Origin of the sequence: Brevibacillus sp. DP1.3A (genome assembly GCF_013284245.2) — a bacterium.
Classification (GTDB): Bacteria; Bacillota; Bacilli; order Brevibacillales; family Brevibacillaceae; genus Brevibacillus.
The window spans coordinates 676,201-733,871 of the sequence record NZ_CP085876.1 but is presented as its reverse complement, the minus strand read 5'-3'; the positions used below and the strand labels follow the sequence as shown (position 1 = coordinate 733,871).

At 44.6% G+C, this 57,671-nt stretch carries 54 protein-coding genes, 1 pseudogene and 1 riboswitch (2 of these 56 only partly in view); of the genes and pseudogenes, 7 read left to right on the top strand and 48 right to left on the bottom strand.

The features are described from left to right. Window positions 1-688, bottom strand: partial view of an excinuclease ABC subunit UvrB gene (gene uvrB / locus HP399_RS03685; RefSeq protein ID WP_007718279.1) — the 5' portion only. The gene continues 1,289 nt to the left of window position 1, outside the view; only the first 688 of its 1,977 coding nucleotides appear in the window; the start codon lies at window positions 686-688; the stop codon falls past the left edge of the window. Between the two features lie 181 nt (window positions 689-869). Here uvrB and HP399_RS03680 point away from each other — a divergent pair, with 181 nt between their 5' ends. Next, a complete protein-coding gene (locus HP399_RS03680; RefSeq protein WP_173619618.1) occupies window positions 870-1,802 on the top strand; it encodes a flagellar hook assembly protein FlgD in 933 nt (310 codons plus the stop codon). Between the two features lie 64 nt (window positions 1,803-1,866). Here HP399_RS03680 and HP399_RS03675 read toward each other — a convergent pair whose 3' ends face one another. From HP399_RS03675 to ftsE, 6 genes are all read right to left on the bottom strand, one after another. Next, entirely contained in the window at window positions 1,867-3,576 is a 1,710-nt protein-coding gene (locus HP399_RS03675; RefSeq protein ID WP_173619619.1) for a hypothetical protein, read from the bottom strand. Window positions 3,577-3,697: 121 nt separating this feature from the next. Further along, window positions 3,698-5,059 carry a PDZ domain-containing protein gene (locus HP399_RS03670; RefSeq protein ID WP_173619620.1) on the bottom strand — a complete coding sequence of 454 codons (1,362 nt, stop codon included), beginning with the start codon at window positions 5,057-5,059 and terminating at the stop codon, window positions 3,698-3,700. Between the two features lie 15 nt (window positions 5,060-5,074). Continuing rightward, entirely contained in the window at window positions 5,075-6,544 is a 1,470-nt protein-coding gene (locus HP399_RS03665; RefSeq protein WP_173619621.1) for a S41 family peptidase, read from the bottom strand. A gap of 92 nt (window positions 6,545-6,636) precedes the next feature. Further along, window positions 6,637-7,839: a murein hydrolase activator EnvC family protein gene (locus tag HP399_RS03660; RefSeq protein WP_173619622.1), complete on the bottom strand. Its 1,203-nt coding sequence runs from the start codon at window positions 7,837-7,839 to the stop codon at window positions 6,637-6,639. 27 nt (window positions 7,840-7,866) lie between these two features. After that, window positions 7,867-8,763, bottom strand: a complete 897-nt coding sequence (gene ftsX, locus HP399_RS03655; protein ID WP_173619623.1) for a permease-like cell division protein FtsX — start codon at window positions 8,761-8,763, stop codon at window positions 7,867-7,869. Continuing rightward, window positions 8,753-9,439 (bottom strand): cell division ATP-binding protein FtsE, encoded by a 687-nt coding sequence (gene ftsE / locus HP399_RS03650; RefSeq protein ID WP_173612226.1) that lies wholly within the window; start codon window positions 9,437-9,439, stop codon window positions 8,753-8,755. Before ftsE ends, ftsX begins: the two co-directional genes overlap by 11 nt. A 336-nt stretch (window positions 9,440-9,775) precedes the next feature. On the opposite strand from ftsE, the gene HP399_RS03645 reads away from it, so the two are divergent. Beyond that, complete coding sequence (locus HP399_RS03645) at window positions 9,776-10,933, top strand: iron-containing alcohol dehydrogenase (RefSeq protein WP_173619624.1); 1,158 nt, start codon at window positions 9,776-9,778, stop codon at window positions 10,931-10,933. Between the two features lie 56 nt (window positions 10,934-10,989). Here the strand turns inward: HP399_RS03645 and HP399_RS03640 are convergent, their stop codons facing one another. Beyond that, window positions 10,990-12,090: a GerAB/ArcD/ProY family transporter gene (locus HP399_RS03640; RefSeq protein WP_173619625.1), complete on the bottom strand. Its 1,101-nt coding sequence runs from the start codon at window positions 12,088-12,090 to the stop codon at window positions 10,990-10,992. A 139-nt stretch (window positions 12,091-12,229) separates the two neighbouring features. Here HP399_RS03640 and HP399_RS03635 point away from each other — a divergent pair, with 139 nt between their 5' ends. Continuing rightward, window positions 12,230-13,141, top strand: a complete 912-nt coding sequence (locus HP399_RS03635; protein ID WP_173619626.1) for an acetamidase/formamidase family protein — start codon at window positions 12,230-12,232, stop codon at window positions 13,139-13,141. A gap of 60 nt (window positions 13,142-13,201) precedes the next feature. On the opposite strand, the gene argH is transcribed toward HP399_RS03635, so the two are convergent. Next, a complete protein-coding gene (gene argH, locus HP399_RS03630) occupies window positions 13,202-14,647 on the bottom strand; it encodes an argininosuccinate lyase (protein ID WP_007718258.1) in 1,446 nt (481 codons plus the stop codon). Then, on the bottom strand, window positions 14,644-15,903 hold the full coding sequence (locus tag HP399_RS03625; protein ID WP_173619919.1) for an argininosuccinate synthase: 1,260 nt from the start codon (window positions 15,901-15,903) through the stop codon (window positions 14,644-14,646). Before HP399_RS03625 ends, argH begins: the two co-directional genes overlap by 4 nt. A 276-nt stretch (window positions 15,904-16,179) precedes the next feature. On the opposite strand from HP399_RS03625, the gene HP399_RS03620 reads away from it, so the two are divergent. Further along, window positions 16,180-16,719, top strand: a complete 540-nt coding sequence (locus tag HP399_RS03620) for a histidine phosphatase family protein (RefSeq protein ID WP_173619627.1) — start codon at window positions 16,180-16,182, stop codon at window positions 16,717-16,719. 28 nt (window positions 16,720-16,747) lie between these two features. Here the strand turns inward: HP399_RS03620 and HP399_RS03615 are convergent, their stop codons facing one another. The 10 genes from HP399_RS03615 to HP399_RS03570 all read right to left on the bottom strand — a co-directional run bounded on the left by HP399_RS03615 (window position 16,748) and on the right by HP399_RS03570 (window position 28,370). Beyond that, the gene (locus HP399_RS03615; RefSeq protein ID WP_173619628.1) at window positions 16,748-18,085 is read right to left on the bottom strand and encodes an HD-GYP domain-containing protein; all 1,338 of its coding nucleotides are present in this window, start codon (window positions 18,083-18,085) and stop codon (window positions 16,748-16,750) included. Continuing rightward, window positions 18,069-18,620, bottom strand: a complete 552-nt coding sequence (locus HP399_RS03610) for a DUF5317 family protein (protein ID WP_173619629.1) — start codon at window positions 18,618-18,620, stop codon at window positions 18,069-18,071. The genes HP399_RS03615 and HP399_RS03610 overlap by 17 nt, the downstream gene beginning before the upstream one ends. A 256-nt stretch (window positions 18,621-18,876) precedes the next feature. Continuing rightward, window positions 18,877-18,958: riboswitch (cyclic di-GMP riboswitch) on the bottom strand. 92 nt (window positions 18,959-19,050) lie between these two features. Then, the gene (gene argF / locus HP399_RS03605; protein ID WP_007718246.1) at window positions 19,051-20,022 is read right to left on the bottom strand and encodes an ornithine carbamoyltransferase; all 972 of its coding nucleotides are present in this window, start codon (window positions 20,020-20,022) and stop codon (window positions 19,051-19,053) included. After that, on the bottom strand, window positions 19,967-23,209 hold the full coding sequence (carB, locus tag HP399_RS03600) for a carbamoyl-phosphate synthase (glutamine-hydrolyzing) large subunit (protein WP_173619630.1): 3,243 nt from the start codon (window positions 23,207-23,209) through the stop codon (window positions 19,967-19,969). The genes argF and carB overlap by 56 nt, the downstream gene beginning before the upstream one ends. Continuing rightward, complete coding sequence (locus HP399_RS03595) at window positions 23,202-24,308, bottom strand: carbamoyl phosphate synthase small subunit (protein ID WP_173619631.1); 1,107 nt, start codon at window positions 24,306-24,308, stop codon at window positions 23,202-23,204. Before HP399_RS03595 ends, carB begins: the two co-directional genes overlap by 8 nt. A 148-nt stretch (window positions 24,309-24,456) precedes the next feature. After that, window positions 24,457-25,638, bottom strand: a complete 1,182-nt coding sequence (locus HP399_RS03590; protein WP_173619632.1) for an aspartate aminotransferase family protein — start codon at window positions 25,636-25,638, stop codon at window positions 24,457-24,459. Between the two features lie 17 nt (window positions 25,639-25,655). After that, complete coding sequence (gene argB, locus HP399_RS03585) at window positions 25,656-26,453, bottom strand: acetylglutamate kinase (protein ID WP_173619633.1); 798 nt, start codon at window positions 26,451-26,453, stop codon at window positions 25,656-25,658. Window positions 26,454-26,466: 13 nt separating this feature from the next. Continuing rightward, window positions 26,467-27,507 carry an N-acetyl-gamma-glutamyl-phosphate reductase gene (gene argC / locus HP399_RS03580; RefSeq protein ID WP_173619634.1) on the bottom strand — a complete coding sequence of 347 codons (1,041 nt, stop codon included), beginning with the start codon at window positions 27,505-27,507 and terminating at the stop codon, window positions 26,467-26,469. Between the two features lie 136 nt (window positions 27,508-27,643). Then, window positions 27,644-28,024 carry a cytochrome c551 gene (gene cccB / locus HP399_RS03575; RefSeq protein WP_173619635.1) on the bottom strand — a complete coding sequence of 127 codons (381 nt, stop codon included), beginning with the start codon at window positions 28,022-28,024 and terminating at the stop codon, window positions 27,644-27,646. A 76-nt stretch (window positions 28,025-28,100) separates the two neighbouring features. After that, window positions 28,101-28,370 (bottom strand): YciI family protein, encoded by a 270-nt coding sequence (locus HP399_RS03570; RefSeq protein WP_173619636.1) that lies wholly within the window; start codon window positions 28,368-28,370, stop codon window positions 28,101-28,103. A gap of 143 nt (window positions 28,371-28,513) precedes the next feature. Here HP399_RS03570 and HP399_RS03565 point away from each other — a divergent pair, with 143 nt between their 5' ends. Continuing rightward, complete coding sequence (locus HP399_RS03565) at window positions 28,514-29,950, top strand: PAS domain-containing sensor histidine kinase (RefSeq protein WP_173619637.1); 1,437 nt, start codon at window positions 28,514-28,516, stop codon at window positions 29,948-29,950. On the opposite strand, the gene prfB is transcribed toward HP399_RS03565, so the two are convergent. From prfB to hpf, 4 genes are all read right to left on the bottom strand, one after another. Further along, window positions 29,940-31,053, bottom strand: a protein-coding gene (prfB, locus tag HP399_RS03560) for a peptide chain release factor 2 (protein ID WP_173619638.1) whose coding sequence is annotated in 2 segments (ribosomal slippage) — window positions 29,940-30,971 and window positions 30,973-31,053 — 1,113 coding nt in all. Because the reading frame shifts where the segments join, the coding sequence is not laid out codon by codon here. The genes HP399_RS03565 and prfB overlap by 11 nt on opposite strands. Before the next feature lie 114 nt (window positions 31,054-31,167). Further along, a complete protein-coding gene (locus HP399_RS03555; protein WP_173619639.1) occupies window positions 31,168-31,629 on the bottom strand; it encodes a hypothetical protein in 462 nt (153 codons plus the stop codon). Window positions 31,630-31,874: 245 nt separating this feature from the next. Then, complete coding sequence (gene secA, locus HP399_RS03550; protein ID WP_173619640.1) at window positions 31,875-34,394, bottom strand: preprotein translocase subunit SecA; 2,520 nt, start codon at window positions 34,392-34,394, stop codon at window positions 31,875-31,877. 200 nt (window positions 34,395-34,594) lie between these two features. Next, a complete protein-coding gene (gene hpf / locus HP399_RS03545; protein ID WP_017252261.1) occupies window positions 34,595-35,158 on the bottom strand; it encodes a ribosome hibernation-promoting factor, HPF/YfiA family in 564 nt (187 codons plus the stop codon). A 209-nt stretch (window positions 35,159-35,367) separates the two neighbouring features. Between hpf and HP399_RS03540 the strand changes: the two genes are divergently transcribed. Next, window positions 35,368-36,420 carry an HD-GYP domain-containing protein gene (locus tag HP399_RS03540; RefSeq protein ID WP_173619641.1) on the top strand — a complete coding sequence of 351 codons (1,053 nt, stop codon included), beginning with the start codon at window positions 35,368-35,370 and terminating at the stop codon, window positions 36,418-36,420. A 66-nt stretch (window positions 36,421-36,486) separates the two neighbouring features. Here the strand turns inward: HP399_RS03540 and HP399_RS03535 are convergent. The 5 genes and pseudogenes from HP399_RS03535 to HP399_RS03515 form a co-directional block, all read right to left on the bottom strand. Further along, window positions 36,487-36,561, bottom strand: a pseudogene (locus HP399_RS03535) (cold shock domain-containing protein); the annotation flags it as partial. Between the two features lie 18 nt (window positions 36,562-36,579). Further along, entirely contained in the window at window positions 36,580-37,254 is a 675-nt protein-coding gene (locus HP399_RS03530) for an amino acid ABC transporter permease (protein ID WP_007718198.1), read from the bottom strand. Window positions 37,255-37,341: 87 nt separating this feature from the next. Continuing rightward, complete coding sequence (locus tag HP399_RS03525; protein ID WP_048035008.1) at window positions 37,342-38,133, bottom strand: basic amino acid ABC transporter substrate-binding protein; 792 nt, start codon at window positions 38,131-38,133, stop codon at window positions 37,342-37,344. 289 nt (window positions 38,134-38,422) lie between these two features. After that, window positions 38,423-39,208 (bottom strand): OmpA/MotB family protein, encoded by a 786-nt coding sequence (locus HP399_RS03520; RefSeq protein ID WP_173619920.1) that lies wholly within the window; start codon window positions 39,206-39,208, stop codon window positions 38,423-38,425. Beyond that, a complete protein-coding gene (locus HP399_RS03515; RefSeq protein ID WP_173619642.1) occupies window positions 39,201-40,010 on the bottom strand; it encodes a motility protein A in 810 nt (269 codons plus the stop codon). The genes HP399_RS03520 and HP399_RS03515 overlap by 8 nt, the downstream gene beginning before the upstream one ends. Window positions 40,011-40,167: 157 nt before the next feature. Between HP399_RS03515 and HP399_RS03510 the strand changes: the two genes are divergently transcribed. Then, window positions 40,168-40,344: a putative motility protein gene (locus HP399_RS03510; RefSeq protein ID WP_173619643.1), complete on the top strand. Its 177-nt coding sequence runs from the start codon at window positions 40,168-40,170 to the stop codon at window positions 40,342-40,344. 36 nt (window positions 40,345-40,380) lie between these two features. Here HP399_RS03510 and HP399_RS03505 read toward each other — a convergent pair whose 3' ends face one another. The 19 genes from HP399_RS03505 to HP399_RS03415 form a co-directional block, all read right to left on the bottom strand. Then, window positions 40,381-40,740, bottom strand: a complete 360-nt coding sequence (locus tag HP399_RS03505) for a flagellar protein FliT (RefSeq protein ID WP_173619644.1) — start codon at window positions 40,738-40,740, stop codon at window positions 40,381-40,383. A 10-nt stretch (window positions 40,741-40,750) separates the two neighbouring features. Continuing rightward, on the bottom strand, window positions 40,751-41,128 hold the full coding sequence (fliS, locus tag HP399_RS03500) for a flagellar export chaperone FliS (protein WP_173619645.1): 378 nt from the start codon (window positions 41,126-41,128) through the stop codon (window positions 40,751-40,753). Window positions 41,129-41,143: 15 nt separating this feature from the next. Next, entirely contained in the window at window positions 41,144-42,655 is a 1,512-nt protein-coding gene (gene fliD, locus HP399_RS03495; protein ID WP_173619646.1) for a flagellar filament capping protein FliD, read from the bottom strand. Window positions 42,656-42,667: 12 nt separating this feature from the next. Further along, window positions 42,668-43,003: a flagellar protein FlaG gene (gene flaG / locus HP399_RS03490; protein ID WP_173619647.1), complete on the bottom strand. Its 336-nt coding sequence runs from the start codon at window positions 43,001-43,003 to the stop codon at window positions 42,668-42,670. A 100-nt stretch (window positions 43,004-43,103) separates the two neighbouring features. Beyond that, window positions 43,104-43,790 (bottom strand): class I SAM-dependent methyltransferase, encoded by a 687-nt coding sequence (locus HP399_RS03485; RefSeq protein ID WP_173619648.1) that lies wholly within the window; start codon window positions 43,788-43,790, stop codon window positions 43,104-43,106. A gap of 19 nt (window positions 43,791-43,809) precedes the next feature. Further along, a complete protein-coding gene (locus HP399_RS03480) occupies window positions 43,810-45,873 on the bottom strand; it encodes a sulfatase-like hydrolase/transferase (protein ID WP_173619649.1) in 2,064 nt (687 codons plus the stop codon). An 18-nt stretch (window positions 45,874-45,891) separates the two neighbouring features. Then, a complete protein-coding gene (locus HP399_RS03475; RefSeq protein WP_173619650.1) occupies window positions 45,892-46,596 on the bottom strand; it encodes an acylneuraminate cytidylyltransferase family protein in 705 nt (234 codons plus the stop codon). Then, window positions 46,593-47,642, bottom strand: a complete 1,050-nt coding sequence (locus HP399_RS03470; protein ID WP_173619651.1) for a nucleotidyltransferase family protein — start codon at window positions 47,640-47,642, stop codon at window positions 46,593-46,595. Before HP399_RS03470 ends, HP399_RS03475 begins: the two co-directional genes overlap by 4 nt. Before the next feature lie 2 nt (window positions 47,643-47,644). Beyond that, complete coding sequence (locus HP399_RS03465; protein WP_173619652.1) at window positions 47,645-48,277, bottom strand: acetyltransferase; 633 nt, start codon at window positions 48,275-48,277, stop codon at window positions 47,645-47,647. Next, window positions 48,274-49,347 (bottom strand): N-acetylneuraminate synthase, encoded by a 1,074-nt coding sequence (gene neuB, locus HP399_RS03460; protein ID WP_173619653.1) that lies wholly within the window; start codon window positions 49,345-49,347, stop codon window positions 48,274-48,276. Before neuB ends, HP399_RS03465 begins: the two co-directional genes overlap by 4 nt. Window positions 49,348-49,349: 2 nt before the next feature. Continuing rightward, window positions 49,350-50,018 (bottom strand): PIG-L deacetylase family protein, encoded by a 669-nt coding sequence (locus HP399_RS03455; protein WP_173619654.1) that lies wholly within the window; start codon window positions 50,016-50,018, stop codon window positions 49,350-49,352. Window positions 50,019-50,040: 22 nt separating this feature from the next. Next, window positions 50,041-51,213 (bottom strand): UDP-N-acetylglucosamine 2-epimerase, encoded by a 1,173-nt coding sequence (gene neuC, locus HP399_RS03450; protein WP_173619655.1) that lies wholly within the window; start codon window positions 51,211-51,213, stop codon window positions 50,041-50,043. After that, window positions 51,210-51,872 carry a class I SAM-dependent methyltransferase gene (locus HP399_RS03445; protein WP_173619656.1) on the bottom strand — a complete coding sequence of 221 codons (663 nt, stop codon included), beginning with the start codon at window positions 51,870-51,872 and terminating at the stop codon, window positions 51,210-51,212. Before HP399_RS03445 ends, neuC begins: the two co-directional genes overlap by 4 nt. 18 nt (window positions 51,873-51,890) lie before the next feature. Next, complete coding sequence (locus tag HP399_RS03440) at window positions 51,891-52,571, bottom strand: WbqC family protein (RefSeq protein ID WP_173619657.1); 681 nt, start codon at window positions 52,569-52,571, stop codon at window positions 51,891-51,893. A gap of 114 nt (window positions 52,572-52,685) precedes the next feature. Further along, window positions 52,686-53,858, bottom strand: a complete 1,173-nt coding sequence (locus HP399_RS03435; RefSeq protein WP_173619658.1) for a LegC family aminotransferase — start codon at window positions 53,856-53,858, stop codon at window positions 52,686-52,688. After that, window positions 53,855-54,865: an NAD-dependent 4,6-dehydratase LegB gene (locus HP399_RS03430; protein ID WP_173619659.1), complete on the bottom strand. Its 1,011-nt coding sequence runs from the start codon at window positions 54,863-54,865 to the stop codon at window positions 53,855-53,857. The genes HP399_RS03435 and HP399_RS03430 overlap by 4 nt, the downstream gene beginning before the upstream one ends. A gap of 1 nt (window position 54,866) precedes the next feature. Beyond that, on the bottom strand, window positions 54,867-56,747 hold the full coding sequence (locus HP399_RS03425) for a motility associated factor glycosyltransferase family protein (RefSeq protein WP_173619660.1): 1,881 nt from the start codon (window positions 56,745-56,747) through the stop codon (window positions 54,867-54,869). Continuing rightward, the gene (locus HP399_RS03420; protein ID WP_173619661.1) at window positions 56,744-57,307 is read right to left on the bottom strand and encodes a DUF8042 domain-containing protein; all 564 of its coding nucleotides are present in this window, start codon (window positions 57,305-57,307) and stop codon (window positions 56,744-56,746) included. Before HP399_RS03420 ends, HP399_RS03425 begins: the two co-directional genes overlap by 4 nt. Before the next feature lie 130 nt (window positions 57,308-57,437). Next, window positions 57,438-57,671, bottom strand: the final stretch of a protein-coding gene (locus HP399_RS03415) for a flagellin N-terminal helical domain-containing protein (protein WP_173619662.1). Its footprint extends 591 nt past the window's final position; only the last 234 of its 825 coding nucleotides appear in the window; the start codon falls outside the window, past its right edge; the stop codon is at window positions 57,438-57,440.

Sequence of the window (57,671 nt, the reverse complement as noted above, 5' to 3'; positions counted from 1 at the left end):
TCAGTACGTCAATCGAAGTAATCCGCTCTATTTCATCTCCAAAAAACTCAACGCGAATCGCCTGCTCACTCTCTGAAGCAGGGAAAATCTCCACGACGTCACCCCGCACACGGAACGTACCGCGCGTGAAGTTGATGTCGTTGCGTGTATACTGGATATCGACCAGACGATGCAAAATCTCGTCCCGTCCTGTTTCCATGCCAACACGTAAAGACAAGAGCAGCTCCCGATACTCCTCGGGAGAACCCAATCCGTAGATGCAGGAGACAGAGGCAACGATGATCACATCTCGGCGTTCAAACAACGCACTGGTAGCGGAGTGACGGAGCTTGTCGATCTCGTCATTAATGCTCGAGTCTTTTTCAATAAACGTATCCGATTGGGGAATGTACGCTTCGGGTTGATAGTAATCGTAGTAGCTGACGAAGTATTCCACCGCGTTGTTCGGGAAAAACTCCTTAAACTCTGCACAAAGCTGAGCGGCCAGAGTTTTGTTGTGTGCCATCACGAGTGTTGGTCTGTTCACCTGAGCAATTACCTGGGCAGCCGTATAAGTCTTTCCCGTTCCCGTCGCACCCAGCAATGTCTGGTGTCGCTTGCCAGCCTGTAACCCTGCCACCAGCTCGGCAATGGCGGTCGGCTGGTCACCGGACGGTTGAAACTCCGATACCAATTCAAAACGCTCCATTCCCTCGTTCATCTCCTCATAGCATGACTGTTTCTACTTTCCATTATAACACAATTCCGGCTAGTTTAAGCCCAAAATTCGAACAAACGTTTGTCTTCATCTTTCCACTGATTTTTCCGATATAAGATGAAGGAAGTGCAAACATGCGCAGATAGACTCGCCACCTTCAGGGAGGATTGACATGTCAGATACCGGAACAACCGTTAAAAATAACCCTTATATACAACCGCATTTGAGCTATAAAGGCAAAAAAGAATTCACCACCGAGCTCGACCAAAATGCCTTTATGAAGCTCATGCTCGAGCAGTTAAAGCATCAAGACCCTATGTCCCCAATGGACAACTCTCAATTCATCCAGCAAACAAGTATGCTGACCATGGTAGAAAAAATCACAAAAATGACCACGCTGATGGAGCAATCGAACAACAGCATGGTCACTTTAGAAAAGTATGAAAAGCTAGTAGGTCGTACAGCCTCGTATTCCCTTACTACAAAAGACGAGATGACGGGAGAAACTTCGACGCAGAAGAAAGAAGGCGTACTTGATGCCGTCTACATGGATCAAGGCAAAATCTACTTCCGCATCGCAGGCGAATCGACACCGATTCCTCTGGCAGACGTCTCCGGACTGGAATCGCAAGGTCTGGCTGGTAATACGCTCGATAACAGCGTGAAGTACATGGAAATGATCGGTCGAGAGATTTCCTATAAAGTTACCAAGGAAGTCGACCGGGATGGCAATCCAGATACCACACACGACGTTTCCAAGGTGGATGAAATCTTGAATGGCGTCATCACTGGCTTTACTACCAAAAATGGTACCGCACAATTCCAACTGGATAATGGATCAACCGTAAAAGCCGAAGAAATCGTAGGCATGACGGTGAAACCTGAAAACAGAACAATGGGCAACTCCCTTGCCTACGCGCAAATGATCGGCTACAACATCACGTACAACCAGTCTCAAACGAATCCGGACGGCACCACTACCAATACGCCTCTTACAGGCGTGGTCAAAGCTGTCAGCATGAAAAACGGAGTAGTCGAATTCGTCCTCCAGGATGATAAGAAAGTCGCTCTCAATCAAATCACAGGATTCGAAGCAACTGCCTAGAATCCCATACAAAAAGCCGCACATCTTCGCAATCGGAGAAGGCGGCTTTTTCTTTTGTAAGGTGCTATTCGTTTACGATCACTTTTCCGGTTATCGCATCCACATAAAACGTATCATCTACTTTAAATTCTCCCCCGCAGAAGCAATGCGAGCGAGCTTGGCGAAACGAAAGGTCATAGCCGAGCTTCCAGGTAATCGTGTCTTTCTCGTGATCTGGCTTGTGGATGTAGGTCAACTCAAGTGGATAGGTTTGGAGTAAACGGGTCATGGCCACTTGTTCTTTAAGCGCTTGGGAACGGGCCGGGTATTTGACACTTGCCGGTTTGTTTATGCTCACCTGCTCCCATTTACCCGTCCATGAATCGATTCGAATCGTATACATCCCCTGTTCCACACTCTGGTTGATCCCATAAACCGGAATGCCGTTCACAAGGGGATCAGCTACGATCGAAGTGTACCTTTCATCTCCATCCTCCTTTACTTGTATCTGATTGCTTCCAGACGGAGTCAGTCTTTTCAAAAGCTTTTCCGCTTCCATTCGATCCCGCTTCTTATCCGTTTTCACGTTAGACCCTTGCGGATTGTTCACCTTAGTAGAAAATTCAAGCAATTCACCAGTCTTTGAATCCGTCACGAGGAGATGATGCTGCTCGCCGTTACTGCTTCCCTCAGGAAAGGTCGCCATTCGAGATATCTTGTCGGCATCGGGAACCCCCTCGCCAAAGTTTCCCCATATGAAATAACGAAGGGCTGGACCATCATTGTAACTCGCCTCGTAGATGGATAGCGGCAGCTTTTCTGTTTCGATTCTAAACAGCATGCGTAACAAATCACGCGCTTGCGTCTCTGTTTGCGCTACCCACTTTTCACCTGTTCCAGTCACATTGATGGTCTGAGACGGGTTGGTTGTCGCTCGGGTATTCGTTGTTAATAATCGTTTACCACTAAAGGCATCCAATGCACTACCTGTATGTTGTTTCGTTATGATTCCATTTTTCAGGACATAAGCGAGTTTTGCTTCTACCTGATCGCTTTGATTATGAATGGGTAATAAATAAACAAGTTCTAATGGACGGCTTTCTTGCCACTTTCGTACTGCTTGTTCGGAGGAGATGACGCGCTGCGGAGATGGGAGTGAAGAGGGACTAACTTTTTCGTATAATCTGCCATCAAACGTAGAAAACCAAACGATTCTTCCCGATGCATCAAAACTGACTAGACAATCATAATCGTCATCGAGCACCACATTATTCAGGACTCGCACCAGTCGAACCGTCAATAAGTCCTTATTTTTATAAACCTCTCTCGCTTGATAAGTGTTACCTGTGCCTGTTCCCTGCAAACCAGCGACAAAAGCCAGCGCACGCGTTTTTGCCTGCTGCTCAGTCGGATAGGTAGGCTTTGTTGCTGCTTTCGAGGTAAGATTCAGTCTGAGCAACTCCCCTGTCTGTCCGTCAAAAATCGCATCATCCATAGACGATTCAGCCTCAGCAGCAGACTGTGCAAACGTGACCACCACCCCGCTAACACCGGGTCCATCCACTTCACCACCGTAAACGACATAGCGCGAAGACAGCTCCGGTAAAAGCTTGACTAGCTTTTGGACACCTTTCGTCACATGCATCGGCACAGCCACAACCGATTGAGCCTGCGCTACGGTCACAGGACTCGTTGCGCCTACTCCAGACAAGGGGGAGGCAAAAACTGTGGCGGCAGCTAAAGTACCTGACAAAAACCACGAGACCGTTCTTTTCACTTTGAACACCGAACCCACTCCCTCTTTTTTCCTCCTACATTGAGACGCAACAGCCACCCGTAAGTTTCCGAATGGACAAGCTATACTCGAAAAAAAGAAGGTATGCACGTTTGTCTGCATACCTTCTCCCCAACTATCCTTATGCTCCTACATTCAGCTTCTCCAGCTTTTGCTTGATCAGCTCGACTACACTGGCGCGTTTCAAATCAACAAATGCACGGGTATTTGCATCTGGAACCACAATGATCCCCAGTTGGTGATGATTGCCCGCATAGACCGCACACTGTACGAACTTCAGCTCGCCTTCACGCGTGAGTACTTCCATTTTGCAAAAGGCAGGATTGGCTTGTAACGCTGGATATAGATCTTCTTTTTCCCGCACCGAAATGCCATTTACTTTCACGATAATCTCACCGGGCGTGATGCCGATCTCCTCTGCTCTCGTACCCGGAATGACACCCATTACTTTTACACCACGCGAAGACTGGATGAAATAAGGCGAACGTTTTCTTTCTTGATACTGACTCCAGAAAAACAACGCCTCATGACCGAATAGTGCAAAGATCGCGGCCAGCAAGATCAACGGATAAAACCATACAGCCAGAGCACATAACCCCAACAAACCAATCGCATACAGAGTCAAATTTTTCGCAACCTGCGTTGCTTTTCTATAAGGTGTCATCGTTTGCGTCATATCGGAGAATCCGGTCACCGTCGGCAAAAGCATCAGTCCGAATGAAGCGGCTTCCGGCGAAAAGAACGGCCACCCCGGATACAACGCACCACTGATAGCACCTGGCTCCATCTGTACGAACAGCACGACTGGCGTCAGCCAAAAAGAATGAAGCAAATAGGCACCGACGATCCGACCACGCTGCCCTTCCACGAACAGCGGAGAAGCGTCCCGCCCGCCATTCCAACGTACAAGCAACGCTTCAATCAGATGCATGACCGCAACTAACGCAAGCAACGGCAAAGGTTTCGCCTGACGAATCATTTCCCAAACAAAGCTCAATCCAGGAACATCCGTAACCGGTGGAATGACCTGTGTGATCGCATGTAAAATCGCCAAAATCCCTGCAGCATATGCGAAACAGAGAAACCGTAAACGAATCAGCGCCAAGATGAGCGCCAATCCCCATAGTATCCACAAATCCTGTGCTTGCACGACCACGCCGAGTCCTGCGCTAAGAAGAGAAATAAGCAAGCCTCCCACCAAGCCCATCCCTACAGCCCGTATCGTCGAGAGCAAGGGGGACTGAATGCGCGCAGAAAAAAGCTGCCTTTCCAGGTTCATCTGTCTGCGATAATGCAAATAAATAAAAACCAGAAAGAGATAGAAAACAGGATTGATAAAAAATGCGGCAAAGCCATATGCAATGGTAAGCATATCTGCCTGTATCGCCAATTGCCTCACCTCAACTAAAAGAAAGAAAAACCACGGCATTTGATTTGCCGTGGTTATCATTTCTACGGATAGAAGGTAATTACCTGCTTCCATTTTCTTGATTATTCATTACTTGCCCGTGACTACTTCCAGAGCTTTTTGCAATTGCAGGTCATTTTCTGGCTTCGTCATCGTTTTACGGAGACTTTCTTCCAGCGAAGAGCGTGTCTTCGCGTCTACTTTGCCAGTTACCTCAAGCTTGTTGGAGGTTTGGAACTGCTTGATTACTTCCTCTGTCTTTTCATCAAAATAGCCATCTTCTCGTCCTGGGGACAGATTCAAGCCCTTCAGGATGAGCTGCAGGTTTTTCACGTCAGTACCGGCCATATCGCGCTGCAATACTTTATCTGCCGGCAACAGAGTTGCGTTGAAATAGTCTGGTTGCTTGACTGCAAAGTCTGGCGTAATGCCTTTTTTATGGACCCATTCACCTTTCGGTGTGAGCCACTTGGCAATCGTCAGCTTCAATTGGCTCTTGTCGTTCATTTCCATGGTACTCTGAACGGTTCCTTTACCAAATGTCTTCTCACCGACCAGCTTGTAGTTGCCGCTATCCCGCAGAGCACCTGCGAGAATCTCCGAGGCACTGGCGCTTCCGCCATTAATCAGTACCGAGATTGGGTAAGGCTTAGCAGCTACTGTAGTCGAGAAATACTCTTCCTTTTGCTGTCCGCCATTTCCATACTCGATTTGCACGATCTTACCTTTATTCGGTACGAGGATTTCTCCGATTTCTTTCACGGCTAACAAATACCCGCCCGGATTGCCTCGAACGTCAATTACCAACCCGCCAATCCCCTTCTGTTCGAGAGCAGCCAACTGATCTTTGAAGTGCTTAGCTGTTTCTGTAGAGAATTGGGTAAGGTTGATCACGCCTACTTTGACACCGTTCTTCTCGAGTATCTGACTGTTTACCGTCTCAATCGGAATATCGTCACGTACACACACGATGGTAAGGGGCTCCGGTACTCCGGCTCTCACAACTTTGAGAACCGCCTTTGTTCCTTTAGGCCCGCGAATCTTCGTCACTGCCTGATGCAGGTCCAATCCTTCAAGGGATTCATCATTTACGCTCAAAATTTGGTCGTTTGGCCGCAGCCCTGCACGCTCCGCTGGGGAGTTTTTGAATGGCGAAACAACCGTTACCCGACCATTTTGCATCGTAACTTCTGTCCCGATCCCTTGGAAAGTCGAGTGTAGGGTAGATGTGAACTCCTCAGCAGAACGAGGGTCCATGTAATCACTGTACGGATCTTCGAGCGACCCGACCATTCCGCCAATTGCACCTTCTACTAACTGCTCAGTGGTGACATTTTGGATGTAATCTTTCTTGATTGTTGAAAACGCCTCGTACAGCTTCTGGAACTCTTTCGGATAATCTCCGCTCCCAGAAAACAGCGCCATGCTGGATGCTGTTAAAGCCCCACCTTGACTCGAACTGGCGCTAGCCGATGTCTTCATGATCGCCATCGTAATAAAACTGCTGGCTACCATCGAGATGAGTACAAGCGCGATTACGGTACGTCCTTTCCATCTCACTGTTACGTCACCATCCTTTGTGCTACCGGAAAAAGATATGCTGCTAGTGTATGCATGTTCCGTTAACAATATTTGTCTGGTCGCACGAGGGTCTACTTCAAGTACGGCATTGGGTTAACTGCTACGTCATTTTTATAGACGGTAAAGTGTACGTGATTTCCGGTTGAGCGACCTGTTGATCCTACCTCTGCGATCTTTTGACCTCTCGATACGGCTTGCCCAACAGAAACCTTGATACCTCCCTCGCGAATATGACCGTACAGAGTGGTATATTCCGCGTTATGCTTGATCATTACTGTATTCCCGTAGCCGCCGTTATATCCTGCAAAGAGAACGATTCCGTCAGCCGCTGCCATAATAGATGTTCCTTTAGGTGCTGCCATATCTAAACCATTATGCCCAGCCGAGCGGCCTGTAAACGGGTCTGACCGCATTCCGAAGCCTGAAGTGAAGCGGAATTGTCCACTTGCGACTGGCAAGGCAAACTTTCCACCCTTGTAGCCTGTACTGGATGCGCTCATCGCACGTACTCGTTCCGCGTATTTGGCTGCTTCCAGTTTGGTGCTAGCCAAAAGCTCCTGTCCATACTGCTCCAAATCTACTTCCAGTGCAGATTCTTTCTTATCCAATTCAGCCTTGACCACTAGACTTTGCTTGTACTGCTTGTCCAATTCGACTTTGAGTTCCTCAGCCTCGTCGAACATCCCGGCGTACACAGTCAGCTGATGATCAATTTCTTTCTTTTTGGTCTCAATCGTTTCCTTATCGCGAATGTTATCCTCTAAAATACGCGTGTCCTGCTCCAAAATAAGCTGCAAGGCCTGCATGCGCGTCAAAAAGTCCCCAAAGTCAGAGGAACCGAGAAGTACATCCAAATAGGAGATCGTACCGCGTTCATACATGGAAGTCACACGCGTTCTGAGCAAGGCATCCCTTTTGGCTACGCGGTCTTTTGCTTCATCCAGCTGATCCTGAGCGTTTGCTGCTTTTTCCTTGGTATCATCCATTTGCTGCTCAAGCTTGTCCAGCTTTTTCTGTGTATCGTTGCGCCGCAAATCGATTTGCATCAATTGCGTTTCCAAGCCCTTTTTCTCTTTTTGCACGACATTGATCTGTTCTTCGGTCTTCTTCAATTGCTGCTGCTGGCTTTTCTTCTTCTTTTGGATGTCTTTTAGCTCTCGATTAATCTTGTCTAAAGAGGCCTTACTAGGCGCTGCCAAGCTCACATTTGTCGGGAGCACAGTACCGACCACAAGCCCAGTGATTACGAGTGCTAGCAGGATTCTCTTTCTCATGTTACTCCTCCCACGCTCTTCAAATTATTAAACTCGCAAGAAGCGACGTACAGACACCAAACTTCCCCAAATCCCGATGAATGCACCAATCGCAAGCAAAGCCAGCGCCACTTGATACACGAGCGGGAATAGCGGCAACAGTTTAAACAGTTGGGAAGCTTCAAAGCTGGAGTGAATGGCATCCAGGAGGTAGTAATACCCAACCGTTAACATAATGGTCGGAATCAATGCCCCTGCCACACCCATCAACAGCCCTTCCACAAAGAATGGCCAACGGATAAACCAGTTCGTGGCCCCAACCAGCTTCATGATTTCAATCTCTCTGCGGCGTGCCACAATCGTCAGCTTAATCGTGTTGGCAATCAAGAACATCGCTGTAAAGCCAAGTCCAATAATAAAGGCAATCCCAACATTACGAACTGCTCCTGTCAAGGAGAACAGCTTATCCACAGTGCCTTCCCCGTAGGTTAGGCTTTTGACATACTGGAGATTTTTAATTTGAGCGGCAACAGCAGCAGTGTCTTGCGGTTGCTTCGTTTTTACGGTAAACGCATCCGGCAGAGGATTGCTTTCCTCCAATCCTTCAAACAAGTACGCTTTTTCACCAAGGCTCTCTTTAAACTGCTTCAGCCCTTCGTCTTTCGGTATAAATGAAACAGACTCCACTTGCGGAAGTTTCTTGATGTTGGTCTCAACCTGCGTGATGTTTTCTTTTGTCGCAAGCAAGTCCATGAAAACGCGAATTTCCACTTGTTTTTCGACGGATTGCGCAAAGTAATTGACGTTCATCGCCAACACGAGAAAAACTCCCAAAATAAACAGGGTAATGGTCACGGCACTAATAGAAGCGAACGACATCCAGCCGTTCCGCCCGAGGTTTTTGACCCCTTCACGGACATGGCGCCCTAGCGTCCTAATCTTCATAACCGTATTCCCCTCTCTGCTCATCACGGGCAATTTGGCCTGCTTCGATTGCAACTACCCGTTTTCTCATGGTGTTTACAATTTCCCTGTTGTGGGTCGCCATGACGACCGTCGTTCCTCGCTGATTGATTTCTTCAAACAGCTTCATGATTTCCCAAGAGGTCTCTGGGTCCAAGTTTCCCGTCGGTTCATCCGCGATAATAATTCCCGGGCTATTCACCAGCGCTCTCGCCAAGGCAACACGTTGCTGCTCACCACCGGACAGCTCGTTTGGCAGCATTTTGGCTTTATGCTTGAGCTTTACGAGGCCCAGAACATCCATCACACGCGGCTTGATTTGTTTAGGATTACTCTCGATTACTTCCATCGCAAATGCGACGTTTTCGAAAACAGTCAATGTCGGCAGCAGTTTGAAGTCTTGGAACACAACACCGATACTGCGGCGGACTAATGGAATTTGACGTTCTTTGATTCTGCTGACATTGAAGCCACCCAAAAAGATTTGTCCTTTCGTCGGCTTCTCTTCACGGTACATCAATTTGATAAACGTAGATTTACCCGCTCCACTGGGGCCAACTACGTACACAAATTCACCCTTTTCGATTCGAATGTTGATACCTTTCAAAGCATTCGTACCATTCGGGTATGTTTTCCACACATCGAACATTTCGATCAAGCAAATCACATCCTACTTCGTCAGATCCTTCTTTATGTATCTTGATCCTGATTTTTTGTTAACGGTAAAATCGACAAAACCCCTCTACCCACTAGCAACCGCTGACATACCTTGTTGAAAAACAGCGGGATTTCCCATCTTATCCATTATACCACCACGATTCAAGGATGGTATCCACTAAATCTCTCATTTCTTGTCGAAACAGCTTCGATTGTTAACAACTGTCACGAATTAGGGAGAAAATATGATTGCACATTCCCGCCTAGCTTCATGGAAAACAGTTGGCTACAATGAGTGTGACAAGAAAGTCATCATGTAAAAGGAGCTGGTTATACCGTGGAAAATTTTGTTTACCATAACCCGACACAGCTGATTTTTGGACGGGGTCAATTGGCCCAGCTCGAGGAAAAAGCAAGACAGTTAGGTCCCACTGTTCTTTTGGTATATGGTGGTGGCAGTATAAAGCGAACTGGTCTCTACGACAAAGTGATTTCTCTCCTCCAGTCTGCGGGCTGCCGCGTGCATGAGTTGGCAGGAGTGGAGCCAAATCCACGTCTGAGTACCGTGAACAAAGGAATTGAGCTATGCCGCCAAGAAGGCGTTAATTGGATACTCGCTGTTGGTGGAGGCAGTGTAATCGACGCGGCCAAAGCAGTCGCGATTGGTGTGCCTTACGAGGGAGATGTATGGGATTTTTATAGGCGAAAAGCGGTCGCACAAGAGGCCCTACCCCTCGGTACCGTACTGACACTTGCTGCTACTGGTTCTGAAATGAACCGGGGAAGTGTCGTCACCAACTGGGAGACACAAGAAAAGCATGGAGCTGGCACGACGTTTCCGGCGTTTTCGATTCTGGACCCTGAGCATACGTTTAGCGTACCTCGCGACCAAACAATCTACGGAATCAGCGACATTTTGTCCCATGTATTCGAGCAGTATTTCACGCATACAACCGAAATTCCATTGCAAACACGTTTTGCTGAGTCGATCATGAAGACCGTCATCGAAAATGCAGAACGCGTCCTCACCAATCTGGAAGACTACGATGCCCGCGCCAACATCCTGTACTGCGGAACAATGGCATTGAACGGCACACTCCCGGTTGGCGTCACAACAGACTGGGCAACCCACTCTATTGAGCATGCTGTCAGTGCTGTTTACGACATCCCGCACGGTGGCGGTCTGGCGATCATCTTCCCGAAATGGATGCGCTATGTGTACCGTGAAAACGTCGCTCGCTTCGTGCGCTTCGCAACAGAGGTATGGAATATCGATCCTTCCGGCAAGACAGATGATGAGATCTCCTTGGAAGGGATTGCCGCTACAGAAGCTTTCTTTGCGCGTATCGGTGCCCCGACCCGATTGGCTGATTACGACATCACCGATGAGCACTTGCAACTCATGGCCGAAAAAGCTACTCCATTTGGGCCGATCGGTCAGTTTAAGACGTTGACGAGTGACGATGTGGCACAGATTCTTCGCATGTCTTTGTAAACACAAACAAACGCCGCCTTCCAGAAATGGGAGTACGGCGTTTGTTACTTTGATCGTCAGTTTTGATTCAGCCATTTTTTCCGAATTAGATTTCCGCATAACAGCACCAACGGTACACCGATGCTGTAGGTAAAATCATAGAATGGCCAGTACTTCGAAATGATGTCTCCAAAGACGACAATATTGGGCGAGAATATCGTGGACATCACCATGAGCAAAACGATGTACGGCAAGATCAAGACCTTGAAGTTGTCGATTCGAAAGACGTGACGGACCCCTAAATGAAAAAACAGGCAGTACAGCGTAATTTTGACGCTCACCGCGATAAACCAGATCACCGCAATAATCGCCTCTAGCCGCTGAATGAAATCCCCAAGCTTTAGCTGTTTGATGAGAACATAGGTCGGATAAAAATGCCGCGCAGTCTGATCTGCCCCCAAAACAAGAATACACATCAGCATGATGATGAACAGGACAATTCCCCCAAGCAATGTCCCCAAGAAAAACGATCTCATCCGTTTTTGGATGGGCGAGACAAACGGAAGAACCGCCATAAAAATGACCAACTCTGAATAAGGAAAGGCAATTGCCGCCGTAGATCCCTGCAAAATAGGCTTCCACCCGTTTTCAAATATAGGTTGAATTCTCGATATTTCTGCCTGTGGCAGTAGAGTAATCATGAGTAAACCAAAAAAGAAAAAGAACCAGACAAAATAGATTTCTGCCGATTCTGCGACTGTTTGCAGTCCCAAACTGACACCAAACATAATCACAATGACAAACAACAGCTGTATCGCGAATCTTGGAGTCGAGACTAATAGATGCGTGCCAACAAAGTCGCCAATTTCCATCACATGCGCCCCTGCTGAAAACAGCGTATAGCTAATAAACGAGAGTGTAATGATCGTTCCTAGTACTCTCCCAACCGTTTGATCAACGAAGGTGAAAAAGCTTTGATTCGGATAAAGCTTCCCCACAGCTATGAGTAAGACAATATTGAGCAGCCCCACCATAAGGCCGACCAGGACAGATATCCACGCATCCTGTTTAGCAAGTGCAGCCGTCATGCCAGGCAGGACGAGAACGGAGTCCCCAATGGTAACAAGGGTGACGAGCATCAATAGTTGACGGGGACTGATCTTGTTGGTCTCTTGCATGATTGCTCCCTGCTCTCTTTAGGCCTTCGATCCCTTTGTACAATTATTTCCTCCATGATTCGGCGCTAAACACATAAGCATTTCATGCTATGATAAAGAAATATATGTAAATTTCGAAATGGACTGGAGGACTGCAACTATGTACAGAGTAAAAAAGCAGGACGTGATTTATGCCATGTCTCCTGAGAATCAGCCGGTCTTGAAGGTAGAAGCAGGCAGTATCGTAACGTTTGAAACCTGCGATTGCTTCGAGGACCAAATCCAATCGGCTGACACCGTGTTTCAAGAGCTTGATTGGAATCGGATCAACCCTGCTTCCGGCCCTATTTATATAGAAGGAACAGAACCAGGCGATATTTTGGTTGTTCATATTCAGAAAATTGAGATTAAAAATCAAGGCGTAATGGTTACTGGACCAGAACTGGGTGTAATGGGATTCGCCCTGCAAGAAAATGTGATCAAAATGATTCCGATACAAGATGGACAAGCTGTCTTGTCAGACAAGCTTCAGGTTCCGGTCAATCCCATGATTGGCGTAATTGGAACAGCTCCTGCCAAAGAAGCCATTTCGTGCGGTACGCCAGGCGATCACGGCGGCAACATGGACTGTAAGCAAATACGTGAAGGTACTACATTGCTTTTACCCGTAAATGTTCCCGGCGCATTATTTGCCCTGGGTGACCTTCATGCTGCAATGGCTGACGGTGAAGTAGCTGTATGTGGTGTGGAAATTGCCGGGGAAGTAACCGTAAAGCTCGATGTGATAAAAGGAAAGCAGTGGCCGTTACCGATGGCAGTCAACCAAGAGCACCTGATCACGATTGCGTCAGAAAAAGAGCTGGACAAGGCTGCCGATCGAGCGGTAATCAACATGGTACAATTTCTACACGAAGAGCTGGGCGTAGAAAAGGCCGAAGCCTCCTTCCTGCTCTCCGCTGCGGGCGATTTGCGTATCTGTCAGGTCGTCGATCCTCTAAAGACAGCCCGCATGGAGTTGCCTCTAGCGTACGCAACCTCATTAGGCTTTGATTCAAAAATAATCGGTAGATAAGGATAGAACGCAAAAAAACCCCAAAGCTTTGGGGTTTTTGCTTTTCCTACATGTTCGTTTTTATGCAGGTGAACCGACATCGATCAGGGATTCAATCATGACCTTTTGACTGTTTTTGTCCACCCAAGCATGTGTTTCTACCAGTTGCTTGCGGTACCAATCAATTTGTACTTCTACCTGATTACGAGCAGTCCCACCCAACACGTTGCGTGCATTGACAACTGTCTCAACAGCTAGAGCGTCATACACATCTGCCCCAATATCCTCTGAGAAGCTCTGGAATTCTTCCAAGGTCAAATCGAGAAGATATTTTTGCTGCTCGATGCAGTACAAGACGGTTCTCCCTACGACTTCATGCGCCTGACGGAACGGCATGTCTTTGCGAACCAAGTAATCTGCCAAGTCTGTCGCATTGGAAAAATCGTTGGTAACTGCTTGACGCATGCGATCTGCTTTGACATGCATCGTCTTAATCATCGGCGTGAGCAACGCTAGTGCCCCATGAATGGTCGCTACCGTATCGAACATGCCTTCTTTATCTTCTTGCATGTCCTTGTTGTACGCCAGCGGCAAACCTTTCAATACGGTCAACAATCCAAACAGATTGCCGTAAACACGCCCTGTTTTTCCGCGAACTAGCTCTGCTACATCAGGATTTTTCTTTTGCGGCATGATACTGGACCCCGTGCAAAATGCATCGTCTAGCTCCACAAAGGAGAATTCCTGGCTGCTCCAGATGACGAGCTCTTCGCATAGACGGGAAAGATGGGTCATGACCAAAGAAGCGTCTGCCAAAAATTCGACGATGAAGTCACGGTCACTCACCGCATCCATGCTGTTTTGATAGATACCGTCAAATTGCAGCAATTCCGCTACAAACGTGCGGTCGATCGGGAATGTCGTACCTGCGAGTGCACCTGCTCCAAGCGGCAGCACATTCACACGCTTCCACGTCTCAGTCATCCGTTCGATATCGCGTTGCAGCATGGACACATACGCCATTAGGTGATAGCCGAACAATACCGGTTGCGCACGCTGCAAATGTGTATAGCCTGGCATGACGGTATCGAGATGCTGGCTCGCTTGCTCGAGCAATGCCTCTTGCAAATACATCGCCAATTGGATAATCTCCATCAGCTTTTCTCTGAGGTACAGGTGCATATCCAATGCAACCTGATCATTACGGCTGCGGCCAGTATGGAGTTTTCCCCCCACCGGACCGATCTCTTCAATCAGCATCTTTTCAATATTCATATGCACATCTTCATGCGCTACGAGAAACTCAGCTTGCCCGCGCTCAATTTTCTCTTTTACTTTTTTCAAGCCAGCGATGATCTGTCTTACTTCCTCCATCGGCAGGATGCCGCACTTGCCCAACATGGCAACATGTGCCAGGCTTCCGACGATGTCCTGTCGCCACATTTTCTGGTCGAAAGAAATAGAAGCGGTATACTCTTCTACGAGTTGATTCGTCGGCTTCGTGAAGCGTCCTCCCCAGAGTTTCATTGCTTGATCGCATCCTTTTCATCCAAAATCTTAATGGCAGTGTTTTTATTCTCGTTCAGTACACCCTCGTTTACCTGTGCGTATACCTTTGTAGGCAGACCCCACAGCTTGATAAAACCGAGTGCTGCTTTGTGGTCGAATTGGTCACCTGCATTGTAAGTCGCTAGCTCATGGCTGTAGAGTGACGATGCAGAGGTACGGCCTACAACAATCGCATGTCCTTTGTGCAGCTTCACGCGTACAACACCCGTTACGTGTTTTTGCGTTTCTTCAATGAATGCCTGGACAGCATTGCGAATTGGCGAATACCAGAGACCTTCGTAAATCACTTGCGCCAGTTTCTGTTCGACAATTGGTTTGAACTGAGCCACCTCACGAGGTTGCGTCAAGAATTCCAGCTCACGGTGAGCCAAAATCAAGGTAGTCGCAGCCGGTGTCTCGTAAACTTCGCGAGATTTGATGCCCACCAAACGGTTTTCCACGTGGTCGATACGGCCTACGCCATGGTTTCCAGCGATTTTGTTTAGCTTGAGGATCAGCTCAGCAAGTGGGAGCTCTTCGCCATTCAATGCAGTTGGCTTCCCTTGCACGAAAGTGATTTCGATTTCTTCTGCCTCTTCTGGTGCATCTGTGATCGACTTCGTCAGATCGTATGCACCTTCTGGAGGAGCTGCCCATGGATCTTCCAGAACACCGCACTCGCAGCTTCTGCCCCACAGGTTTTGGTCAATGCTGTATGGATTGTCCAGATCGATTGGGATCGGGATATTGTTCTTTTGCGCATATTCGATCTCTTCGTCACGCGTCCAGCCCCATTCACGAACCGGTGCCACGATTTTGATATCCGGGTTCAGCGCTGTAAAGGAAACATCGAAACGTACCTGGTCGTTTCCTTTTCCTGTGCAACCGTGTGCGACAGCTACCGCGCCTTCTTTTTCCGCGATTTCAACCAGCACGCGCGAAATCAGGTAACGCGACAGTGCAGACACTAGCGGATATTTCCCTTCGTACATCGCGTTTGCCTTCAGAGCTGGCAATACAAATTCCTCTGCGAATGCATCTTTTGCATCCACTACGATGGATTTCAATGCCCCAACCTGCAATGCTTTTTTCTGTACGAAATCGAGATCTTTCCCTTCCCCTACATCCAATGCAACTGCAATGACATCGTAGTTATACGTATCTTGCAACCATTTAATTGCTACCGATGTATCTAAACCGCCTGAATAGGCCAACACAATTTTATCTTTTGCCATCATTCTCTCTCCCCGTTTCGAAGTTTCTCTTATGCGAGTAATTATACAAACGAACTAATAAAAATACAACTATTTTTCTTGTATATTTCTTGTGAATTCACAGACAAAAACGGAGATGCAGAGGAATTATACATTTTTCGCATAAAGAGTATCTTGTTTTTATGCATACTCATCATCTGTTTATGCATAAACGTTGCGAGATTGAAAGGGAAACTTATCCAAGGTAGAGAATGAATGAAAGGAGGAATTCCATAGGAGATATCTGTTGGAGGGATTATGAAAACAATTTATTTGGTACGTCATTGTCAGGCTGCTGGCCAAGAACCCGAAGCACTGCTCACGGAAAAGGGAGAAGTACAAGCTCGGGAGCTTGCCACCTTCTTCGCAGGTTCCCCCATTGATCGAATCATTTCGAGTCCGTATCATCGGGCGATTGCTACCATCCAACCACTTGCACAGGAACTCGGAATCGTGGTTGAAGAAGACACGCGTTTGGTTGAGCGCGTCCTTAGCGGAGTACCACGTGAAGATTGGTTCGAACGACTGCGCGATACGTTCAATGACCTGTCGCTTGAATTCGAAGGGGGCGAATCCAGTCTTACTGCTATAAACCGGGTAAATTCATTGCTCACTGAGATTTTGGCAGATGCGCATAAAGAAATCGTGCTTATTAGCCACGGATGCCTGCTGGCCTTACTCATGAAATCAATTGATGACCGCTTTGGCTTTCACGATTGGGAGAAATTAAGCAATCCAGATGTATTCAAGCTTACCTGCCATTTAGAAACCAAAGAGCTCGTCCGCATATGGTCGTAAACGAATAAAAACAGTTACAAGGGGCAGCTTATCTGATTGCCTCCTGTAACTGTTTTTGTGGGATGGACTCCATTCCGATAATGCTCTGCAACTCTTCGTATGGCAGTCGCTGAACGATTCTGATAAAATGCTCCGCCAATATCGGATCAAATTGGGTACCGGAGCCCCGTCTGATTTCTTGAAGCGCTTCCTCCACAGGCAAGCCTTTTCGATATGGCCTGTCCGCGACCATCGCATCGAAAGCGTCTGAAATGGCTAAAATTCTCGCCATCAGCGGAATCTCATCCCCAGCTAAACCATCCGGGTATCCCCTTCCGTCTATTCGCTCATGATGGGAGCGGATCGCAGGAAGCAATTCATTGAACATCCCTGCTTGCAAAATAATTTCGTAGCCAATGACCGTGTGCTGCTTGATCTTGTCGTACTCTTCCGGGGTCAACTTTCCTTTTTTATTGAGAATTTCGTCTTCGATGCCGATTTTTCCAATGTCGTGCAGGATTCCCCCGATATAAACATCCTCCACTTTTCTTTCGGATAAACCAATATCTCTCGCAATTTCTCTTCCCCAGTAAGCTACACGCTGAGAATGTCCACTTGTGTATCGATCTCGTGCGTCAATGGAAGCAGCCATCGTCGTTAAGAAGTTGTGATTGAATGATTTGACCTCTTCTACTTTTTGCTGAAGCCTTTGAAGGTTGTCATAGTAATGATGAAATACGTAGCTGATCGTAATAAACGCAATCATCATAGGAATTAGTGTTAGCGGGCCATATGACTCTACTAACCGTGAACCTACTCCGGCTAGAATTAAAAGCAGCAAGTAAGTCGAGGTGAAGCCTTTTGCCATCATCTTTACGGTTCGCGCCCAAGTCATTTGATGAAAATAGGAAATACCCAATCCACATAAAATCAGGTTCACAAACCAATACACACCAGCCAAAAACAAATCGCTAATAATGGGAGAAATGGTTCCGAAGCCCTCGATCCAATCCTTCAAAAACGCTACTGTCCATATTGTCATTAACAATTGCCCAATATTAATGATAGCTTTTAGCGGATTAAACCTTACCAGGAAAGCAATGATTAAAGATTCAATAACAGCAGCCCATACTCCGACCCATACTCCGTACAACAAAATACCCGAAAAGATTACAGCATTGTTCACTGTTAAAATCGTATTCGATATACGCACGGGAGCAAAACAGGAGAAAATGGTCAAGAGGGTATAGGTAGATAATACCCCCCAATGCTCACGAGCAGTCCATTCAGATGAAGATGTGTAAAAAATATAGATTGCTGCAATGACAAATCCAACCTGTACAACAATCCCCTTTATCCAAACCGCGTAATTAGTTTTTTGTCGCATAACTTTTACCTTCGCGAAGTTGTAGTAATGAAATAGGTTTATTCATCAATCGCTGAACAAGTAAAAAGGCTCCTAACATAATAAAAATATCGCCGATGCTAATAATCCGAGGAATGATAGATGGCATGTAGATGACATCGGTCAAAAATGGAAAATTTGAACTTTCCGTCAATACACTATGCTTGAAATTCGTTCCATTTATAACTGGTTCTAAATCATAAGGAAGCTTTGCTGCTTGGACTAAATCGATTGGCATTTTTCCATTGTTAGACCAAATTGCAATCGCATTCAGAAACCAGCCGATTAAAAATATCCGCATATCTTCAAATTCTCGATTAAAAACGAGGAAAGCCAAAATAAACACATACGCGATCGATATGAAAAGGCCACCGATCGTAGGGAAGATGACTGCACAAGCCTGCAGCAATATGGTAACGATAAGAAGTTTTAGTTGATTGAATTTAGGAAATTCCTTGATTCTTCCCCCTCGCAGCAATGCTACGAGAAAAGATAGGGCAATTACATCCAATAGCATGTTGTTTCCTCCAAGCTTGAAGAAAAAACACCACTCAGCCAAGCGGTGTTTGTTTCTCCAATACGCTTATTATCCAATATGGAAGTTTGCAGAAGTAGCTGCTACGATTGCAACCACCATCATAATTGCCGCGAACCATTTTTTCATTTTCTTTTCCCCCCTTCAGGCATAGTGGAGAAAGCTGGCTTCGCTACTGTCCGTGATGCAGAGGCCAAGCGACCAAGTACAGCCCCTGCTCCTCTTTCCTTTTCCATTATGGAAAAGGTTGGATTCGCTACTGGCTCCATACGGACCAAGCGACCAGATACAGTCCGTACTTCTTCGCTTCTTTCCTACCTTTATTTTACACATAAGTGACAAAATTCGGCAATCATAGATTCATAGTCTATTCGATTTAATTACAGCTAGTTCTATTTAACTAGAACTATGTTCACACCAGCGCCGCCAATATCGCCTTTTGTGCGTGCAATCTATTTTCAGCCTGATCAAAAATGACAGAGCGCGATCCGTCGATGACCCCGGTTGTCACTTCTTCCCCACGATGTGCTGGCAAGCAGTGCAAGAAGAGATAATCACGATCTGCCGCTGCTACCAATTTTTCGTTCACTTGATAGTCGGCAAATGCTTTCAATCGCACCTCATTTTCTTCTTCAAAACCCATACTAGTCCAAACGTCCGTGTATACAGCATCTGCCCCCATGACAGCCTCTGTTGGATCGGTGGTCACCATCATGTTTCCACCACTTTGTTTCGCGTATTCTGTAGCCTTTGCGACAATTGCTGCATCCATTTCGTAGCCTGCCGGAGTCGCCACCCGCACATCCAGACCTAGCAGAGCTGCGCCCAGCACCAGTGAATTCGCCACGTTGTTACCGTCTCCTACATAGGCGAGCTTGACTCCTTTCAGCTTGCCTTTATGCTCCCAGATCGTAAGCAGATCAGCCAACGCCTGACACGGATGGTACAGATCGGTCAAGCCATTGATAATGGGGATCGACGCGTGCTCGGCAAGCTCTTCTACATAAGAGTGGGAAAAGGTGCGAATCATGATGGCATCCACGTACCGAGAGAGAACTTTCGCTGTGTCGCTGATCGGCTCCCCGCGTCCGAGCTGTAGCTCTTTTCCGCTCATGAACATCCCCAAGCCGCCCAACTGATGCATCCCTACTTCAAAGGAGACGCGCGTGCGGGTCGAAGCCTTGTCAAAGATCATCCCCAACGTCTTGCCTTGCAAAGGCTGGAATGGCTGTCCCAGCTTTTGCAATTGCTTGACGTGAGCAGACAGATGGAGCAGCTCCATCAATTCCTCTCCGTTGAATTCATCGACGCGTAAGAAATCTTTTCCTTTATGCTTTTGTAACGGCAAGTTTTGAAAGTGTTCCAATATCTTCACTGGCTGCATGCGAGCCACCTCTTTTCTTCATAATAGACTTCACGTATAACTCGAACGTATCGACAGCAGAGAACAATGGCACACCTTGTTGTACCATACGGCTTCGCAGAGCAAATCCTGTCCGGCCCTGACGATTGCCTTTCGTCGCAGTAACAAGAGCGAAGGCCGCTTCTTCCTTTTGCAACAGCTCGATCCACGCCTCTTCATCTGCCACGATATGCTTCACGACAATTCCTTCGGCTGTCAGCCACTCGGCTGTTCCCGGAGTTGCCGCCAGATTGGCACCGTCTTCTTGAATTTGTCCAATCGATTCTCTTACGCCGCCCTGCTTATCTCCATCTGCCAGAGAAATCATGACCACCTGACCTTTTTGCCAGTCGCCGTACAAATTGTCTTTGAAAGCAAAGGCTTTGCCTGCTGCCTCTTCGAAAGAACGCCCCAGGCCAAGAACTTCGCCCGTCGATTTCATCTCTGGGCCTAGTACCGGGTCTACGCCGTTCAGCTTGATCGTGGAGAAAACTGGCGCCTTGACGACTGCAAACGGAATCTCTGGCAAAAGCCCTGTACCATAGCCCATCTCCGACAGCTTTTCACCCAATTGTGCGCGAACCGCTAATTGAACCATCGGGATGCCCGTCACTTTGCTCGTAATCGGTACGGTCCGTGAAGCACGAGGATTTACCTCCAGTACATAAACCGTTTCGCCATCAATGACGAACTGGATATTGATTAACCCGACCGCTTCCATTTCCCTCGCGATTGCTTCTGTATAGCTCGCGATTTTGTGCTTGATGTCATCCGTCAGTTGAGGAGCGGGGAACAAGGCTACACTGTCGCCAGAGTGGATGCCCGCTCTCTCCACATGCTGGAAAATCCCTGGGATAATGACAGATTGTCCGTCGCATACCGCATCTACTTCTGCTTCCTTGCCTGGGACGTATTTATCCACGAGAAGTGGGAAAAACATGCTCATGTCCGGATGGTTCAGCCAGTCGTGAATGGTAGCTTGCAGTTCCTCGATATTGTGGACTACTACCATACCTTGCCCGCCGATGACGTACGAAGGTCGCATCAAAACAGGGAAGCCGATTTCATCCGCTATCGCGGTCGCATCCGCCAAAGACGATACTCCTTTACCGGGGATATGAGGAATGTCCAGCTTGCGCAGCATGGCGTAGAACAGCTCGCGATCCTCCGCACGTTCGATGGCTGTAAGCGACGTACCCATTACTTGCAGACCCGCATGCTCCAGCTTTGCTGCCAGATTGATTGCGGTTTGACCCCCAAACTGAACCATGACGCCCTCCACCTGTTCGCGTTCTGCGATATGCAGCACGTCTTCTACGTGAAGCGGTTCAAAATAAAGATGGTCGGCTGTTTCATAGTCAGTGCTGACCGTCTCTGGGTTGTTGTTCACAACCACAGCTGCAATACCGCTTGCCTGAAGTGCTTTGGCTGCATGTACGGAGCAATAGTCAAACTCGATACCCTGACCGATGCGAATGGGACCTGAGCCAAGTACCAGTACTTTGCGGCCAGACAGTGACTCGACCTCATCTATTCCTTGCCAATCCGAATAGTAGTAAGGGGTTTGGGCATCAAATTCTGCTGCACACGTGTCCACGATTTTATAAGTAGGCGTAATGCCCGATTCTTGACGAAGTGATTTGATTTCGGTAGGTGTAGCACCCACTAGTGAAGCGATGGTTTCATCGGCAAACCCGCGACGCTTTGCTTCCAACAACAGTTCTGGGGTCAGTGTTTTCCTATCGTGGCAAGACAGCTCTACTTCCAAGTCCACGATTTTACGCAAGCTCCGCAAGAAAAACGGATCGACACCAGTCAGACTGTGCAGCTCACTTTCTGTAAAGCCTTTGCGGATCGCCTCAGCAAAAACAAACAGTCTGATATCAGTCGCTTCCTGTAAGGAATGTGCAAGCTCCTCACGCGTCCAGGATGCCAGCTCTGGTCGAGTCAAATGTGTGCAGCCCTGTTCCAGAGAACGAACTGCCTTCAAAAGTCCTGCTTCCAGATTGCGGGCGATCGACATGACCTCGCCAGTCGCTTTCATTTGCGTCCCCAGCTTGCGGTCTGCCAGTGGGAATTTGTCAAACGGGAAGCGTGGTATTTTGACAACGATGTAGTCCAACGCTGGTTCAAAGCTAGCGTACGTATAGCCCGTGATTGGATTGAGTACCTCATCCAGTCCGTAGCCCAATGCGAGCTTGGCGGCGATCCGCGCGATTGGATAGCCTGTTGCTTTAGACGCCAACGCACTTGAACGACTGACACGAGGATTTACTTCGATCAGCACATACCGATCGGAATTCGGATCAAGCGCAAATTGAATATTGCAACCGCCTACTACCCCAAGCGAACGAATCACTTTCGTTGATACGCTGCGCAGCATTTGGTACTGGCGATCTGTCAGCGTCTGAGATGGCGCGACAACAATACTGTCTCCCGTATGAATACCTACTGGGTCCAAATTTTCCATATTGCACACGATTATGCAGGTATCATTTGCGTCCCGCATGACCTCGTATTCAATCTCTTTCCAGCCTTTTACACTGCGCTCAATCAATACCTGACCAATTGGGCTAGCCGCAATGCCACCGGCTGCAACCTTTCGCAAGGACGCTTCATCCCCTGCGATCCCGCCACCTGCTCCTCCGAGTGTATAAGCAGGACGGACAATCACTGGATACCCTATCGCGTTCGCAAACTCGATTGCTGCTTCTACAGATTCGACTGTATCGCTCTCTGGAACAGGCTCTCCGATTTGTTGCATCAATTGCTTGAACAGCTCACGGTCTTCCCCGTTTTGAATGGCAGCCAACGGCGTACCCAACAGCTGCACACTGTATTTTTCCAGCACGCCCGCTTCTGCCAGCGAAACAGCAAGATTAAGTCCCGTTTGGCCGCCTAACGTAGGCAAGAGGCCATCGGGACGCTCTTTTGCGATAATAGCTGTCACGGATTCCACCGTGAGCGGCTCCAGATATACTTTGTCCGCTACTTGTTCATCTGTCATGATCGTTGCCGGATTGTTGTTCACCAGCACGACCTGCACGCCAGCTTCTTTTAGGGAAAGGCAAGCCTGTGCACCTGCATAATCAAACTCCGCTGCCTGCCCGATGACGATCGGACCAGAACCGATGACCAATACTTTATGAATGTGTGGCAATTTAGGCATATCTCTTCGCTCCTACTACGCGCATCGACTGCAAGAATTGGTGGAAAATGTGGGACGTATCACTAGGGCCCGGATGTGCTTCCGGATGGAACTGCACACTGAAAACAGGCAGACTGACGTGTCGCAATCCTTCGACTGAACCGTCATTGACATTGCGATAGGAAACCGTTAACTGACGTTTATCCAGAGACTCTTCCTTGACCACGTACCCGTGATTTTGTGAACTCATATATACTTTGCCAGTCATCAGATCCTTGACCGGATGATTGCTGCCGCGGTGACCGTATGCGAGCTTTTCTGTCTTGCCGCCGTACATCAATGCCAATACTTGATGCCCCAAACAAATGCCCAATGTCGGGTACTGCTCCACGGCTTTGCGCCATTCGCTGCAATACGCAAGCAAGTGCTCCGGATCGCCAGGCCCATTGGAAAATAACAAGCCGTCTGGTGCGAGAGCATTGATTTGGGCAAAACTCGTATCAAAAGGAACGACCGTAACACGGCAGCCCTGCTGGAGAAGAGCATCCAAAATCGATTGCTTCATGCCGAGGTCAATCAAGACGACATGCTCCCCTATTCCTGGGTACCGCTCTACCTGTTGTCTGGATACGTTGGCAACTAATGATTTCTTAGCGTGCTTGTAGCGCAGGGACACAACTTCCTCCACCTGCATAGGCTGATCGGAAATGACACCGAATACAGTACCGTCTTGACGGACGCGCTTTGTAATCGTTCGCGTATCAATCCCTGCAAGGATCGGGAATCCAAATGCTTCTGCCGCTTGGGCCAAAGTCATGTTTGATTCGTAATGGCTTGGCTCCATGCATAGCTCGCTGACAATCATCCCTGTCAAAGCTGGCTTGGCTGCCTCATAATCCTTTTCGTTGATCCCGTAGTTTCCGATCAAGGGATACGTGAACGTAACGATTTGCCCTGCAAAAGAAGGGTCTGTCATCACCTCTTGATATCCCGTCATTCCTGTATGAAAAACCACTTCTCCGAATCCGTTAATTGGGGCGCCATACAGCTTCCCTGTAAAAACTTCGCCGTTCTCCAGCGTTAAATATCCTGTTCCTAACGATTGATTCTCTCTATCCATCTATAAAGCCACTCCTCTCCAATGGGCACCGGACTGATCGCTCTTATCGAAAATTTATGCAACCTTTTGTATTAATATACATTTGGGATTATAAAAATGCAACGAGTTTTTTGACCACTTTCACTCGTTGCATTCTTTGTTTTTTCACCTAAACCTGAGATAGCGCCTCGCTTAATACAGCAACGGCCTGCTTTACTTCATCATCGGTCGTTACAAACGAAGGCAAGAGTCTCACTACTTGTGGACCAGCCATCAGCAGAATGACTCCTTTTTCCCGTGCATACGCAACCAGCTCACCAGCGGGAATCGTTAGCTCCACACCGAGAAGCAATCCTTTTCCCCGAACCGTAACCACTTTGTCTGGATGCTCTGCCTTGAGCTTCTCCAGCTCTTTGATCAATACGTCATGGATATGGGCTACCCGCTCCAAAATCTGCTCCTCTTCCATCGTCGCAAGTGTCGCGATTCCAGCAGTTGCTGCCAATGGATTCCCGCCAAAAGTAGTACCATGCGTACCCGGAGCAAACGCTTCTGCTACTTCCTTAGTCGAGACAACCGCACCAATCGGGAACCCACTTCCCAAGCCTTTTGCCAATGAAATCGCATCTGGCTTCACGTCATACTGCTGGAAGGCAAACCATGTACCCGTGCGACCAACCCCAGTCTGTATCTCATCGATTAACAGGAGTAATCCGTGCGCATCGCACAATTCACGCAGCGCCTTCACCCACGCCTCTTCTGCCGGATGTACGCCGCCTTCACCCTGAACCAGCTCCAGCATGATCGCGCATGTCTTGTCTGTAATTGCTGACTTGACTGCATCAAGGTCGTTGTAAGGAACGGTGACAAATCCTTGCGGCAATGGTGCGAATCCGTCCTTCACCTTTTCCTGTCCAGTAGCCGTCAGGGTAGCCAATGTCCGTCCATGAAAAGACTGTTCAAAGCTGATGATTTCGTAACGGTCAGTCCCTTTTACTTTTTGTGCATAGCGGCGGGCGAGCTTGATCAACCCTTCATTCGCCTCCGCCCCACTGTTGCAGAAAAAAGCTTGATCCAGTCCAGACAGACGGCTCAGCTTTTCCGCCAAAATCTCTTGCTGAGGAACATGCACCAGATTCGAGCAATGCCACAACGTATCGAGCTGTTCGTGCAGCTTTGCCGTTACTTTTGGCGGGACATGCCCTAACGAGGTCACGGCAATTCCTGAGGTAAAATCGAGATATTGCTTGCCTTGATCATCCCACACCTGGTTTCCTTGTCCTTTTACCAAACTGATTGGCCATCTCGCATAGTTATTCATGAGATGCACAGGCGTTGTTGTTGTATGCATATTCATTTCCCTCCCACCTAAGCGTAATTAACATTCATACGAACGGTTGTCCCAACTGCCTGCCCCGCACAAACACCGAGCAGATCTTCAGCGGTTCCCCGGCAGATGACAACCTGCTCCACACCCTGTCCGAGAGCGTCGAGAGCTGCCTGAACCTTCGGAATCATTCCACCAGTAATAATCTCTGCCCGAATCATTCTCTGAATCTCTTCTGCACTTGTGGCTGGCACTACTACCTTGGTTCCGTCTGGCTGAGGTTGCATGATGCCCGGAACGTCAGTCACCATGATCAGTTTTTCGGCGCTAAGTGCTGCTGCAATCGCTCCTGCGGCTACATCAGCATTGACATTAAATGTCTCTGTGCCATCTTTACTAACGGAAAGGGGAGCAATCACCGGGACATAGCCCTGCCCAAGAATCGCTTTCGGAATGGTCGTATCAGCCTTCTTGATTTCCCCTACCCATCCGAGTGGCTTTGAAGTTTTTGTTGCCAAAAGAGTCTGACCATCGATGCCACTAACTCCCCATGCCTTGGCTCCTGCCTGCGTCAGCCTTTTTACCAGTGTCTTATTGATACTACCGCACAAGACCATCTCTACAACACGCAGCGTGTCCTCGCAGGTAACACGAAGCCCATCGACAAATTGCGGAGTGATCTGAACTCGATCGAGCAGACTGTTAATGGCTGGTCCGCCCCCATGGACGATGACGATCTCTTGTCCTTGCGCCTGCAGTCCGGCAATCGCCTGAAAGAAGGAGTCAGGTAGCTGATCCATGGTGCTACCGCCACATTTGATCACGACAATTCCTTGCATCTGCTCTCCTCCTCTACGGGTACACGGGTACAAGCGGCAAGCCCGTTTTCTCAGGCAAATCAAACATGGCATTCATGTTTTGCACAGCTTGACCAGCTGCGCCCTTCATCATGTTATCGATTACTGACAGCAAAATAACACGCTTCGTGCGCTGATCAACATGAATAGCGATATCGCAGTAATTGGAACCATAAACTTCTTTCGTATGTGGATGACTGCCTGCAGGACGTACACGCACAAAAGGCTTATCCGCATAAGTAGCTTCGTATAGCTCCTGGATTTGTGCTTGTGTGACATCAGTGGTTAGTTGTCCGTAAGCCGTGACTAAAATCCCTCGGGTCATCGGTACCAGATGTGGCGTAAATTGAACAAGCGTCTCTTCCCCGCTTTGTTTTTGCAGCTCCTGTTCAATCTCTGGTGTATGCTGATGATTCGCAACTTTATATGCATGAATGCTCTCATTAATCTCGCTGTAATGAACACCGAGCGATACTCCACGTCCAGCACCGGACACACCTGATTTGGCATCGACGATCCAGCTGTTAGGCTGCACCCAGCCTGTCTTCACCAGCGGAAGCAGGGCAAGGAGCGTAGCAGTTGGATAGCAGCCTGGATTTGCTATGAGACTGGCACCTGCCACTTGCTCTTGATTCCACTCGCTTAAACCATAAACCGCTGTTTCTACCCATTGGGAAGGGGCCGGCTCATGTTTGTACCACGTTTGGTAGACCGCACCGTTTTCTAGACGAAAATCCCCAGATAAATCAATGACCTTTACGCCTTTTTCGACCAGCTTTGGAGACAGCCCGCTACTTACTCCCGCAGGCGTAGCGAGGAAGATCAAATCGTTCACACCGCTCATGCTGTCTGCATCAATCGGTGACAATGTGGGCAATCCGAGCCCAGCTGCATGTGGAAACGATTTTTCTAAGCTTTCTCCTTCTGATGAACTTGAATATAAATTGGCAATCTCAACATGCGGATGCCCAGCCAAAAGACGGATCAACTCCGCGCCACCATACCCCGTTGCTCCAACAATCCCGACCCGAACCATACTCTCTCCCCTTTATTCAGTCCTGTATTTTTATACATGAATAATAATAAAAATCCATATAGAATACAACAGAAAAACTTTTTTAGGTCCAAAGAAAAAAGCGCCCGAATGCTCGAGCGCTGGTTTGTTGCCCTGTTTACTTTTTGTCCGCTAACCATGCAGCGATGTTTTCTGCATCTTTTCCTTTGACGAGACCCGGAGGCATTGATCCTTTTCCTTTTTCCAAAATGCCCATGATCTCGTCCTTGTTCAACTGACCGCCGATCTTTTGCAAGTTCGGTCCAACTGCCCCTTCCAACGTCTGGCCGTGGCAGCCTGAACAGGTATTTTTGTACATGGTTTCTGCAGTTGCTGCATCATAGCTGCCAGATGGTGTCGTGGCTGGCGGAGTTTCTGTAGCCGGAGCCTCTGTTGCCGGTTGATTGGCTGGCGGCTGTGTTTGCTGATTTCCGCCACCACAGGCACTTAGCGAGAATGCGAGTACAGCCGCTGTCAAAACGAGTGGAATACGTTTCAAGGCTGTTCCCTCCTTTTTTCGGATTTCTTCGCTAAGTATGCCTCCGACTACCACTTCTCATTCTTGCTACAGCCATTTAGGACAAAGGAAACTCTAACGGGCTCCATTCACGCAACTCCAACGTCCGTGCGCCTTCCACGACAACTGGATCAGCCTCAGCCAATTTGCGAGCTTCTTCTAGAGAATCCGCTTTGTAAATAACCAATCCGCCAAGCTTATCTGTGAAGGGTCCTGCCATGAACACTTTCCCCTGCTTGTACAATTCATTGATATACGTTAGATGCGCAGGTCTTACTTGAGCATTCAACTCTTGATTCACGATTGGCAAAAATGCAGCATACAACATGGACGGTTCCTCTCCTTTTTCATGACCTTGTTCTTTCATGAAGTATAACATAATTAAGAATACGGACTTTTGTCCGGTAGGATTTTTCCTTTCTACAGCGAACGATTCAAAGGTAGCAAGTAGCAACAGAGAGGCGGATAGGTATGGGCACGCAGATACAGTTATATACATCTCTCTTCCACAACAATCCTGACGCTGTTTTCATGTTCGACATGCAGGGCAGATTCACAGGAGTAAACGCTGCTGGTGAAGCATTGGTAGGATACACCTCTCAAGAATTGCTGCACATGCAAATTTGGGAAATTCTCGCTTCTACAGAAGGTCTCGACAGTAAGGAACAACAACAAATCCTCTCTGCAAGAATCCGAAAAAATAAGCATTATCAGTTGCGCCATAAAAACGGGCAGGTTGTAGATATTATCGCTTCCAGCTTTCCCATTTTTCAAAACGGCGAAATTATTAGTCGCTATTCCATTGCGAAAAACATCACGCAGCAAAAGAAAGTGGAAGAGGCTCTTCACCAGATGCAAGAGAACTTTCGGTTAATATCTGAAAACATTATGGATTTGATTTTTATTGTAAATGTGGATGGAATTATTACCTACGCTTCCCCTTCTGTTCAGGCGGTTACTGGTCTCACGATTGATCAAGTGATCAATCAGCATTTTTCGATCTTAATTCATCCTGACCAAGTAACCAACGCAAAGAGCGATTTTGCTCAAATGATGAAGCAGAAGATCACACTCGACGCCGAGTACCATTATCTGCACCCAGACGGAAGAATGTTGCTATTCGATGTGAAAGGAACACCTGACATTTGTTCGTACGGTCATATTCTCAGCACGGTTTTTGTGGCACGTGATATTACAGAACGTCGGCAATCAGAGGATTTGCTTCGTTACTCTGACAAGCTGTCGGTTCTAGGAGAGCTTGCCGCGGGAATCGCCCATGAAATTCGCAATCCACTTACGGCCTTGAAAGGGTTTATTCAACTCATGGAAGGCGACGAGTTCGCCAATCAGCAATACTTGCAAATTATGCGATCCGAAATCGACCGGATCACTTCGATTACCAGTGAGCTCTTGATAATGGCGAAGCCGCAAGCGTTGCGATTTGCTCCCAATGGCCTTTTGCCATTGCTTTTGTCTGTCATTAAGCTTTTGGAACCACAAGCACTTCTTAAAAATGTATCCATTCTTACTGATTTTCCGCAAGTCACGTCCCTCATCTTGTGTGAGGAATATCAAATCAAGCAAGTCTTCATAAACATCATAAAAAACGGCATGGAAGCCATGCCGTTAGGTGGAAATCTCACAATCAAGGTTGTAGAGCGCTCTTCCGATGTTATCATCCGAATCAGCGATCAAGGACAAGGCATCCCTGCTGAGCTACTTCCCCGATTAGGAGAGCTTTTTTATAGTACAAAAGAAACAGGAACTGGCTTGGGGTTAATGGTAAGCACAAAAATTATTCGCGATCACGGCGGTACAATCAACATCGCCAGCGATGTCGGCAAAGGAACCACCGTATCGATTTCCATACCAAAAGCCTTGAAGCCTTCTGTTTCGTTTAACGATTAATCTGCGCGCGCAGATAGGCATCGATAAACGAATCAATATCACCATCCATGACTGCTTGAACGTTTCCTACCTCCATATTCGTCCGGTGGTCTTTTACCAGACTGTATGGGTGGAAGACATAGGAACGAATTTGGCTGCCCCATGCAATATCTTTTTGTTCACCTTGAATCGCGGCCAACGTTTTCTCTTGTTCTTCCCGTTTTTTCTCAAACAGTCGTGCCGTCAGCATCTTCATCGCACGCTCCCGGTTTTTAATCTGGGAGCGTTCTGTTTGACACGTCACCACAATTCCAGAAGGCAAGTGAGTAATCCGTACAGCGGAGTCAGTCGTGTTGATATGCTGACCACCCGCACCACTGGAACGATACGTATCGACTTTCAGGTCTTCTGTACGTATGTCTACCGCATTATCGTCTTCGATCTCCGGCAGGACGTTGCAAGACACAAACGATGTGTGACGACGTCCAGAGGCATCAAACGGAGATATCCGCACAAGACGATGAACCCCTTTTTCTGATTTGAGGTAGCCATACGCATTGTAGCCCTTAATGAGGAGAGTGACACTTTTTACACCGGCTTCATCGCCAGGCAAATAGTCCAATGTTTCAACCTTGAAGCCCTTGGCATCCCCCCAACGTGTATACATACGTAGAAGCATGGACGCCCAATCCTGGGACTCTGTACCACCCGCTCCCGGATGTAGCTCCAGAATGGCGTTGTTTTTGTCGTATTCATCACTCAAAAGCAATTCCAGCTCAAAGCTCTCAAATGACTTCCGCAGCTCCTGCGTACTGTCATACAGATCTTGAATGAGGGATGAATCCCCTTCTTCGATGACGAGCTCCAGCATTACCTGGAGATCCTCATACTGAGAATCCAGCTTGGTCATCGTCTCTACGAGGCTTTTGATTGCATTCAGTTCACTGATTGTCTTCTGCGCTGCATCATTGTCATCCCAAAAATCGGGTGCCAACATGCGCTCTTCCAGTTCACCAATTCGTTCCTGCTTTACTGGGAGGTCAAAGAGACCCCCTAATATCCGCTAAACGCTTAGCCATGCTAGACATCTCTTGTTTGATGTCCGCAATATCGATTAATGCCATGTTGCGAATCACCTTCTCTTTACGTAAGCTATGTTTTATTGTAACGTAATTTGCCAGATGCGCAAATACGGCAGCTTGTCACGTTTAGAAAAGGGACTTCGCCGCTACACTTTGTCACGTTGCCACCGGTGGTGATGGCGAGGATCTCAGGTCTCGGATTTCATGTGGTTGTTTATTATCCGCCTGTGGTGCGGTAACCAGATAGAGATGGGTACGCCGAGCTTCGCTTGCTTTCAGCTGGTAAGCTTGCTTGATGAAGGCTTGTCGCTTCCAGTTGTGTGTTTTTCGATATTTTTTGGCTAGCGGACTTTCACGTGTTCGATCCACCATTCCATTCGGCGGTGCAATCAAGGCCTCATTCCAATTTGGCTCCGGAATTTCCTCTATCAGTCGCTTGTCCTCAAAGACCGGGTCTTGCGCTGAGATGACTCTCGGTAATTCGATTCCCTCCTCCTTTTCAATCAGCTGTATTTTTTTATTTTCTTTTCCTGTCTTTAACACTGCTTTTAAAGTAACGGAAATGCGCTCCATTATATTCTTCGTTTGTATCCCCATCACGTTCACTGACGTTCTCATTTGTTCATTCCCCCGTCTTCGTGAATTTTTGGTAAAAGTGTTGTACTTACGATTCTATTTATTTTTCAGATAATTACCACTTGAATCGTTCGATCACATTTACCAGTGTTAGACAAATTGATCGTTAATATCAGACGAGGAAGAATAGATGAGGACGAATACTGTCAAGGCATTAGGAATGGGCAAGAAAAAAACATCCCCCTCGTACCGAATTTGCCGATACGAGAAGAATGTTCTGTCCTTGCTTAGTGTTTCTTATTTTGACGTTTGCGTCCCTGCTCCTGAGCGCGACGCTGTGCACGGTTTTTCGGATCAGCATCACCGGAGGTCTCCGGATCTGGACGATCAGATGGTCCGGAAGTTTGCAAGTTGTCCGGGTCGATTCCTTGACCGCGAATAACATCCTGACGTTCCAGGTTTTGGCTGACTTCTGCCTTCATGATATACATAGCAACTTCTTCCTGAACTGCAGCCAGCATACCTTGATACATTTCGTATCCTTCGAACTGGTACTCACGAAGCGGGTCGTTTTGTGCGTAGGCGCGCAGGTGAATCCCTTGACGCAATTGATCCATTGCATCGATGTGATCCATCCACTTGCTGTCGACAGCACGCAGAATGACGACTTTTTCAAACTCGCGAATCGATTCGCCGATTTCTTCTTCACGCTGTTTGTACTGCTTATCGACTTCTGCTTTCAACAGCTCGAGAATTTCTTCTGCTTCCATGCCTTTCAGCATTTTAGCCGTAATCGTTTCTTCATGGAGGAACCCATTATTGGCAGCATCGGCCATTGCTTGTAGATCCCAATCCTCTGGTACCTCTTCTTTTGGACAATGCAGAGACACTGCACGCTCCATCACTGCGTAGATCATATTTAAAGCAACATCGCTGAGATTTTCCTGTTCCAGGATGTCTTTACGCTGTTTGTAAACAACCAGACGCTGCTGATTCATCACGTCGTCGTACTGGAGAACGCCTTTACGTGCATCGAAGTTGGATCCCTCTACACGCTTCTGCGCGGATTCTACCGCACGAGTAACCAAGCGGCTCTCGATCGGCATATCCTCTTCCATACCCAGGCGATCCATCATATTCATGATATTGTCCGCACCGAAACGACGCATCAGCTCATCTTGCATCGAGAGGAAGAACTGGGATGAACCCGGGTCCCCCTGACGACCGGCACGACCGCGCAGCTGATTGTCAATCCGACGGCTCTCGTGGCGTTCTGTACCGATAATATGAAGACCGCCTACATCCGCAACACCTTCGCCAAGCTGAATGTCCGTACCACGACCCGCCATGTTTGTCGCAATAGTAACCGCTCCGTACACACCTGCACGTGCAACGATTTCCGCCTCGCGCTCATGTTGCTTCGCGTTTAATACGTTATGCGGTACGCCTTTTTGCTTCAGCATTTGGGACAAGCGCTCCGAGTTTTCGATGGAGATGGTACCTACCAAGATCGGTTGGCCCTTTTTGTGACGCTCGACAATGTCGTTTACAACCGCACGATATTTGGCTGCCTCTGTTTTGAAAACAAGGTCAGGTGAATCGACACGCTGTACTGGCTTATTCGTTGGAATAACCACAACGTCGAGACCGTAAATCTTTTTGAATTCTTCTTCTTCCGTCTTCGCTGTACCTGTCATACCCGCCAGCTTCTCGTACATACGGAAGTAGTTTTGCAAGGTAATGGTCGCCAGTGTCATGCTCTCGCTTTGGACACGCAGACCTTCTTTGGCTTCAATCGCTTGATGCAAGCCATCGCTGTAACGACGTCCAACCATCAGACGGCCGGTGAACTCGTCAACGATCACAACTTCGCCTTCCTGCACCACATAATCGACATCGCGCTTGAATAGCACTTGTGCTTTCAACGCCGCCGTAATGTGGTGGTTCAACGTGATATGTGCCGTATCGTACAGGTTGTCGATGTTGAATGCCTGTTCGACTTTGGTTACACCTTCATCTGAGAGGTTGACGATTTTCAGCTTCTCATCGATTGTAAAATCTTTTTCTTCTTCCAGGCGTTTCACAAAATGCGAGCAGATGTAGTACAGCTCTGTCGATTTGTTAGCAGAACCGGAGATGATCAACGGCGTACGTGCTTCGTCAATCAAAATGCTGTCCACCTCGTCGATGATAGCGAAGAAGAGCGGACGTTGCACCATTTGTTCCTTGTACAGAACCATATTGTCACGCAGATAATCGAAACCAAATTCGTTGTTCGTACCATACGTAATGTCACACGCGTATGCTTCGCGTTTTTCTTCAGGGCTCAGTCCATTCTTGTTCAAACCGACTGTCAGTCCGAGGAAGTTATACAGCCTACCCATGATGGTCGAGTCACGCTCAGCCAAGTATTCGTTCACGGTAACGACGTGGACGCCTTTGCCCATCAAAGCATTCAGGTATGTCGCCAGCGTCGCAACCAGCGTTTTACCTTCACCCGTCTTCATCTCGGAGATACGGCCTTCCTGAAGCACCATACCACCAATCATCTGGACGTCAAAGTGACGCATGCCCAGTACACGGATCGATGCTTCACGTACAACCGCAAACGCTTCATTCAAAATTTTGTCCAGTTCTTCTCCATTTGCCAAGCGAGCCTTAAACTCAGCTGTCTTCTCCTGTAATTGGTCATCCGAGAGTGCCTTAATCGTTGGTTCCAGCGCGTTGATACTTTCTACACGCTTAAACATTTTCTTTACTTCACGTTCATTGCTATCGCCGAATATCTTTTTAACGAGTCCTAACATGAGGACACCCCTTCCATATGCTGCCAAACAAAAATGCACAAGCCAGCATGAGTCCAGATAATAAAATAAGGATACCGATTCTACGAAAATAATACTTTCTAAAAAGATATTTTATCAAATAGAGCATCCTCTACACAAGTAAAGGGAGTTGCCAATAGCAACTCCCTAGTCTTATACGAATGAGAATGTGTAAAGTTTCGTTATTTTGGTTCAATCAATCCGTAACGCCCATCATTGCGGCGATACACCACACTGACGTCATTGGTGTCACTGTTTTGGAAAACGAAGAAGCTGTGTCCCAGCATATCCATTTGCATGACCGCTTCCTGTGCATCCATCGGCTTCAGATCGAAGCGTTTGGTTCGAACGATATCGATGTCTATGTCCATATCATCCTCATCCACATCCGGGATCATGACTGCTACTGGCTGACTCTCACGCTGTGCGATTCTTCCTGTCGAATCAACCCGAAGCTTCCGCATCAGCTTCGTTTTGTGTTTGCGAATCTGACGTTCCAGCTTTTCTACTACCAGATCGATAGCAGCATACATATCTTCGTGCGTTTCCTCCGCTCGGATAATGACCCCACTCAGTGGGATAGTTACCTCGATCGTGCCCTCTCCGCGATGTACATGCATGGTGACTTGTACTTCTGTAGGCTGTGGAGTTTCAAAATATTTTTCCAGACGGCCGACTTTCTTTTCGACATATTCTCTAAGCGCAGCGGTGACTTGAATGTTTTCTCCACGAATGTTAAATTTCATGGTTCCAACCTCCTTCCGTCTATACATACGTATTCGCCACTTCTGTAAATAATCCTTCCACTCAGATTAAAAAAATCTTTGCAAATCTTTTACAAACCATCAATATCCGACATTATTTTACCAATACTTACTAGATTCCCTATGCTATAATAGGACAGGTAGTCATCCAATCCTATATCGCGGTCGTACATCGCACTGGAGGAATCCTCATGGCCGAGGTAAAACCTTCCCATTCACTTATCGGAACAACACTCGCTCAAGACGTCTACAATGAGTACGGTCTGCTTTTACTACCCGCTGGTGCAATCCTTCATCTAAGTGATATACGACTGCTAGAGGCTCACCAGGTGGAAGCCGTACACGTTACTACTGACTCGGAAGCACCCGAAATGCCTTTTCCTCTCCTTCATTGGAGTGAGGCAGAGGCTGCAAAGGCCTATATGGTGGCCGTACAAAAAACCGAGTATTTATTTAACCAGCTCGCAAATGGGGATACCCCCCAACTGCAACAATTTAGCGACGCTGTTCATCCTATGCTCGATCAAGTTCTTCATCACATGAGATTTCTGCGCTTCATTTATTTGAATGAAGGAACAGAAAGTTATACGTATCGCCACTCCCTGCATGTAGGTATCGTGGCAGCTTTAATCGGAAAAATCATTGGACTGCCTCAACGTGATGTTCATTTTTTAGGCCTTGCAGGTCTTCTCCATGACATCGGCAAGATGAAAATTCCCGATGAGCTGCTGTCCAAGCCAGAGCGTTTGACAGACGAAGAGTATACGATTATGAAAAAGCATACCGTATACGGCTACGAGCTCTTGCGCACCATGGACGATGCCGACAACTTGCTAGCACAATGCGCTCTAATGCACCACGAACGTTGGGATGGAAGTGGATATCCCCTCGGACGAAAAAAAGATGGCATCCCTTTTGAATGCCAAATCATCAGTGTCGCAGACGTATTTGATGCGATATGCACAGATCGCGTGTATCGGAAGGGAACCTCTCCCTTTGAAGCAGCGAATGTGCTGTGGGAGTTAGCTTGTTCAGGCCAATTAAATCCGATGATTGTATCTCGTTTTATCCATTACATTATCTTACTTTACATCGGTTCCCATGCGCTTTTGAGCAATGGCGACCAAGTCGAAATCATTATGATTCATACTGATGAGCCAATGCGCCCTCTCGTTCGTAGAGGTAATGATTTTATAGACCTGAGACTGCAGCGTTCCCTACGCATTCAAAGAATGATCAGTTAAACACGTTGAAAGAACGAATCCCCCTGTCCGATCAAGGAACCAGGGGGATTTTGCTATTTGTTTCGATTATAACTTCACGACGTTCGCCGCTTGTGGACCGCGGTCCCACTCCACAACGTCGAATTCTACAGCCTGCCCCTCATTCTACACGCTCGCTCATTACCGTGTGGAATATTTTTTCTCAAGTCCTCTCACGACTACACGGGACAAGAACAACGTAAGTACCAAGTAAACCGCCGCTTCTGTTAAATACGGGGGATAGCGCTCAAATGTACTTTTCGCCACGTTCATGGCTGCGTAGTTTAATTCCGGTGTCGCGATTACTGCTAGAAGGGACGAATCTTTTAAGAGAGCAATAAACTCATTTCCGATCGCAGGCAGCATACGTGTAAACGCTTGCGGAAGTATAATTTGACGCATAGCAAGGCCCTTGTTCATGCCAAGTGATCGTGCCGCTTCCATTTGTCCCGGATCAATGGATTGGATGCCAGCCCGAAAGATTTCCGCCATATAGGCAGCCGCATTGAGCGAAAGCGCGACAAAACCTGAATAAATCGCTTCCGGGCTGCTCGCTCCCGGATACAGAATCCCCCAAATCGACGGAATCACCGCGAAATGAATCAGCAAAATTTGGACCAACATCGGGGTTCCCCGAAACAGCTCTACATAAATCGAACAGGTCCACCGCACGATTCGTTTGGAGGACATTTTGCCCAAGCTGATGAACAACCCCAAAAATGTTCCGCAAACCGTAGCCACTGCCGTTAGTAAAATCGTATTAATAATGCCTCGGATAAACAGTTCTCGGTAGTCGTAGATGACACTCCAGTCCAATGGCTAATCCTCCCTTCTCATGTCAGCAAGCCAAGTTGCGAACAAACGCCGGCTACGTCATAGGGACGCACCCGGCCATTTTGCTGCCTACTTATTGCCAAAGTACTGGGTGTAAATTTCCTGCAGCTTTCCATTTTCTTTTATCTTTTTCAATCCGTCGTTGATTTTGTTCATCGCATCGGCATTGCCCTTTTTCACAATAATTCCGTAAAATTCCTTTTCAAAGGAATCATCTTTAATCAGCTTAAACTTCTTATCTTTTACTTTATTCACGTAGTATGACAAAACACCATTGTCGCCAATCACTGCATCGACGCGACCATTAAAGAAGTCATCGACGGAGGATGGCATATCATCATAGCCTTTCAAGCCTTCGTACGTATCTCCAAACGCTTTTTTGACCACTTCTTCACCCGTGGTCGCAGCTTGAACCCCGATCTTCTTGCCTTTCAAATCTGCCAGCTTCGTCACTGGAGAATCTTCCGCTACCAGAATGAGTTGGTTCGCTTCAAAGTATGAGTCCGAAAAATCGTATTTCTCCTTGCGCTTCTCCGTGATCGTGATGGACGAGATCCCAATATCAACCGTCCCTTTGTCCAGTCCATCAAAAAGTGGGTCCCACCCGGTGTTTTTCCACTCGATCTTGAATCCGCCAGCTTCCGCGATCGCGTTCATCACATCGATGTCATGCCCACTAATCTTGTCAGCCTCAAGCATTTGGAACGGTGGATATGCCGCATCTGTACCGACTACGTACACCTTGTCACCCGAACCGCCACTGCCAGACGTTTGCTGACCACCCGATCCACAGCCTGCGAGGAGTACCCCCACACCGACGACCAACGCAAGCGATTTGAACCAATTTGTCCCGATACGCATTTCGAAATCCCCCTTGTGTCTCTCTATCTGTCCATTTTGTCCCCAGCAATGTCCACATGGAAATTACGGATTTTTTGCGTTCTCCACAGAGTTATCCACATTATCCACATACCATTGTGCACAAGCTGGGTATAACCTTTTTCCTGTATATTCTGCCACTTTAGTACGAAAGTAAGGGGAACGAAATGGGAGTATAAGTGGATCTAGCAACAAAAAAACAGGATTCATATATACGGGATATAGTTCTATCCTGCATATAAAAATCCTGCTTTTATCTGAAAATAATGAATTATTCTTTTTCCCCCAAAATCACGATCTCTACCCGACGATTCTTCGCACGGTTCTCCGCGTTGGAATTGTCCACAAGCGGTTTGTATTCCCCCAAGCCTGCCACTGTAAAGCGAGACGCTGGTAAAGAGTGGGCATCCACCATTTCACGCATGACAGAGATCGCGCGCGCCGAGGATAGCTCCCAGTTGGATTGGTAGGAACTGCGCGATATCGGCACATCATCTGTATAGCCCTCGATTCGCACCTTGTGCTCAAATCGCTTCAATACCCCCGCTACGGTACCGACGACTTGCTTCCCTTGGGCCTGTAGGTCTGCCGAACCACTCGTAAACAAGATCGTTTCCGGCAAACGGATACGCAAGCCTTCTTCGGTCTCCTCGTAGTCGAGATTCAGCTCAGCCAAAGCGGAGGATAGCTGGTTGCGCACCGTCTCCATATCGCGCTCACTCGAGTCAGATATGCCCATTGGCGGCTTCGGCACGTTTACGGTGTCTTCGGAGCCTTCTTCTTCTTTTTCGCCTTTGAGCTCCTTCTGGCGAGCCTCCAATTGGTAGACCTCTCGCTGCAGCTCCAGCTTTTGCAGGTTGAGCAGGTCGAGACTCTCATGCACCTGCTCCAAGCTCGCTTTTTCCTTTTGGACCTCTTCCTTTTGTGACTGAATGCTCTTCGTCTGCGTCGCCGCGATAATAATCACGATCACGAACAACAGCGTAATCAGGTCACTGTAACTCAGCAGCCAGCTTTTTTCTAGCTCTTTTTCGTCGTATAACCGTTCGTCATGCATAGCGGTCATGCCTTTCAATCGTGCCCTTCATGCTGCCTGCTTCTTTAATCAGCACCAGCTTCTGGTCACCTGGCAAGAATGAGTTCAGCTTTTCAAACAACAAACGTGGCGTCTCCATGCGCTGCAAGCCAACGCAACCTTCGACGAAGAGACGCTTTTCAAACATTTCCCGGTCGTACAGATCCATCAGACGGTAGTAGCATGGCAGCGCGAACAGGTTCGCCAAGAGCGCGCCATACAGCGTCGCTACGACCGCTGCGCTCAGACTGTGTCCGGTCAAGGCCATGTCGGAGAGCGACTTCAGTACACCCGTCATCCCTAAAAGCGTACCAACCAGCCCCATCCCCGGCGCCAACAAGCTAATAAGGCGAAAGAACCCTGCCGACTGTTGGTAGCGATACTGCTCGCCCTTGAGCTCGTTCTCCAGGATCAGGCGCAGTTCTTCTTCGGGAACACCCTCGATCGCCAGTAAGCTGCCGCGTTGGACAAACGAATCGGGTTCTTGTTGCAGCTCCTTTTCGAGCGCGATGTAGCCCTGTTCCTTCAGAACGAGCGCGTAATAGTAGAAGCGCTTGATCGTTTCTTCGACGTTGCTTTGCCGGCCGTGGATGAGCAGGCGCCAGATTTTTTTCAGGTCGAGATGCTTGCGTTTGACTGCATAGGACATGACTACGGAGAGCGCGACTAGCTCGATAGCGGTTACGTTGAGGAGGTCCGATAGAGTTCCGTTTAGGTAGACCGCGTGTATGAAGATGAGGAGTACGGCTCCGATTAAGACGAGTGAGCGGCGTTTTGTGGACAAAAGTGATTCACCTTCCTAGTTTTTCAACAAGATGTTCTTAAAGTATAGCAGATGGTGGAAAAAAGATGAGAGAATAGAGTCATAGTTATAGTGAAGCTTGGTATAGAAAATGTCGATAATGATAAAGAAAGTAATTCTAACAAAGAGGTGATCATCAGTGAATGCCGTACAATTAAAGCAAGCTGTTACTATTAGTTTGACGAAGCAAGTGCAGGAGACTGCGCAAGCCCAAGCTTCCATCATGTTGGAGGGTTTTGCTAAGACTCAGCAAAATATTCAAACGGCTCAAGCAAGTCATCCATCTCTTGGAAAAGCGATCGATATTCGTGCATAAGTTGTGAAAAGAAAACGGCCGGTTCCCCGGCCGTTTTTACTTTTTGCGGTCGAAAAAGGCACCATAGCCGTTTGGACCTGCTTCGTTGTACGTATTCATTGCGAGCTTGCTGCGTTGGAGGTTGTTTAGTTGTTGCTGGACGCCTTGCATTCTTCCATCGATCAGGGGAATGAGGCGTTGGTTAATCACGTAAATTTGCTCCATCTGTTGCTTTTGCAAGGCAGATAGCGATTCATTGTCTAAACCCTGATGCTGAATTTGAGAAATCAATTCTTCTCTTTCGTCCAATACAGCCATCCATTCATCCGGTTCAGAATCCTTTACACTTACTACTTTCTCTAAGCGTAATGTTGTTTCAAGCAGACTATTTAGAAGAACATCGACTGTCATTTCCATATTGTATACCTTACCCTTGTTTCTTCGCCAAAAGCATGGCTTCTTTCCAAGTATCTCGAAATTGAATGAACAGGTCTTCTACTTCTAATAGAATGTTAAGGTCTTTGTGCATGTTCGCCTCAATCGTACGTTGAAGCATATATTCGTAGAGTTTGGCGAATTCCTTGGAGATCTCATAGTCGCTTTTTAAAGTGGATATGAGCTCATAAAGGATATTCTGAACTTTCAATGAGGCCTCGTGAGATTTTATTACGTCCTTTTCCTCTAAAGCTACTTTTGCCTGTTTAATGAACTTAAGTGCTCCATTGTACAGCATTAGTGTCAAATCAGCAGGAGTAGCGGTTGTTACCTGATTGGACTGGTATGTTTGTGCAGCATTTTGTAACATCTGCATCACTCCCTGTTATTTCTGCCCTAACATTTGTGCAAACCATGAACCCTGGGATTGGGCTTTGGACATTGCTGTTTCCATAGCAGCGAATTGTTTATAATAGCGATTCTCAATTATTTTCAAACGATCTTCCCAAGAATTGATGTCATCTGCGAATTGACCGATTTTTTTGCTGAGATAACTGTCGTCATTTACAACAGTTCCGCTTCCTGCTTGCTTAGTAATATCTGACATAGCTTTGCTCAAGTTACTATAAAGTCTCTCTGCAATCCCGCTTTCGTTGTACTTTGTACCAGTATCTGTACTAGAACTGAAACTGGTGAAAAGTTTTACAACATCTGCGCCATTACTGTTAATCGCATTCCGTAACTTTTCTTCATTTAGATATAGCTTTCCATTTTCTTGATAAGCTGCCTTACCTGTTGGAGGACCTCCGATACCTATTTCAGAAAGCGTATCAAATGCAGAATTTACTCCTGTACCTGTTAGAGGAGCGCTAACCGAGCGACGCATTTCATTCAGAGCGTTAGTTAAATACGAATCGCGAATCAAAATTCCGCTCTTCGCCATTTTATCCATTTTCTCTGCTGTTTTATCGCCGAGAGCTTCTTTCTCTTCATCCAGTAAAGGCTGATATCCTTTGTACTTTGGCTCAGCTATTTTCTTATTAATTGTCTCAATGACATTATTGTACTTTTCTACAAACCCTTTAATAGAATTAAAAACAGCCTCTTCATCAGTTTTTGAGTTGATTGTTAGTGGATTACCCGTATTGATAGTCTTAACAGTAAACTCCACTCCATCATACTTAAATACGTTGGATTTAGATGTCTGCTTTACACCGTTAATTACGACAACTGCATCTTCACCTGCTACTCGAGTAGAGGATGGATTAGAAGTTGCCGCTGCCGTCATACCTAAAACGCTACCATCTCCGCCACCTTGAACTTTAATATCGAATTGGTTATCTCCACCGAGATTATTACCATTGATAGATTTAATGACAAGTTTGTTGTCTATATGAAATGCTTCCACGCCCTTACCAGAGCCATTGATTTTGGCAATAACACTATCGATCGTGTCCGTTGCTTCAACTTTGATCGTGTTGGCTGTGTCACCATCAATTGCAAATTCAAAGGAAGCACCTAACTGTTGTTTTGAACTAGTAATAGATGCTGCAATATCAAACTGCATCGAAGCAGGCATTTCTGACTTTGCTAACTTTTGTACTTCAATAGAATATGATGACAATTTTGGCGTGCCCGTTACTTTTGCAGAAGCAATCGCATCATTTTCTGAAGAGGCAACCTTTTTATTAAAATTAGCCGAATAACGTATGTCATTGACTGTCTTTTGAAGATCAGCCAAAAGCGTATTCATCTCACGATACGCGTCTCTTTTCCACTCGGTTGAAATCTTACTTTTTTCCAGCCGATTTACTGGTTGTCGTTGTGCTTTCATCAAATCTTTAATCATTTTCTCAGTGTCCATCCCTGAAGCCATACCTGTTAAGCGGATTCCCATACATCATGCCCCCTATCTTTTTTCGTCCACCAGCAGACCGATCATTTCATGCATTTTCGCTACCATATCCATTACTTTCTTAGAAGGAATTTCACGTATGACTTCATTTGTCTGATCATTTATTACTTGTACATAGTACTCGTTAAGATCTTCATGAAGAGTAAACTTAACATGAGAACTTGTTGACTGCAGCCACTTATTAATACCTGCAATCTCCTTCTCAAAATCATGTTTATTATTCCGTTGTTCCTGTATGGATACTAGCGTCTCTTGAGGTTGACTATTCGTTTGAGTAAACTCATTATACGGTTTTGGTTTCATAAATCCTTGAACTGAATTCAGATCCATGATCCTTCCTCCTTAGGAGATATTTTCCTAAGATAGTTATCGGTTTTTTCGTATCAACCCTTTACCACTCGCAGTTTTCTTCACTTATGTTTCTTTATGATCACTTACTTTTTTTCATAAGAATTCTCGCAAGATATGGGTCTTCATTTTTATAAACTGACAATCCGGTTCCTTTAATGAAATCAATTTTAGAAAAATTATACTTACTTTCTAAATTACTAACGAGATCCTCAGCATCAATAAATCTTCGATAGTGGTCATCATATACTTTGTCCCGACCATAATCTTCTATCGTTCTAAATTCTGCAGCAAAATAACAACCTTTCGGTACATGTTTCGATATAGTTCTTAGTAGTATTTCCTCTGTTGTTTCATTTATCGAATGTAATAGGAATCTAAGATATACAACGAGATTTTTATCTTCCGAGATAGCTTTACGGCTTATCGATTCTATTATGTCATTTAATGTTCTCTCATCACTGAGATCAACTACATGAAAATCCAGTTTCGAAGTGGAGAACTTTTCTTCTTTTGTATTTCTATTAATTTTAATTACCTCTTTAGACCTATCAATCCCAACAGCTTCATAGCCATCTTTAGCAAAAGAAAATGTATCTCTTCCAGAACCACAGCCAATGTCCAATACGATTGCATTTTTGTCTATTTGTTTTTTTACATATTTACAAAAAGTTGACTCTTCTTGCATCGCTGCCTTCTTATAATATTCATCCCAATATTCCAAATTTGCCTCTTCGTTGAGCAAATCTACCTTTTTTGTGTTCGGCATATGCTTTCCCCGTCTCCTACTAATTAGCTTCTTTATCCCATCTGATAAAATCTTTTATTAGTTCAAATACGACTTGCTCATATTGATTTACTTTTTCTGCGTATAATATTGTATCGTCATTTTGGGTCTCTTTATTAATGAGAACCACTGTGAAATTCTCAACATTAATGGACAAGTCGTCCCCTACGTTATCTTTTGTTTCGAAATAAAATAAATGTAAATCGTCGGAAATAGCTGCCTTGTAGGACTGATTTGGATGGAGCACTTGGGTAATAGCAAACTGTCTTTTGGATTCCCCTCCAAAAGACGTCGGTAACTTGCCGTCTATATGCTTGGGAATTTCAATTCCACATAGCTCCAGAATGATCGGTAAAATATCTACTGCCTCCATAATTTCATCCGACATCAAATTGGGAACATGGTTTCCTTTTATCATCAATGGTATTTTCCGGCGACTGTCATGTAAGATGTTACTCTCTTGCTCTTTCTCATTCTCTAAAAATGTTTGTCCGTGATCCGAGTGCAATACCACTAAAATTTCATCATTTGTATATTTATTACTAATATAATCAAATAGCGTACCAAGAAACACATCGACTCTTTTGATTTCTTGATAGTATTTAATAATTTTATTTTCATCGTATTTTGTTAAGACAGATGTTTCTCCTTTATTCTTGGTATCTATACGATACCTAAGATCTGTATTCGTTTGACCATATAACGTATCTTCAATTTCATCAGGTACATTATGCAGATCCATAAGTGAAATGGACACGTAGTTATTATGCTTCTCAAAAGCCGCCAAATGCTCTATCGCTTCCGCTATGACTTCTCCACAATCCATGCCCCCACAAAAGTTTTGATACACGATTCGGTCAAAACCCTTATAGTATCCAAATGAAGGGGTAGTTCTCCAGTTCGTACATATTTTAGTTGTAAAATAGCCCGCTTTCTTTAAATAACCTGGTAACAGCTCATTGAATTTTTCGAAAGCAAAATTGTATGTTGGATGCAGTAGCTTATGATTAGTCGCATATTTGCCTGTATTGATACTAGCCTTACTTGGTAAAGTCCACTCGCTAGTCGCATAGCAATTTGTAGATATAAATCCATCCCTGAAGAATTTATTTGTGTTCGGCATGAGATGATCCATGCCTTTTTGTTCTAAAAACTTGAATGCTAATCCATCAATGAATATCTTTAGTACTAATTTTGGATGTTTAGGTTGCTCCGCAACTTCAATGGGATTCCCCACAAAGATATTTTTATTTGTTTTAATCTTCACGTTCCCTTCGTCCAATTTAAGATAGTGGTATCTGTTGTATACAAAGTGTTCCTCTTCAAATTGGAATTTTTCATTGTTGACGGTTACATCGACTTTTGTAAATGGTTCAATCAAGGAAATCGGAACTATAGCAGGATTCTTTAGATTAAAATCTATCTCCCCTTGATTATTCTTTCCTTTGAACAATTCTGTCTTGAAATACATCGCAGTGCTATTATCAACATCCGTTACTTTAAAAGATTTGTACATATTAACCAATAACTCTTCATCAGTGCCTGCATGCAAAATGCTTCTTATTAAACTTTTGCCATTTTGATCAAGTGGGAACGCCCTCCCATCCTTCTCGTTTAAAATATCTCGGCAACGCTTAATCTCACTATGTATCTGTTCGTTATTAGTTTTAGAATTTGTTAAGAGCATCCCTGAGACTCTTTGAATATTATCTAGTGCTTTGTCTTTCTCTTCTTGTCCCCTAGCATATTTACAAGCATACGTATAATACTTCAGGCTTTTTATCGCTTCTTTAGTCTCATAAATAATTCCAAGGTTATAATTCATTTCATAATGAAATGGATGCTTTCCAATACCTTCTATTAATATTTGGAGTGCATCGTTAAATTCACCTATTTGCAATTTATATGACGCTAAAAAAGAATAATAATCAGCATCTCTTAGGTATTTAGCATATTCATCTATCATTTCTTTGGCTTCTTCCAAGCGACTACGGTGTAATAATTCTTCGATTTTACGATTTAGTGTTTTTAGGTATCCGATTAAGCTTTTAATCTCTTGCTTCATGTTGATGACACCTCTCCGTTAGCTATTTTGAATTTGCATGTCGTTTTTCAATATTGTTTCAATAATCAAAAAGTCTAAAGGAGTGTCCAAATCGTATGAGCGCTCTTTAGGCATTACAAAACCAATTGTTTCACTTTGCAAGAAAGATCGGGTTCCGTATAACCAATTGGCCGATGCGACATATACTGCTCCGTTTAATACATATACATCTGGAGCATCCTGTCTCCTCAAAACTGGCTGTTTCGAGTCAATTACTGGTTCTAACATAGCCTCTTCTGATAGTTGATACATCCAGAATGGCGATTTGTCAGTCACTGTAACGGATACACACGCATTTGCCTTCTCATTTATACACTTCTCTAAACAGCTATCGATATCATCTGTATTCCTTAACGGCGACGTAGGTTGAAGCAATACAATATAATCAAAGCCGGGCAACAACTCCATTGCGTGGAGGATAGGGTCAATACCTGGTGTATCATCTTGAGCAAGTGCAGATGGACGAATAAAGGGAACTTCACATCCCCACTTCCTTGCTACTTCTGCTATTTCCTCATCATCTGTCGAAACAACTAAGCGATCTATATGCTTAGACTTCTTCGCAGCTTCAATAGTCCAAGCAATTAGAGGCTTTCCAGCCAATTCACGAATGTTCTTCCGCGGAACTCCTTTCGATCCACCGCGCGCAGGAATAATCGCCAGCACAGTTTTATTGTCTATCATCCAAATACCTCCGCAAATTCCATATTGGCTCGTTCAAAGTCAGATAATCGGCCAATGTCCAGCCAATATTCTCGTATTGGAAAAGCAGTTGTATATAATTTTTGTTTAATTAAGCAATCAAATAACGTAGGCATATCATAGAATTCATTATTTGGAATATAGTTTAAAGTGGTAGGATCTAATAGATAAATTCCCGCGTTAACAAAGTACTTCTGAATTGGTTTTTCCTCAATACCTATAAGCTTTTGCCGATCCAATAGAGCAACACCATATGGAACTTGCTGGCTAAATTCCCGGACACACATGGTTCCTATCGATTGATAAGAATTATGAAAATCTAATAGTTGTTCAAAATTAATTTTCGTTAAGAGGTCACCGTTAATGACAAAAAAAGGTTTAGTTGGGCGAAGAGGAAGTAAACTTAGCGCCCCTGCTGTACCTAATCTCTTATTTTCTTCGATGTATGAAATTTGAACCCCCCAGCGAGAGCCATCCCCAAAATAATCTCGAATCATCTCCGCCTTATAATTTACAGAAATATAAAAGTGATAGAATCCATATTCAATAAAATTCATGAGGATCGTTTCTAAAACTGGCCGTTCTCCCACTTTTAACAATGGCTTTGGACAATCATCGGTGAGAGGTCTAAGCCTTGAACCCAGTCCTCCAGCCATTAAAACGACAATATTATCACGCTTTTCCGGCTGCATTAACTCTTCCAATGTCTCAACCTGAATGACACTGCCATCTTCGTCAAGAACGGGGATTGCCCGTAACTGTTTAAATTTCATTAGTTGCAGAATATTTTCTTTTGAATCATAAATAGAAGCCACGATTGGGAATGGATTCATTACACTTTCAATTGGATCGTTTAATGTTTTACCTTTTAACAGCCCCCTACGAATATCACCATCTGTAATTGTCCCTAGAAGTCGTCGATTATCATCTACAACAATTCCGATTTGTTTTGCTCCTGAGTCTATGATTTCAAGCGCCCTTAAAATTTCTGTGGAAGGAGCAACTAATATTTTTTCCCAATTTAACATGGCTAAACCTCCTTTGCAGGAACTCCAACAACTTTTACACCCTCTGTAACGTTTCGTGTTACTACAGAACCAGCACCTATGATACTGTTCTTTCCGATACGTATACCTTGTATTACCGTAGCACCTGCACCGACATGTACGTTATCGCCTATAATTACATCACCACAGATGATAGCCCCTGGAGATATATGAACGTTGTCACCTATAAGGCAATCGTGTTCAATCGTAGCCCTTGTATTAATAATCGTGTTAGCTCCGACGATACATCCTGGCTGTATAATCACACCTGCCATTACCTGTACCCCTTCTAGTAGCCTCGTATCTTTAGATAGAATCGCAGACGGATGGATGACATTTTCAAACTGATATCCATTATTTTTAAAAGAATAGAAGAGTTCTTTTCGAATACCCGGTGATCCTATTGAACCAATTCCATTAACCAATTTATATTGAGTAGGGTCAAAGCTTCGAATGATATCATCCGTACCCAATCTTTTTACTCCAAAAATAATTTTCATTTGATCTTCTGAATCGGGCGTTGTAAATCCCTTAACATCAAAGCTCGTCATTAGGAGGGTATTCATAAGCACTTTCGAATGCCCTCCTCCACCTAATACGATAATTGGCAGTTTCATTCTCTGATCATCTCGTCCTCTTGATAAGAGCGGACAGCTTTTTTTCCTAGCCAAGACCAGTATTGCATTGGAGATATTCCTCCTGCTGGACGTTTCACGGTTAAATTTTCAACAGTGAATATTTCTCCCGCTGTTATATTTCGCGCTGCAACAAGACTTTTTTGGGCCACTTCTTTGTTTTTTCGTTCCGAACTCGTAGGAATCTTAGTTACCGATCCTAATGCGTCTTCCACCTCGCGGATAGACTTTACCAACGCACAGAGTTCTGTTGGATTTAACGAAGCCTTGTGATCAGGACCTGGAAATTCTTTATCTAGAGTAAAATGCTTTTCAATTACACTTGCTCCTCTGGCTGCTGCAGCGATTGCAACAGAAATGCCATTGGTATGATCTGATAATCCTACTCTAAGGTGAAAAGCATTTTTCAGGGTATCCATAGCCTTAAGATTCACATCACAAAAAGGAGTTGGATATTCTGTTGTGCAATGGAGCAACGTAACATTTTTTTGCAACATTTGTTGACCCTGCTCAGTGAAGTAGGCCAGATCGAACTCACTAATGGAACCAGGAGCAACGGAACTAGTGTACCCATAGGCTAATACACTTAAAGCGGATTCAATTTCACCAAGCGTACTCATGCCCGTTGAAAGAATAATTGGTTTTCCTGATTGAGCGACATGAAGTAGGAGGGGAGCGTTTGTCAAATCTCCCGAAGATATTTTGATAACTGGTACATCAAGTTCTTTAATTAGAAATTCAGAGCTTACATGATCAAACGGGGTCGAAAGAAACTGTATTTTTTTTGCCAAACAATGCTGTACTAAAACTTGATGCTCTTGATGACTCAATTCCAATTTTTTCAGCATCTCAAATTGGGATTCCGAATTACCAGTATTAATCCTTTGATAATCTGCCTTTCTTGCAGATTTGCTCACCAAATTTTCTGCTCTAAAGGTTTGGAATTTCACTGCGTCTGCACCTGCAGCGGAAGCAACATTAACTAACTCAACTGCCAACTCTAACGAACCATTGTGATTAACTCCTGCTTCTGCAATGATGTATGCGTTCATTTTCACAATATCTCCTTAAGCAACATAAATGCCTCTGCAGATTCGCAACCTGCGGCTACTCCCCGAACCCTCGCTTGCGCCTGTACCGCCTGGTTACTCCGTGGGAAAGGGAACTCCCCCATTTCGCTCTGAAAAACATTTAGTATATCCAGCTTTTTCTCTAGATACGGCGTAATATCGCTAAACACGTTAGGTCGAAACCCGTTATTATCCGGATTAATACCAAAGTCAGTCTCTGACAAAGTTTCATAAGCAAGTACCTTTTTTACTGAACTGTATCGAAACCATTTGCTGCATGAAACTACCGCATCAAACACTACTTTATGATCTGTATGAACATCTCCTCGATAAGGTAAGTACATAATTTCCGGTTCTAATTGATTTATTACAGTTCCAATCTGAGCGACGATGCTCTGCATAGGGATTGTATCGAGATTAGTCGTAGGGAGCTTAAGGTTAAATACATTGTTAAATCCGTACATTGTTTTAACTTTTTCTATTTCTCGCTCTCTCCGATCTATCTGCTCATCGGTGTGGCCAAGATTACTGTGCATTCCCGTAACAATGAGCCAACTTACTTCATCTTCATTAGCAATGTGTTTGAGCAACGTCCCCCCACAACCAAGCGTTTCATCGTCTGGATGAGGAGCAATAACTAGCACTTTTTTCATAATCACTTATCCCCTCTTTCCTTTAATAGGTTATTTTTTTCGCAAGTAGTTTTTCACGAGACGGAAGTGACAACAAGATTTGCAATGTTTTATCGACCATAAACCCATCACCATATATAAACTGCTCGTTATCGAGTTCATTTCTATAATCTACGTCGTAGAGTGCTTTTTGCAGCGCACCTCTTACATCCTCCTCATTAGCAGGTACAAATTGAACGTTCTTTCCAGCAATTCTTCCTTTTTGACGCTCTCCGACGTTTACTGATGGTAAACATAGATACGGAGCCTCATGGATTGCCAAAGAAGAATTCCCAACCAAGCATCTTGCATTTCTTAGTAAATTTACAAATATATTACGCGCTAAATTCTTATATAAACATACTTGAGGATGGTGAGCATACTCTTGCAAAACTTGTACAATATCTTGGTATCCAGGATCACTGTTTGGAGACCCAATAAAAATGTGTAAGCCTGTTTGTATACATTGTTCAATGCATAATCTTAATTCTTCTGCAGCTTGGGCTACCGTTGAACTCAAAGGATGATATATAAGCACAATATAATCCTTTTTAACACCTTCTCCTAAAAGGTTAGCTATCTCCTCCACACTTAGGGATGGTTCCATCCGCAAGCGATCGATACCTGGGCTGCCTACAGTAAAAACCCGCCAAGACTCTTCCCCGAGCTTTTTGATGCGCTCCGAATGTTCTTCCATCATGGTCAAATGAACATGGCTTAGTTTTGTTGTTGCATGCCTAATTTGTTCATCGACATCCCCACCGTTTGGACTTGTGTTATCACCACCAGCTATATGCACTGCAGGTATATTCATGTAGGACGCCGTTAAAGATCCGATGATTGCTTCTTCTCGGTCACCAAGGATTAACAATAAGTCAGGTTGTACACGCAATAAAGTCTGTGCAAGTGATTGCATTAATATGGCAGAAGACTTTGCTTTACTTGAAAATGAATCCGCGTACAGCAAGTTTTCAATGTGATCCACTACTCGAAATTCATCTTTATCTATCTGTCGAACTGAATAATCATGCAAAGGAGACAAATGAGCACCAGAAACTATTACACCTAGATCGAAGTCCGGATGACTATCAATTCCTTTTAATAATGGATACAAAAGGTCATATTCAGACCTAATCCCAGTAAGAGCAAGGATATTTATTTTTTTATTACCACTCATAGATCTGCACCTTTTTCGTAACTCACAATCCAATGTTTACCATGATACTGGCCGAAATCATATCCGAATTCACCGATAGTCAACTTTTCATTAGGGAAGCATTTTGAGAGATCGTCTTTATCTACTATTATGACGATTGCTCCTTCTTGACCGGGTACAGTAGATTCATATAAATTGTTACCCAAAGAACGACTATAGGTATGTGAAAAGTCGCCTATCGCACCCATCGTTCCAAGAAATATTCCGCCACTACGAAGCACCCTATTAATTTCTTTCATAGCAGCGTAAAAACCAGACCAGTCGTTATAGTATAAAACTTGCCAAGCAACAACTACATCGAATGAATTATCTGGAAAAGGAATTCTCCCGTCCGTTAATAACTTTAGATCAGGAGTGATCCCCATGGATTCCAATCTATTTGTTAATTTTTCGATGGCACTCTCACTAATCTCTACTCCAGATACTTGGAAGCCTTTCTTGCAAAAGTGTATAAAATCGGCTCCTCCACCAAAACCATAATCTAATACTTTCTTGTGTTTCTCATTATTTAAAAGTCTATGTGAAACTCTAACCAAAATATCATTAGGATAAGTCATTCCATTGCTTGAAGAACTATAGATGTCGTCCCACAATTTCACATTTGTCTCTCTAGCATCCATTTCTTTCGCTCCCTATCTTTAATTAGAATACAGGTACTCCTGAATTAAATCTTCAGGCGAATTTAGTAGCATATCAATCATAGACAATCCAGAAATAAATTCTCCTTGGACTTGTGGGTAAACAGGAGATATTGACTCAAGATAATTTATTTCAACACCAGATTCGATAAATTTATTTTCATTAAGGTAGCTTTTCGAACCGTATCCACTGATGTACTCCGTTGCACACAGATCCTTACAAATATTAAGAACTAAGTCCGACTTCTCTCCAGTAACCTGAAGCTCTGATAAAAAGACAACCTGAGTATTAATTTTCAAACTATCCATCAAAAAAATAAAAAAAGCTTGATTTGCTTCAAATAAGGTAGAATAACTTTGTTGATAAAGGAACTCTATTTTATCAGCATATAATTCCCACTTTGGTGCTGAGCGATATGCGCTTTGAATGGATTTCCAATGCTTCATCATCCATCTATCCGACGCTAATCTCTTTTCAGAAATTACGTCTGTTAAATTCCCTGTAATTGGTATCGTTAACCAATAGTCACTGTTTTTATCTCTTATTCTATTCCGATTTTGCACACCATTTTTTTGGTATTGAACACTATCCATCACAACGAAAACATCAGACATTGCAATTTTTTTAAAGTACGGTGCCCATGGTATATACTGGCTCTGATGTATAGATATTTTCTTCATATATACCTCCAAACAAGATTACTAATATAACAATTTGGTCAATCGCTAGTTTCTCGTAAAGGGGTATCACATTTGCAGAGTTCCACTAATGCCTGTAACTCCGCCTCATCATCCTTATCTAACTAAACCTGGGCTACTTGGAATATTAATAATTCTTCTAGCTAAACTTTCAACTACATCTAAGTTCATCTTGGGGCAATTTTGATACATCGAAATCTCATGAAGCGGCTTCCAAACTGGTCTAGTCATGAAACCCGTCTCATTCGCTGCTTTAAGTAATTTCTCTTTTTCAGAAGCAAATTGTTCTTCTAATATAAGAACTTGTAGCCAATAATTGCTTTTTGCAAAAGAAGGCTCCATAAACAGCTTAACGCCATCTACCCGAAGAAAAGCATTAGCATACATGTTTGCTAAAGTACGCTTTTGTTCTATAAATTTGGATAACATCTCAAGTTGAGCACAACCTAAAGCAGCATTCAAATTCGGCATTCTATAATTAAAGCCTATGTGATCGTGATCAAACGCCCATGGGTGTGGTTTTTTCGCTGTTGTAGTGATATGTTTCGCCATCTTCCCTAATTCATCATTATTAGTGAGAATGGCTCCCCCTCCACCTGTTGTAACTACTTTGTTTCCGTTAAAACTAACAGCAGCCAATTTGCCCCAATTGCCCGTGTGTCGCCCTTTATAATAAGAACCGAGTGATTCAGCGGCATCTTCAACAAGTTCTATCTTATAGCGATCGCAAATTTCTAACAAAGCGTCCATATCAACTGGGTGGCCAAAAGTATGCATAGGAAGTACTGCCTTTATTCTTCTTCCTGTGATCTTGTTATAGCATCCGTCTTTGCGTTGTACACTGATTTCCATTAGATAATGATCCAACTTCACCGGATCAAGTCCTAGTGTTTCATAACTGCTGTCCACAAAATGAGGAATAGCTCCGCAATAAGAGATAGCATTAGCACTGGCGATAAATGTTAATGCAGGCACAAGTACCTCATCATTCGCTTCCACACCAGCAAGTTTAAGACAAACATGTACTGCAGCTGTTCCATTTACTACTGCTATTGCATGTTTTACCCCCGTATAATCTGCTAGCATCTCTTCAAACTTATTCACATACTTTCCAACTGAGGAGACCCATCCAGTATCAATGCACTCTTTCACATATAACCACTCATTCCCCTGAAACGAAGGCTCATGGAGAGGAACAAAATTTTCCTGTTTAGAGGTTACTTTTTGCAACGCTTCTAAAATGGCCTGTATGCGAAATGTAGTTGTCATATATTGTACATCCCTGTCTTATAATTTTTCAGATTTGATGATGTAGTAAACCAATCAATTGTTTCTTTCAGTCCCCGTTTGAAGCCATCACGCTCACCGTAGGTCGGGTACCAACCAAGTAATTCTTTTGCTTTTGTGTTATCCGCCCACAGGCGTTCCACTTCGCTTTTTTCAGGTCTTAAGCGTTGGTCTTCGGTAAGAATTTCGATATTTTCACTCATTAATTCTGCTATCAGATTAGCCGTCTCACCTATTGAAATTTCATAGTTACTTCCAATATTAATGACTTCGCCAATTGATTTGTCGGATTTTGCGACAGAAATAAATCCATTTACCGTATCTTTCACATAATTAAAATCACGAGTGGGGTGAATTGATCCCAATTTAATTGCTTTTTCTCCACTTGCAATTTGGGTAATAATTGTAGGAATAACAGCACGAGCAGATTGTCGCGGTCCATAGGTATTGAATGGTCTAATAATTGAAACTGGTAAATTGAAAGAATTATAAAAAGATAAGGCTAATTGATCTGCACCAATTTTACTGGCTGAATAAGGTGACTGTCCTTGAAGTGGATGCTCTTCTGTAATGGGTACGAACTTAGCTGTTCCATAGACTTCACTAGTTGAAGTATGAACCACTTTTTCAATATTAAGTTCTCTAGCTGCTTGAAGAACATTTAATGTACCCTTGATATTAGTATCAACATATGTGTCAGGTGAATGGTACGAATATGGGATAGCAATAAGTGAAGCTAAATGGAGTACAACATCATACCCCGTCATCGCTTTCTTAACACCGTAAGGATCTCGAACATCACCTGCAAAAACGTTTAATTCCTTTGTAATTTCATGTGGAGAGTGATCTAACCATCCCCAAGAATTAAATGAATTGTAATTTACAAATGCGCAAACATCGTAACCTTGACGAACTAATTCTTCTACTAGATGTGACCCAATAAATCCATCTGCACCAGTCACCAATATTTTTTTTCCATTTAGGCTCATCTTATCTCTCCTGTATCACTGAAATACTCTTCTCCAATACAATATCTCGCATCTCTTCCAACAGTTTTTTAGTAAGCTCTAGATCTTCTTTGCACACTCTTAAATAATCTTCGAACTCATCTGCTACCTGCTTGGCTTTACCAACTGGATCATTACTATACCTTACCTCTTCGAATACTTTCATAACTAATTGAAAACTCAATGGATTCATTGGCTGGATGATTACTAAATTGTATTTATTTTTTTGTAGTCTATCAAACATCTTATCAAACATATTAAACAGCTTTTCGAGCTGTGGCTTATTACGTGTAGTAATATAGTGTCTCATTTCCGTTAAGATATCTTCAAAACGCCGGAATATCTTAGATAGGTCCTCAGCACTTCTAAACATCTCTGCAGCAGCCTTTTTAAAATATTCTTGATCATACTCAATGTCATGTTCAAGTTGTTCAAACCAATCATGTACGACAGTATTGGTTGTGGTAAAACTGGTTTCAATTATATGTTCCAATCCCTGATAAACGGTCCCTTCAATGTGTGCACCGCCCTTACTGCTATTAATAATTTTTGCAGTCGGGAAAGAACCAATTAGTTCTTCCATTTCTTTTCTCATATCTATGTGCAGACGACTACTTAATGTTAGATTTCCCTCTACATCTCTTACTTTTAAAGCATTTTCCTTTTGTTGATCACTTAATTCAGCATCAATATAATCTATTCCCTTTGCATAATTAAGATCTGCGCGGTATGCAAAATTTTGACCTACAAGGACAATAGGTGAAAAACCCTTTCTAATAAGCACTTCTAGTGCAAGTGTTGCAACACTTGTAAAATACCCAATTTGATTCATAGATGTTCCATTGTTTCTCTTTGCGAATAAATTTACAATATCATCCTTTTCCACTAATAAACTCGCCTTTTTTCCTGGATAATCTATTAGTGTTTCAAAACCAATCGTACTACCAAAAATCAGAGGAATTTGATCAATTCCTTGACTTACGATGTCATCAAATACCTGTTGGTTTAAAATACTTCCGTCATATGAAAATGTCGCATCCGGCTCAATTCCCTGACTCAGCAGAGCATTTACAGCTGAACCTACTGAAAAAATATACGCCAATCCATTTTCCTTTATATATCTTAATCTATCATATTCATCATTTAACGATGGTCCTGCAGACACAATGATTGCTGGTTTTCCTTTAAAGATATTTGAATCATCACCCATGAAATCCGGATTGCTCACCACATATGGTAGGTTACGAAAACCATTAATTACTTTCCTCTTAGCGAAGAGTTTACTAGTACTAATCAATTGTCTTCTCTCATAAATGACTTGACGAAAGGTATCCATAAAGTTCTTGGTTTCTTCGGCAAATATCCGTTCATAACTAGGTAAAATGGCTAAGTAAATCTCTTCACTAAGAAGATTTGTAAAAGAGAGTAAGTTGTTTCTACAATCAACCGAATTTTCTTCAACCATTATTCTTTTAAGTTTTTTTCCTGGTGACCACATTTCAAGATTTTTATGCCTCAACAATTCTTGAAATATCTCGATATTAGGCTCATATATAGAAAATTTAGAGTTGGGGTACAGTTGGACAAATGCGTCAATATGATAGCCCAGCCCTACACCATAAAATAGAACATGTTTTTCACCAATATCTTCAAGCGACTCTATAAATCTTTTTGCTTCTTGAATCGGATTATATTTACTATGTATATAATTCAATCCAGACTCCTTAGAAATGGCAACTACTGGTTCATTCGTTTTCGATTGTTCTAAAATTACATTTTCCCTATTTTTTATTAGCGAATCCTTATATGCCGCCCAAAAGTTTGGAAAGTTGCTTTTTAATACTGTACTATTTTTAAAGATCATCGTTTAAATCCCTCATCCCTTACAATACCTTCGAGATTTTTTTGGATAACCTCAAAGCGTGGAATAAGTTCATATTCAATAATGTCACCAATCATAACCGTATCGTGCTGTCTAATTGCTTGATCTAAGGTTTCTAATTCTTGTGTGAATGTAAGGTTATTATTAAGATACTCAGATGCTTTTTGAATCCACTGTAGTCCCTCGATTAGTTGGCCAAGTTGAAGCCAAGTGTTCTCAGATGGCGCCCCAGAGTAAAATTCCTCCACCAAAGCTGGTAGTATTACAAGAGATCTCACCGTGTAATCACGAACAGATTCTAGCGTTTCATGGCGTAATTGATCTTCCGTTATTACAATTGGCTCAATCGTATCTATTCTATCTAAGTTATTCATTATTACATTTTCAAAATGATCATATATTTCTTCTCCATTAATTTTCAGACCGCAAAAAACTAAACTATTTTTTGTTACAAATGATTCAATTACAGATAGAACATTACTCGCATTCTCAATTTTAGATATATCAATCATCAATTCTTGTTCTCTCAATAGTATTTTCATATTCTTACTACCTCCCTTACTACTCTCATTTATATATCGGTAACTTTTAGTTGCTTAATTACAGGATAAAAGTGGCAAAAAAAAGTATGAGCTTCTAGTTAGAAGCTCATACTTTTTAATTGAATATAGATTAACGGAGCAATTGCAGAACGCCTTGTGGCAATTGGTTAGCTTGTGCCAACATTGCTTGGGACGCTTGAGTCAAAATGTTATTCTTAGTGAATGACATTTGCTCTTTCGCCATATCAACGTCACGGATACGGGATTCAGCAGCAGTCAGGTTCTCAGAAGTGATGTTCAGGTTGTTGATAGTGTTTTCCAGACGGTTTTGGTTCGCACCCAGGTAAGAACGAGCAGCAGATAC

Bases quoted from the DNA above. Each gene is read 5' to 3' on its own strand.
- argB (WP_173619633.1), bottom strand. From the start codon at position 26,453: ATGCAAGGAATTGTCGTGATCAAATGTGGCGGTAGCACCATGGATCAG.
- HP399_RS03420 (WP_173619661.1), bottom strand. From the start codon at position 57,307: ATGAAAATACTATTGAGAGAACAAGAATTGATGATTGATATATCTAAA.
- HP399_RS03590 (WP_173619632.1), bottom strand. From the start codon at position 25,638: ATGCATACAACAACAACGCCTGTGCATCTCATGAATAACTATGCGAGA.
- neuB (WP_173619653.1), bottom strand. From the start codon at position 49,347: ATGAACGCATACATCATTGCAGAAGCAGGAGTTAATCACAATGGTTCG.
- HP399_RS03435 (WP_173619658.1), bottom strand. From the start codon at position 53,858: ATGACAACTACATTTCGCATACAGGCCATTTTAGAAGCGTTGCAAAAA.
- HP399_RS03440 (WP_173619657.1), bottom strand. From the start codon at position 52,571: ATGAAGAAAATATCTATACATCAGAGCCAGTATATACCATGGGCACCG.
- HP399_RS03425 (WP_173619660.1), bottom strand. From the start codon at position 56,747: ATGATCTTTAAAAATAGTACAGTATTAAAAAGCAACTTTCCAAACTTT.
- fliD (WP_173619646.1), bottom strand. From the start codon at position 42,655: ATGGGAATCCGCTTAACAGGTATGGCTTCAGGGATGGACACTGAGAAA.
- HP399_RS03505 (WP_173619644.1), bottom strand. From the start codon at position 40,740: ATGGAAATGACAGTCGATGTTCTTCTAAATAGTCTGCTTGAAACAACA.
- hpf (WP_017252261.1), bottom strand. From the start codon at position 35,158: ATGAAATTTAACATTCGTGGAGAAAACATTCAAGTCACCGCTGCGCTT.
- HP399_RS03565 (WP_173619637.1), top strand. From the start codon at position 28,514: ATGGGCACGCAGATACAGTTATATACATCTCTCTTCCACAACAATCCT.
- HP399_RS03520 (WP_173619920.1), bottom strand. From the start codon at position 39,208: ATGCATGACGAACGGTTATACGACGAAAAAGAGCTAGAAAAAAGCTGG.
- HP399_RS03570 (WP_173619636.1), bottom strand. From the start codon at position 28,370: ATGTTGTATGCTGCATTTTTGCCAATCGTGAATCAAGAGTTGAATGCT.
- fliS (WP_173619645.1), bottom strand. From the start codon at position 41,128: ATGTTACAAAATGCTGCACAAACATACCAGTCCAATCAGGTAACAACC.
- HP399_RS03430 (WP_173619659.1), bottom strand. From the start codon at position 54,865: ATGAGCCTAAATGGAAAAAAAATATTGGTGACTGGTGCAGATGGATTT.
- HP399_RS03555 (WP_173619639.1), bottom strand. From the start codon at position 31,629: ATGAGAACGTCAGTGAACGTGATGGGGATACAAACGAAGAATATAATG.
- HP399_RS03615 (WP_173619628.1), bottom strand. From the start codon at position 18,085: ATGCGACAAAAAACTAATTACGCGGTTTGGATAAAGGGGATTGTTGTA.
- argC (WP_173619634.1), bottom strand. From the start codon at position 27,507: ATGGTTCGGGTCGGGATTGTTGGAGCAACGGGGTATGGTGGCGCGGAG.
- HP399_RS03670 (WP_173619620.1), bottom strand. From the start codon at position 5,059: ATGGAAGCAGGTAATTACCTTCTATCCGTAGAAATGATAACCACGGCA.
- HP399_RS03470 (WP_173619651.1), bottom strand. From the start codon at position 47,642: ATGTTAAATTGGGAAAAAATATTAGTTGCTCCTTCCACAGAAATTTTA.
- flaG (WP_173619647.1), bottom strand. From the start codon at position 43,003: ATGGATCTGAATTCAGTTCAAGGATTTATGAAACCAAAACCGTATAAT.
- HP399_RS03455 (WP_173619654.1), bottom strand. From the start codon at position 50,018: ATGAAAAAAGTGCTAGTTATTGCTCCTCATCCAGACGATGAAACGCTT.
- HP399_RS03620 (WP_173619627.1), top strand. From the start codon at position 16,180: ATGAAAACAATTTATTTGGTACGTCATTGTCAGGCTGCTGGCCAAGAA.
- HP399_RS03445 (WP_173619656.1), bottom strand. From the start codon at position 51,872: ATGGATGCTAGAGAGACAAATGTGAAATTGTGGGACGACATCTATAGT.
- HP399_RS03680 (WP_173619618.1), top strand. From the start codon at position 870: ATGTCAGATACCGGAACAACCGTTAAAAATAACCCTTATATACAACCG.
- neuC (WP_173619655.1), bottom strand. From the start codon at position 51,213: ATGAGTGGTAATAAAAAAATAAATATCCTTGCTCTTACTGGGATTAGG.
- argF (WP_007718246.1), bottom strand. From the start codon at position 20,022: ATGCAGCCAGTGAAGATATTGGAACACTTTCAAAACTTGCCGTTACAA.
- HP399_RS03625 (WP_173619919.1), bottom strand. From the start codon at position 15,903: ATGGCAAAAGATAAAATTGTGTTGGCCTATTCAGGCGGTTTAGATACA.
- carB (WP_173619630.1), bottom strand. From the start codon at position 23,209: ATGCCTAAATTGCCACACATTCATAAAGTATTGGTCATCGGTTCTGGT.
- HP399_RS03660 (WP_173619622.1), bottom strand. From the start codon at position 7,839: ATGAGAAAGAGAATCCTGCTAGCACTCGTAATCACTGGGCTTGTGGTC.
- HP399_RS03595 (WP_173619631.1), bottom strand. From the start codon at position 24,308: ATGGATAGAGAGAATCAATCGTTAGGAACAGGATATTTAACGCTGGAG.
- HP399_RS03610 (WP_173619629.1), bottom strand. From the start codon at position 18,620: ATGCTATTGGATGTAATTGCCCTATCTTTTCTCGTAGCATTGCTGCGA.
- HP399_RS03480 (WP_173619649.1), bottom strand. From the start codon at position 45,873: ATGAAGCAAGAGATTAAAAGCTTAATCGGATACCTAAAAACACTAAAT.
- HP399_RS03635 (WP_173619626.1), top strand. From the start codon at position 12,230: ATGTACAGAGTAAAAAAGCAGGACGTGATTTATGCCATGTCTCCTGAG.
- secA (WP_173619640.1), bottom strand. From the start codon at position 34,394: ATGTTAGGACTCGTTAAAAAGATATTCGGCGATAGCAATGAACGTGAA.
- HP399_RS03525 (WP_048035008.1), bottom strand. From the start codon at position 38,133: ATGCGTATCGGGACAAATTGGTTCAAATCGCTTGCGTTGGTCGTCGGT.
- HP399_RS03465 (WP_173619652.1), bottom strand. From the start codon at position 48,277: ATGAAACTGCCAATTATCGTATTAGGTGGAGGAGGGCATTCGAAAGTG.
- HP399_RS03475 (WP_173619650.1), bottom strand. From the start codon at position 46,596: ATGATAGACAATAAAACTGTGCTGGCGATTATTCCTGCGCGCGGTGGA.
- ftsX (WP_173619623.1), bottom strand. From the start codon at position 8,763: ATGAAGATTAGGACGCTAGGGCGCCATGTCCGTGAAGGGGTCAAAAAC.
- HP399_RS03485 (WP_173619648.1), bottom strand. From the start codon at position 43,790: ATGCCGAACACAAAAAAGGTAGATTTGCTCAACGAAGAGGCAAATTTG.
- argH (WP_007718258.1), bottom strand. From the start codon at position 14,647: ATGAAACTCTGGGGAGGACGCTTCACGAAGCCGACGAATCAACTCGTA.
- HP399_RS03640 (WP_173619625.1), bottom strand. From the start codon at position 12,090: ATGCAAGAGACCAACAAGATCAGTCCCCGTCAACTATTGATGCTCGTC.
- HP399_RS03540 (WP_173619641.1), top strand. From the start codon at position 35,368: ATGGCCGAGGTAAAACCTTCCCATTCACTTATCGGAACAACACTCGCT.